The organism is Comamonas sp. F1-6 (assembly GCF_039581415.1).
GTDB lineage: Bacteria > Pseudomonadota > Gammaproteobacteria > Burkholderiales > Burkholderiaceae_C > Comamonas > Comamonas thiooxydans.
In genome coordinates this window covers 57,672-115,342 of sequence record NZ_JBCPWN010000004.1, presented here as the reverse complement: position 1 = coordinate 115,342, position 57,671 = coordinate 57,672, and the positions used below count along the sequence as shown (strand labels likewise).

Genomic DNA, 57,671 nt, shown 5'->3' with positions numbered 1-57,671 from the left:
GCATGTTCTCACCGTAGAACTGGTGATACATCTGGCCCACGGGGCTCTTGAGAAAGGCCACGCCACCCGAGTGACCGGGGCAGTGCCAGCTGTAGGAGCCGTCTTCGGCGTAGTCCAGCAGTGCCTTGAAGAACGGGGGCTGCACGCTCTCCAGATAGCTCTTGGCTTCGCGGATGATGTGCTTGGCCACGAACTCGGGCGTGTCCTCGAACATGTGAATGAAGCCATGCAGCTCACGCAGAATGTCGTTGGGCAGGTGACGGCTGGTCTTGGTCTCGCCGTAGATATAGATGGGCACTTCCTCATTCTTGCGGCGTACTTCACCGATGAAGTCGCGCAGGCTGTGAATGATGGGGTCCTTGTCGCCGCCGAGCTGGAATTCCTCGTCGTCGATCGACAAAATAAAGGCACTGGCCCGGCTTTGCTGCTGTGCGAACTGCGACAGATCGCCATAGCTGGTCACGCCCAGGACTTCAAAGCCCTCTTCTTCAATGGCTTGAGCCAGGGCGCGGATGCCCAGTCCCGAGGTGTTCTCGGAACGATAGTCCTCGTCGATGATGACGATGGGAAAGCGAAACTTCATGAACAGCCTCCGTACCAATCAGGCCTAAAAAACGAAACAGCCGCGAAGTGTAAGGAATATCCTTATTGCGGCTTTGAAACAGGCTGTTTTTAACCCAGAATGTGGTGCACTAAATACAGGCCTTAACAGGAGCTCAGGTATGGATCACTCCACCGCGTGGTGGTTGCTTGTCGGTTTGCTGGTCATTGCGGAGCTGTTGACCGGCACTTTCTATCTCCTCATGCTGGCTCTGGGTGCCATTGCCGGAGCGCTTTGCGCTCATTTCGGCCTGGGCACCAGCAGCCAGATCGTCGCTGCGGCCCTGCTGGGCTCCGGTGCCGTCCTCGTCTGCTATCTGCTGCGCAAGCGCAGCCCGCGCAGACAGCCCGCTTCCAGCAATCGCGATGTCAACCTGGATGTGGGCGAAACCGTGGTCATCGAACAGTGGAACACCGACGGCACGGCCCAGGTCCGCTATCGCGGCGCCACCTGGACCGTCATGGGGCGCCAGGGCGCGCTGCCCATCCCGGGCCCGCATCGCGTGGCCGAAGTCATTGGCAACCGCCTGCTGGTTGACAAGATCTGATCATCGACCGGCCCCGGCATGGTTATGCTGGACGCCGGAACGCTTCGCTCTCTTTCTTCACACCAACGCCCCACAAGGGCTGGAGACAATATGGATTACGCAGTCCCTCTCGCCATCGCCATCATTGCCGTCATCTTCATCGTCCGCTCGATCAAGGTGGTTCCCCAGCAGCATGCATGGGTCAAGGAGCGTCTGGGCAAATACGCAGGCACGCTCACACCCGGCCTGAACTTTCTGATCCCGTTCGTGGACCGCATCGCCTACAAGCACAGCCTCAAGGAAATTCCCCTGGACGTGCCCAGCCAGGTCTGCATCACGCGCGACAACACGCAGCTGACCGTGGACGGCATTCTCTACTTCCAGGTCACCGACCCCATGCGCGCCAGCTATGGCTCGTCCAACTACATCATGGCCGTGACCCAGCTCGCCCAGACCTCGCTGCGCAGCGTGATCGGCAAGCTGGAGCTGGACAAGACCTTTGAAGAGCGCGACATGATCAACGCCCAGGTCGTCAATGCCATCGACGAGGCCGCGCTGAACTGGGGCGTGAAGGTGCTGCGCTACGAAATCAAGGACCTGACACCGCCTGCTGAAATCCTGCGTGCCATGCAGGCCCAGATCACGGCAGAACGCGAAAAGCGCGCCCTGATCGCAGCTTCCGAAGGTCGACGCCAGGAACAGATCAACATTGCCACCGGCGAGCGCGAAGCTTTCATCGCCCGCTCCGAAGGCGAGAAGCAAGCCGCCATCAACAAGGCGCAAGGTGAAGCTGCCGCCATCACCACCGTGGCCGAAGCCACCGGACAGGCGCTGGAGCGCGTGGCCACGGCCATTCGCCAGCCCGGTGGCGAGCAGGCCGTTCAGCTCAAGGTGGCTGAGAGCGCCGTGGAGGCCTACAGCAAGGTGGCAGCGGACTCCAACACCACTCTGGTCATTCCTGCGAACATGACCGAGGTCTCCGGCCTGATTGCCTCTGCCATGAAGATGGTTCAGGTGGGCAAGAGCGCCTGAGCCTGCTTGCTTCAGGCTGCGTGCAGAAAAGAACTTTCTGCACTTTCATTTTGAGGTCGAAATTTCTGGTTAGAATAGCGGCTTCATCACACGGAGCGGTGGATGAGTGGTTTAAGTCGCACGCCTGGAAAGCGTGTGTGGGTTAATAGCCCACCGCGGGTTCGAATCCCGCCTGCTCCGCCAGATTTTAAAATCAAGTCGACCACACTTGGTTTTTTACTTCAGAAATGAAGTATTTTGGGATCGCTGTGGAGCGGTGGATGAGTGGTTTAAGTCGCACGCCTGGAAAGCGTGTGTGGGTTAATAGCCCACCGCGGGTTCGAATCCCGCCTGCTCCGCCAAATGACAAAAGGCCTTGAAGAAATTCAAGGCCTTTTTTCTTTGGTGCGCTTCGACCCTGGCAGGGATTTGAATGAACCTTTCAACGATAGCAGCGCTATGTTCATCCAACTCAGCCCCGGCGAATACCACGGGAACTAACAGCCCATGCGTACCAAGCAACTGCTTCAGTAGGCATCACACAAACAGCCGCAGCGCTCAAGCTGCCTGCTGGCAAGCCCAGCGCAGCAAGCACTGGCGCGCCGAATGGCAACGCCAACCCAAACGAAAAGCGATAGCTCCGCCCCCGCTTGTGCGCCTGGGCTCTCGAGCCTGTATTGCCCCCGGCTTTCAAGGGCTACCCAGCCCCCTTGGCATGGAGCTCAGAACTTGCCGCGCAGTGTCAGCATCACATTGCGCGGCTCGCCATAGTAGTTGGAGCCATAGGCCGCCCAGACACGCTGGTAATACACCTTGTCAAAGACATTGTTGACGGTCAGCGTTGCATCCAGATTCTTGTTGAAGCGATAGCCGATCTGCAGTGCAGCCGTAGTCACCGGACCCTGAGAGAACTTCACGTCACCATTGAGGCGGTACATCCGGCTGACGCTGCGCAGACCGCCACCCACACTGAAGCCTTCCAGAGGCCCCGAACCGAACTGGTAGCGTGTCCACAGGTTGAAGCTGTGGCGCGGAGCGATGAAGGTATAGAGCTGAGCCTTCTCGTCCGGTGTTCCTTCCAGCGTTTTGGTCTGTGTGTACGCGTATCCGACAGCGAGATTCCAGCCCGGAGCTATGCGACCGTTGATTTCCGCCTCCACCCCCTGGCTTCGCATCTTGCCAGCGGCAAGGGAAAACAGCGGATTGGCCGGATCGGTCATTGCACGATTGCTGTCCTCCATACGGAAAACAGCCGCACGGGCATTGAGCTGTTTGTTCAGCCATTCGCCCTTCAGGCCTGCCTCGTACTGCTGGCCCACGCGTGGGCGCAATGTCATGCCCTCAGCGTCGCTGGCGGTCTGCGGCGCGAAAATGCGGGTATAGCTGGCATAGGCGGACAACTGCTCGCTCAGATCGAACACGACTCCCGCATAGGGAGTGAACTTGCCGCTGATGCGCGTATCGGTTTCGGAGAACTGGTTGAAATAGGCATTGCGATTGACGGCATGGTTGTCCCACCAGGTCATGCGCCCTCCCATGCTGAGCAACACGCCGCTGGCCGGGCGCAGATTGATTCGTCCATAGAGCCCGTACTGCTCGGTTCGGTTGTCGTTGCCGTTGGAGAAGCTGTAATTCGCAGGCTTGGGAACGTTGTTGTCGGGATCGAAGATATTGATGGGAGCACCGTCTCCACCGCCGTATTTGAAGCTCTTGTGCACCTTGCGATAGTCCGCTCCCAGCGTCAGCTCATTATTGGATGAGCCCAGCGCGGCAAACGGCGTGGTGATGAAGCCGTCAAGGCCATGGGTCTTCCAGTGGCTGCGGTAAGCCCAGCTGATGAGGCAGCTGTCGCCGGTAGCAGGGTCGGCCGCGCAGTCCGACCAGCCGAACAGGCGAGAGGGTTCATCCTGCTCCCGGTAGGTCGCATTGAGCTTGATCTGCCCGCCATTGTCCAGGCGATTCTGAAATTCTGCGAAGTACTCGGTGTTGCGTTCGGTGATGTGATTCCAGATGGGATCCAGATAGCTGGAGCGCGGAATATCCAGCAGGCGGCCATCCGGATAGGCTGGCAGGCCGAAGGCTGGACGCCCCTTGTATTGCTGATGACTGGCTCCGGCGGTAAGCGTGCTTGACGGAGTGAGGTCGGCTTCCAGCACGCCATAGATCAGCGGCTTCCTTGAGTACACATGATCCACAAAAGAGCCCTGGTCCTGGTAGGCGGTGACAAGACGCCCGCGTATGCGTCCATCACTGCTCAGAGGCCCGCTCATGTCCGCCTCGGCGTAGTAGCGATTCCAGGAGCCGGCCGATAGTTGCGTGCTGAACTCCCGCTGTGCCTTGGGGCGCTTGCGCACAAGATTGATGGAGCCGCCAGGGTCGCCGGCCCCCTGGAACAGTCCAGCAGGGCCGCGCAGAACCTCAATACGGTCATACATGGCCATGCCGAATCCGCTGGAAAGATCATTGCCTGTGCTCGCAGGAGTGTTGACACCGTCGATCTGCACGGTATCTACCGCGTAGCCGCGCAGGTAGAAATTGCCATGATTGCCCCCCGTGCTGCCTGGCTCCACAGTGACGCCGGGTACTGTGCGCATGGCGTCATCGAGACTCTGGATATTCTGATCCTCGAGCATCTGGCGCGTCACCACCGACACCGACTGCGGAATTTCTCGCAAACTCTGTGCACTCTTGCCGATCGTGACGAGCTGTGCAGCATAGGAGCCCGTGCCTTCCGAGAAGGTCGATGCTTCGGCCGCAGCAGTCACCAGCACTTCCGCCAGACTGGGGGCTGCACCCGCCGCCACAGGGGCCTGAGTGCTTTTGCGCAGAATGAAAATACCGGGCTGGGTTTGCGCGACCTCAAGCCCGCTACCACGCAGCAGCTGCGCAAAGCCCTCAGCGACGGCAAATCTGCCATTCAAACCAGCCGTCTGGAGCTCCCCGGTCAGCGCAGGGTCCGCGGATAGCGTCACCCCCGATTCCCCCGCAAAGCGCGCCAGCGCCTGGCTCAATAGTCCCCTGGGGAGGCTGTACTCTCTCGCTTGCTGACTGCTGGCGGAGCCCTGACTCGACTGGGCTTGGACGCCGCCGGCACCTGCCACCCCGAGCAGCAGGATCAGCGCAGCTTGAACTGCGTTCTTTTTGAGGCCCAGGCTCCCGGCGGACACAAAGGAGGATGAAGGCACTGAAATTTGCCCGGGAATATGCTGCGCCAAGACCATGGAGTAACCCTTTTTGAAAATGCCGATAAATGTGTTGCCTTTCTTGTATGACCGGCGTCCTGGCAAAAAGGGGACATGGAAGGTGAAGAAATCGAGTGTTTCAGCGCGGCACGATAGTCACCCAGTAACGCGAGCGCTGCAAGATTCTGATGGGCAGGGAGGCAGCCAGCGCCGCCAGCGCCTGATCCGTATCGCGCAGTTGAAAGGCTCCGCTCACAGGCTGCGCAGCAACCGCCGGATCGCATCGCACGATGCCCGGGCGATAGCGCGAAAGCTCGGCAGCAAAAATCCCCAGCGGTGTCTTGTCCGCATAGAGCACCCCATGAGTCCAGCCATCGGAGGCCAGGCCGGCTGCTTCGGGTACGCCGACATTCCCCGCGCTCATCTGCGCCTGCTTACCCGCATCAATGCGCACGCTTGTGTCGTCGTTGACGGGACTCAACTCCACCGCTCCTTGTTGAACCGCAACGAGGCAGCTGTGTTCCGTTCGCGCAAAGGGCGGCGCGATGCGCACGGTAAAACGCGTCCCCAATGCCCGGATCGTTCCTTGCGCTGTCTGGACCAGAAAAGGCCGCAGCGCGGCATCGGCAGCAGTCTGCACCCAGATGGCGCCCGCGCGCAGGATCAGGCGACGCTCCGATGATGTGAACGCCATGTCGACGGCGCTCCCGGTATCCAGCTGGATTCTGCTGCCGTCGGCCAGCGTCGATTCACGGCTCTCGCCCGTGTCGGTACGCATGTCCGCCGACCATTCATGCCAGGGCGCAAGACGCCAGACCCCATAGCCGATCGGCCCCGCCACAATCGCTGTCGCCAGCAGCCGCGCGACGGCACGCCGCTGCGAGCGATTCGCCTCGCGCAGCGCTGCAGCGCTCAGGCCGCCCAGCGTATTGCCTGCATCGGCACTGTTGCCGGCCCGGGTTGCATTCAGTTTGCCAAGAACCAGTTCGGCGCGCTGCCAGGCCATTTCATGACTCGGATCCGAGTTGCGCCAGCGCATGAGTTCTGCATGCACTGTCTTGTCGCCAGTGTCGGCATGCAGCCGCACAAGCCACTGTGCAGCCTGCCGTGCTGCGCTCGGATCGATATCGAGAGCCGGAGGAGGTGCAATAACCATGACTCAAATCACCAGCAAAATGCACTGCTCGAATGCCTGGGCCATATAGCGCTTGACGGTGCGAGGGGCGACTCCCAGGCGCTCTGCCACCTGTGCATAGTTCAGACCATCGAGTTGGGATAGTAGAAACGCCTCGCGCACCTTGGGTGGCAAGCCGTTGAGCATGGCATCGACCTGATGCAATGACTCCAGCACCAGCAACTGCTGCTCGGGCGAAGGCGCCAGAGGCTCCGGCAGTTGGGCCATCGCGTCCAGCCATGCCTGCTCCAGCGACAGCCGCTGCACATGATTGATGAGCAGATTGCGCGCCACCGTGGTCAGATAGGCGCGCGGTTCGCGCAACACCAGCGCGCGCTGCTCCGCCTGGGCAGCCAGCACTCTCACAAAGGTATCTTGCGCAAGATCCGCGGCATGATCAGCTCCGCCGAGCTTGCGCCTCAGCCAGCCCAAAAGCCAGGGGTGATGCTCTCCATAAATCTTGGCCACGTCGGTCAAGGAGTGGAATGGGTATGACAAGATACGATAGGTTACTCATTTTTGATAATGAGAATTATTATCGATCGGAGTCAAAAATGAAATAGATGTGGTTTTTGGGGAATTGTGGCTCGGCCTGTGCTTCGCCTGCCGGCCATCCCCTCATCGCCAACAAATTCACCGGCACCCTGCAAACCGCACGGCTTTCGACGACCGGCTCGGTTCCTTGATTTCAGAGGCCAAGCAAGGCTCGGCCCATCTGTCCAATCTGGCTGAGTCTCATGAGCATTGGAGCGGCTTCATAGGCCACACCAACGCTCTTCTCATGCAGCGAACGGGTTAGGCGCACTCAACCCTGGGCGCCAGGACTGGCCTGCCAGCCGCCGCCCAAGGCCTTGAACAGCGTGGCCAGGGCCATCTGCCGCTGCGCGCTGACCTCGATCAGCGCCATCTGCTGCGCATAGTCCGTGCGCTGCGCATCCAGATAGCGCAGATGACTGTCCACGCCGGCGCGATAGCGCAGCTCGGCCAGCTTGAGCGTATTCGCGCTGGTCTGCACCAGGCGCTGGCGCGCAAGCTCCTCGCGCCTCAGCGTCTCCACGGAGGCCAGCGCATCACTGACTTCACGAAACGCCGTCTGAATGCTGCGCTCGTAGCTGGCTATCGCCATGTCCTTGCGCAGCTGCGCGATTTCCAGATTGGCGCGATTGCGGCCGCCATCAAAAATCGGCAGGCTCAGCTGCGGCATGAAGGACCAGGAGCGCTGACCGCCGGCAAACAAATCGCCAAGCTCTGCACTGGCCGAGCCATAGGAGCCCGTGAGCGAGATGCGCGGGAAAAACGCGGCCCGCGCCGCGCCAATGCTTGCATTGCGTGAGCGCAGCTGATATTCGGCGGCGCGGATATCGGGACGCAGCACCAGCAGATCTGAGGGCAGACCCGGGCCTATCTCCTGCACCATGGGAGCGGCGCTCAGATCCGCGGCCGGCTGGACCCTGCCATCACCCACCAGCCAGTCCAGAGCATTGCCGGCCTGGCGCAGCTCGCGCTCGAAGCGCTCGACTTCGGCGCGCGCCAGCTCGAGCTGTCCTTGCGCCTCCTGCTCGTCAAGGCGGCTTGCCGTGCCGGTCTTTCTGCGCTCGCTCATCAGCTGCGATTCCTTCTCGCGCGCCTGCAAGGTGCGCAGCGCCAGGGCCTGGCGCTGCCGCGCGCTGTCCTGCGCCAGCGAGGCCTGGATCACTTCGGCAACCAGACTGATCTGCACGCTGCGCGCGGCCTCTTCGGTGGCCAGGTATTCCATCAGCGCGGCCTCGGACAGCGAGCGCACACGGCCGAAGAGATCAAGCTCGAAAGCCATCAGCCCGGCGCCTGCCTGATAGTTGCTCTGCACCCTGGCCGCTCCCGTGCCGCTCAGGTCGGCAGGCAGGCGCTGGCGGTTGCCACTGGCCTGCGCCTCCACACCGGGCAGCTGGTCCGCACGCTGCACGCGATAGGCCGCGCGTGCGGTCTGAACATTGAGCAGTGTCTGACGCAGATCGCGGTTGTTGGCCAGCGCCGTTTCGATACGCGAGCGCAGGCGCTCATCGATCACGAAATCCTTCCAGCGCAAGCTCTGCATCGATGCAGCCGAGGCCGATGATGCCGCGCTCCAGCTGCCGGGAATGGGCGCAGCAGGCCTTTCATAGGTCGGTGCAAAAGAGCAGCCGGCAAGCATCGCGGCAATCAGCGTCAGCGCCGCGGTACGCATGGTGTTTCGCCCGTTCATGCGGGTTCTCCTTCGGAGTCTGTGTTTTTTTCCTCCGGCACTGCGGGGCGCTTGCGCCGCAGCGAGAGCACGAAGACAAAGAAGATGGGCACGAACAGCACGCCCAGCAAGGTGGCGCTGAGCATGCCGCCGATCACGCCGACACCGATGGCGGCCTGGCTGGAGGCACCCGCCCCGGTGGCCAGCGCCAGCGGCACCACCCCGAGGATGAAGGCCAGCGAAGTCATCACGATGGGGCGGAAGCGCAAACGGGCTGCCTGCAATGCCGCTTCCGCCAGCGAATGGCCGCGCTCGTGCAGGTCCTTGGCGAACTCCACGATCAGAATGGCGTTCTTGGCCGCCAGGCCGATGATGGTGATCAGGCCGACCTTGAAATACACGTCGTTGGAAAGACCCAGCGCCGAGGTGGCCAGCACCGAGCCCAGCGCGCCTATGGGCACGATCAGCATCACGGCTGCGGGAATGCTCCAGCTTTCGTACAGGGCCACGAGCAGCAGGAACACCACCACGATGGCCAGTGCGAACAGCTTGGGAGCCTGTGCGCCAGCGGCCTTTTCCTGATAGGACAGCGCCGTCCACTCGTAGCCTATGCCGCGCGGCATTTCGCCCAGGATGCGTTCGAGCTCGGCCATGGCCTCACCCGTGGTGTGGCCAGGCTTGGCATCGCCCGCGATACGGAAGGCCGGATAGCCGTTGTAGCGCGAGATCTGCACCGGCCCCTGCTCCCACTCCACGCTGGCAAACGAGGCCAGCGGCACCTGCTCGCCCTGGGCATTGGGCACATACAGCCGCAGCAGGGCCTCGGGCGTCATGCGCGCGGCCGTGTCGGCCTGCACCACCACGCGCTGCAGGCGCCCCGCATTCGGAAACTCGTTGATCACGGCCGAGCCATAGGCCGTGGACAGCACGGCGCTGATGCTCGCGAAGCTCACGCCCTGGGCCTGGGCCTTGCGTCGGTCTATGTCCAGGCGCAGCTGCGGCGCGTCTTCGAGGTTCTCCATCATTGCGTAGGCGATCACCGGCGAGGCATTGGCCTTCTTCAGCAGCTCGTCGCGCGCGGCGACCAGGGCCTCGCGACCCAGATTGGCGCGGTCCTGCAGACGCAGCGCAAAGCCGCCGGAATTGCCCAGGCCGTCGATGGGTGGCGGGTCCACCGCCATGGCCGCACCGTCGGACAGACTGCCGAAGCGCTGATTGAAGGCCTGGACCTCGTCCCACGACGCCTGGCCCTTGCCGCGCAAGGACCAGTCCTTGAGCGTGACGAAGGCCATGGCCGCGTTCTGCCCCATGCCTGAGAAGCTGTAGCCCATCAGGAACTCGGCCTGGGCCGTGGCGGGGCGGCTTTGCACATAGGCTTCCATGTCACGCACCACGGCCTCGGTACGTGCTTCGGTTGCACCAGGAGGCAGTTGCACGCTGACGATGTAGTAGCCCATGTCTTCATAAGGCACAAAGGACTCGGGCATGCGCGTATAGGCAAAGCCGAGCCCGCCCACGATGGCCGCATAGATCAGCATATAGCGGCCTGTGCGCCTGACCAGACGCTGGTTGAGCAGCGAAAAGCGCTCGGTCAGCTTGGCAAAGTGGCGGTTGAACCAGCCGAAGAGGCCTTTCTTCTCCTTATGGTGATCCTCGGCAACAGGCTTGAGCAGCGTGGCGCACAGCGCCGGCGTGAAAGTCAGCGCCAGCAGGCCCGAAAACAGGATGGAGACCGCCAGCGACAGCGAGAACTGACGGTAGATCACGCCCACCGATCCGCTCATGAAGGCCAGAGGCAGGAACACGGCCACCAGCACCAGCGTGATGCCGACGATGGCCCCCGAGACCTGCTGCATGGCGCGCGCGGTGGCGGCTAGCGGCGAGAGCCCCTCCTCGGCCATGAGGCGCTCCACGTTCTCCACCACCACGATGGCATCGTCGACCAGAATGCCGATGGCCAGCACCATGCCGAACATGGTCATCATATTGACCGAGAAGCCCAGCGCATACATCACGGCCAGGGTACCGGCCAGACACACCGGGACCACGATGGTGGGAATCAGCGTATAGCGCAGGTTCTGCAGAAACAACCACATCACCAGGAACACCAGCACCACGGCCTCGACCAGGGTCTGGATCACCTTGCCGATGGCGACTTCGACAAAGCGCGAGGTGTCGTAGGGCACTGCATACTGAATATCGTCGGGGAAGTTCTGCGACAGCTCGGCTAGCCTCGCCTTGACCGCCTTGGCGGTCTGCATAGCATTGGCACCAGGTGCCAGTTGCACGGCGGCCGCCACTCCTTTGTGGCCGTCCTCGCGCGAGGCAAAGCTGTAGTCGAGCTGGCCGACTTCGAGACGCGCCACATCGGCCAGGTGCACGGCCGAGCCATCGGCCCTGGCCTGCAGCACGATCTGGCCGAACTCCTCGGGCGAACTCAGCGTGCCCTTGACGGCAATCGTGGCGCTGAGCTCCTGCTCGGACGATCCGGGCTGGCTGCCGAAGCTGCCTGCCGGCACCTGGGCGTTCTGCGCGGCAATGGCAGCATTCACGTCCGCCACCGACAGGCCGTAACCCAGCAGCTTCTGCGGATCGACCCAGACCCGCATGGCGACATCGGCGCCGAAGTACTGCACCTTGCCCACCCCAGGCACGCGGCGGATCTCGTTATTGATGTTGCGCACCGCATAGTCGGAGAGGCGGACCTCGTTCTTGCCGCTGTCGTCACCCTTGTAGGTCAGCGAATAGATCATCAGGAAATTGGCGCTGGCCTGCTCGACCTGCAGACCCATCTGCATCACCGATGCGGGCAGTCTGGCCTCGGCCTTCTTGATGCGGTTCTGCACCTCGACCTGGGCCAGTGCGGGATCAGTGCCCGGCGCGAAGGTAGCCGTGATCTCGGCCAGGCCCGTGGCACCGCTGGACGAGTCGAAGTACAGCAGACCCTTGGTGCCGTTGAGCTCCTCCTCGATGACGCTGGTCACCGACTCCATCACCGTGGTGGCCGATGCCCCCGGATAGGTTGCAGAGATGGAGATCTGCGGCGGAGCCACGTTGGGAAACTGCGCCACGGGCAAAGCCGGGATCGCCAGCAGGCCGGCCAGCAGGATGAAGATCGCGACCACCCAGGCCAGCTTGGGGCGATCAATAAAAAACCGGGACATTGTCTATCCTTGAATAAGGCTTGTCTTCTTGGCATTCAGCGCTTGCAGGACCAGCGCATAGTGTTCATTTCTTTTCCGTGACTTCCGCATCTTTGACAGCGTCAGCGAGATTTGCAGCGGCAGCTCTGATCTGCACCTTGGTGCCGGGCACGGCTGCCGCAAGGCCTCCGACCAGCACTCGGGCGTTTTCCTTCAGGCCCTCGGTGATATGCCAGTCGGAGCCGTACATGGCACCGGTGCTCACCTTCTGGGATTGCACAATGTCGTTCTCGTCGAGCACCAGCACATGGGCCAGTCCGTCGGCGCCGCGCTGCACTGCGCGCTGAGGCACGAGAATGGCCGCAGGATCCTCGCCCAGGCCCATGGTCACGCGCACATACATGCCGGGCAGCAGCAAGCCATCCTTGTTGGGGAATTCACCGCGCAGTGCAAGCTGGCCGGTGCCGCGATCCACCGTCACATCCGAAAACAGCATGCGTCCCTGGCGCTTATCGTCCAGGCCGTCCGCCACCAGCGTCACGGGAGCACTCTTCTGCGACTGCTCTCCCTGTTGCTGTGAACGCAAGCGCGTGGCCAGCGCTGCGGTCTGGCGGAAATCGGCATAAATAGGGTCAAGCTGCTGTATCACTGCCATCGGTGTGGCCTCCCCCTGACCGACCAGAGCACCTTCCGTCACCAGCGCACGGCCGATGCGGCCCGCAATCGGGGCCCTCACCGTCGCATAGTCCAGGTTCAGGCGTGCCGCCTCTACTTCGGCCTGGGCCGATTGACGCGTGGCCAAGGCGCTGTGCAGCGCAGCCTTGGCGCTGTCGAAATCCTGGCGACTCACGGCTTCCTGTTCCACCAGCGGCTCGTAACGACGCACCACGGACTGAGCATCGGAGAGCGCGGCCTCGGCTCGCGCCAATTCGCCCCGGGCCCGCGACAGCGCCGCGCGCAGCGGTGCCGGGTCGATGTTGAACAGCACCTCTCCGGCCTTCACATCTGCACCCTCTTTGAAGTTGCGGCTCAGCACGATACCCGGCACCCGCGCACGCACCTCCGCCACACGTACGGGCTCGATGCGCCCGGGCAGCTCAGCGCTGAGGCTCAGCGCCCTGGGCTTGACGGTCACCACATCCACCAGCGGCAATTCCTGAGGCGGTCCGCCCGCTTCCGACTTGATGCAGCCGGCCAACATCATTGCGGCTGCCAATGCGGCCAGGGCCGACCAGGCACGCACATTCTGGCTTTTCTTCTTCATGGCTTTTGAGTCTTGTCAAATCTTGAAAGAAGCGCATGATGCATGAAAATATTTTTTGAATCAAATTTGATTCATTAAGACCTATATTGATTCATGGCATTTTGATACCAAGTAAAGTTGCTATCCCAAGCTTTTAGGCCCGCCGCTTGAATCAAAATAGGTTCATCCGTATCCGCCCCAACCGGAGCCACGAATGACGACCGCCCCCCACGACAACACAGCAATCCTCCCCCCACTGGCCCTGGCCCTGGTCAACCACCCGCGCGCCACGCTGCAAGAACTGGCCAAGGCCATAGGCATCAGCAAGGCCACCCTCTATCGCTTCTGCCCCACCCGCGATCTGCTGATCAAGCGACTGCTGGAACAAAGCCTGCGCACGCTGGACGATGCGCTGGACGAAGCCCGCATCGAGGAAGGCCCGGTGCTCGAGGCCCTCAAGCGCCTCAATGCCAAGCATCTTGAACATCGCGAATTCACGCTGTTCCTGACCTATTACTGGAACGAAGTCGAAAAACCCATGGAGGAAAATGCGATCTGGGAACCCAAGGTCGACGCTTTTTTCCTGCGCGGCCAACAGGAAGGCGTGTTCCGCATCGATTTCAGCGCCGCAACGCTGACCGAGCTGTGGCTGGGAACCGTGATCGCGCTCATCGACGGAGAGCGCCGCGGTCGCATCCCACGCGCCCCGCTGGCACAGCTTGCCGAGCAGGCGTTTTTGCAGGGAGTCATGCGCCAGGACGGAACGGCGACAGCCTGACAGAATCGACCCGGACTGTGGCCTTACCGGCAATGCCTGCCTCCAGCTGCACCATGGTCATGCCGTTCCCCTGCAACGCGATCTCGCGTGCCTTCACACTCGTTTTCACAACCAGAGAGTAGCCTTGTCATGATCAGTCACCTCGACCACCTGGTTCTCACCACGGCCAACGAAGCCCAATGCATACGCTTTTACACCGAAGTCCTCGGCATGCGGCTGGAATCCTTCATCGGCGGCACCCCGCCCGTGGAGCGCAAGGCCTTTGTGTTCGGCCGGCAGAAGATCAATCTGCATGTGAAAGGGCGCGAGTTCGAACCCAAGGCCCACACGCCTGTGCCCGGTGCCCTTGATCTGTGCTTTCTGGCCTCGGTGCCGCTGGACGAGGTCATTGCGCGTCTGCAGCAGTTGTCGGTTCCCATCGCCGAAGGCCCTGTGATGCGCACCGGTGCCACATCGAAAATCCGCTCCATCTATGTGCGTGACCCCGACCTGAACCTGATCGAGATCTCGGAGCCGGCCTAGCCGCCCTCGCGCTGGCAAGCCGGGGCCTCTGAAAACGGCCCCCGCTTGTCAGCTCAGAGTTGTGCCAAAGCCTTTTTTGCCGGTGCATGGCCTTGCTCTGCGGCGCGCTGCAACCACTCACGAGCCTGCTTGGCATTCTTCTTCACACCCAGACCGTCCCGGTACAAAGTTCCCAGCGCGTACTGGGCCGGGGCATCCTGCTGCTCGGCGGCAAGCCGATACCACTTGAGCGCCTGAGCCAGGCTCTTGCCCACACCCTCGCCGTTTTCGTACAAGGTGCCCAGGTTGTACTGGGCCTTGGCATAGCCTTGATTGGCTGCCATGGTGAACCACTTGGCGGCCTCCGTGTAGTTGGGTTGCGCAAAGCCCTTGCCCAGATATTGAAAGACACCGACGTTGTACTGGGCCAGAACATTGCCCTTGAGAGCCGAGTTCAGGTTCTCCATGTATTCCATGGACTGCGCAAACTCTGCGGACTTTGGCGACGAAGCGGAGAGCTGCTCCAGCCGCTGCGCCGCCGCTGCATGCTGGTACTTCAGCGCCTGGGTGTAATAGGCAATCGCTTCTTTTTCGTTGCGATACTCGCCCTCTCCCTGCTCGAACAGACGGCCCAGTTCATAGTAAGCCTCGCCCGAGCCGCGGATGGCAACAGCGTGCAGCAGCAGCACGGCCCGCTTGTAGTCGGGGGCCACACCCTGGCCTTCGAAGCAAATCTTTCCCAGCAGCAATTGGGCTTTCTGCACGCCTTTGTCTGCCAGCGGGGTCAGCCATTTCGCAGCTTCGGCACGATTCTTCTCCACGCCTTCGCCAAGGTAATACATCTCGGCCACGGTGAACTGCGCAAGCACATCGGCTTGCTGGGCCGCCTTCAGATACCAGCGAAACGAGGCCTGCAAATCCTGGGCAAGCAACTCGCCTTTGCGGTAGACAAAGCCCAGGCTATTTTGTGCCGTTGCAGAGCCCTGTTGCGCGGCGCGCTCCAGCCATGCGACACCTGTTGCGGCATCCTTCTCAACCGCTTCGCCTTTTAGATAAATAGTTCCCAGCAGGTTCTGCGCATCGAGATTTCCGGCGTTTGCAGCCTGATGAATGTGTGCCAGGCCTGCCTCAGGATCCTTTTTCACACCTTCGGCACCCAGCACATAGACCAGACCCAGCAGATACTGGGACGGCGCATGATTGTGCTCTGCGGCCAGCCGCAGCCAGCGCAAGGCATCGTCGGCATTCTTTTCCACGCCCTTGCCGTAAAGATAGGCTTTTCCCAACTCGTACTGTGCCGCGACATCTCCTGTCTTCGCGGCATTGACCATTTCGCTGGGCTGAGCCTGCGCACAACCCCAAACTGACAGCCAAGCCGACAGAACCAAAGCACCAGACCATCGCGCAAGCATTGCTTCCCCTGTTCACAGAAAAAAGGGGAGTATATAGAAGCAATACCTTGCCCATAAAGCGTTGGCAGCTATCAAAACCATACTGACCCGCCTCAACACGGAGACGGCTGCCAATGCAGCTCATGCTTGACTGCAGGCACTAGACCGCCAGGTGGCCCGCAAAATCTTTCCTGGTCCCCGGCTCGCTGCGGCTGCGGCTGGGGCTGGGGCTGAGCACCGGCAACGGCCAAGAGCCTCTTTGGCTCAGGCAGCCATGGGCGTACAAAGCTCCACCACGCAGCCGTCGGGGCAACGCAGATAAGACACCATCTGACCCCAGGGCTTGGCCGTCGGAGCGGCCATCTCGATGGCGCCGGCGCTCAGCGCGTTCCGATGGGCCTGCACGATCTCCTCCGTGACCAGCGCGATTTCAAATCCCAATGGCTTGGCAGAGCTGTGCGCTTCGACATGGCCTCCCGGAAAATTCAACGCGCCCAGTTCATGGGCGGCAAATGCCAGCGTGGTCTGCCCTGTCTCGAGCTCGCCGTAGGTTCCGGATTCATGCAGAAAACGCTGTTGTATGCCGAATGCCCGGCTAAAGAATTCCAGCGATGCCGAGACATCCGGGACGTAGATGATTGTGTAACCCAATTTCATGAAGGCATCCTCTCAAAACCCAACCGAATTTGAACGGTCGCATCTTTACCGCTCAAGACCATTGCCTGCATCATCCTACTCAGCAAAAACGGCAAAGGCCTTGAAACGCTTCAAGGCCTTCCGGGGAACGGTCAGATTCAAGCTCTCATCTATAGCCCCATGCCCAGAATCGAGTTATCGGCATGCAGCTCGCTACCGCTCATGACACTGGACTCGTCGCTGGCCAGGAACAGCACCAGCTGCGCGATGCGCTCGGGCATATAGGCGCGGCCGGCGCGGTTGAGTTTGGGGTCGTGCAAGACCATTTCCTTGCTCACGCCCTTTGGCAGCGAAGCCTGCATCATGGGCGTATAAATGCCATCGGGATGAATGGAGTTGACGCGAATCGCATAGCCTTGCTTGCGACAGTTCAGCGCAGCGGCGCGCGTCAGCGCGGACACTGCAGCCTTGCTGGCGCTGTAGCCGGCATATTGCTCCACGGGCAGCCAGCTGGATACCGAAGCCATATTGATGATGGAGCCACCGGCCTGCTTCATCGCCGCAATGCCCTGCTGGCAACCGATGAAGACCGACTCGGTGTTGATCTTGAGCAGGCGGCTGAAATCCTCCAGACGCCCTGTTTCCATATCACCAGACAGCAGGATGCCGGCATTGTTGACCAGTACATCGAGCCTGCCAAGACGTTGCTGCACCGCCGCCATCACAAGCGTCCAGTCCGTCTCGCTGCTCACGTCATGGCGAACAAACATGGAGCCTTCGCCCAATTCAGCCGCCAGTTGCTGCCCCGCCGTTTCATTGATATCGCTGAATGCGACCTTGGCGCCTTCACCAAGAAGCAGCTTCACCACCTCCAGACCCACACCGCTGGCACCACCAGTGACCAGCGCCACCTTGCCCTGCAAACGATTTGTCATCTACGTCTCCTCTTATTTTTCCAAGCCCTGAGCAGGGCATTGCTACTGCCACATAAAAAAGGAGGCGCAAGCGCCTCCTGACTTGAATGGCAAAAGCCCGCAGCCACACAAACTACGCCACAAGCTGTTTGCCGGATTCATTTTTAGTTGCCTGCGTTACGCGCTGCTTCGGGCGTAAACATGGCTGCAGTCATATTTCCCTTATTCAAGACGGGACCCTGGGGGCGCTCCTGGAACAGGTTGTAGGCCACATAGCCGCCAGAGTTCAGGTCGTGATAGAAGCTGGTGCCCGCATGCCAGATCCTTGCGTCGAAGGCGTAGTAATGATTGACCACCGCCTGCAGCCACAGCTGGCCGCGTGCATCGTAGTAATCGCTCATCAGTGCCTGCCCGGTATCTTCATCGAGGAACAGCACGCGCTTGCCGAACATGTGGCGGTAGCCATCCTTGAGCGAAGCCTCAAGCACCCAGACCCGGCGCAGCTCGTAGCGCATGTAGTCGGGGTTTTCATGACCAGGTTTGAGCAGATCGGCATACTTCACGTTGCTGCCGTGAATCTTGTAGGCATTGGCCGGCACATAGACTTCCTTCTTGCCCAGCGACTTCCAGTTGTAGCGCTCGGGCGAGCCGTTGAACAGGCGATCGGAGTCAATCGTCAGTTTGCCACCGGTGCCCGACAATGGCTGGTCAAAACCGTACTCGGGAATCTGGCGCACACGACGTGTGCCGGGGTCATAGCTCCAGCCCAGGCGCTTTTCCTTGCCAAACTCAACCGGCTCGGAAACCACGCTGACGCCGCCTTTCTCGCGTTCGGGCAACTTGACCGCATTCATGCCCTGGGACATGGGACTGCCCAGTGGCTGTCCTGCGTTGGCCGGGTCGTTGATCTGACTGAAAGCGCGATTGTCGGCACGACCCCAGACGATGCTGCCATCGGCCAACACATTGGCGTTGTCACGCAGCGTGTGTTCGGTGAAAGCACGCGAAGGCAGCAGATTGTTGAAGGCCAGCTCAAGGCCATTTCTGGGGAACGGGAAGGGCAGCGCCCCCTTGACCGCACCCGTTGTGCCCTGACCGTCTGCGTTCATCACGGCATCCTGGGCATTCTTTCTGGCCGCCGCGCAGACGGCATCCGAGAAGCGAAAGTCACGGTGGCCCTGATAGACCGGAATGCGATAGGTCTTGGGGTATTTGGCAAACATGGCCTTCTGCCCCTCGCTCAGGCGCTCGCCATACTGCGCCAGATTCTCAGCCGTGATGGTGAGCAACGGCTTTTCACCGGCATAGGGGTCCACCGGGTGCTGGCCAGCATGCGGGTTGTATTGAATGCCAGGCGGCGTACCCAGCCATTTGCCCGTGAACTCGGGTACACCACTGGCTGTACCCGCTTTTTCTCCTCCCGTGCAGGTCAACGACTTGCCCAGCCTGGCCAGCTCATCGGGCGTCGCCTTGGCCCAAGCCCCCCCCACAAACAATACACCTGCAGCCAAGACCGCCGGCAAACGGGGTCCCTCTCCTAACTTCATGCCTAGTCTCCTTGGATGCATCCGCCATGCATCTACCTGTCATTGAACTTCTCTTATCGTTCTTCTTCCTTGCCCACTCGCGATTCGGAAGCAACGAAATCATTGTTCGACCGGCGACAATCGCAAACATCGTCAATTAGGACTAGCGCAGGCAGACGCCAGCAACAGACACAAAAAAGCGGGCCATTGGCCCGCTCGGGAAAAGCAGTTTTCGTTCAGCGCTTGATGCCGAACACACCCAGCATCTGCTCCGTCTGCTTTTGCATCTGCTCCTGCATCTGCGTGAACATGTTCTGGGACTGCTCCATATAGCTGCCCATCAAACCCTGCATGGCTTGCGGCTGCATGCTCATGAACTGCTTCCAGGCCTCGGGGTTCATGCCCTGGGACTGGCCCGCAAGCTTGCTTTGGAAGTCCGTGAACATCTGCACGTTCTTTTCGATGTAGCTCCCCATGAAGCCCTGCATGGCATGACCGTAGAAGCGAATGATGTTGGCCAGCATTGCCTCGGAGAACATGGGAGCCCCGCCCGCTTCTTCTTCCAGAATGATCTGCAGCAGGATGGAACGCGTCAGGTCTTCATTGGTCTTGGCATCCCTGATGACCACCGGCTCGCTATCCATGACCAGTTGCTTGACCTCGGCCAGAGTGATGTATGAAGAGGTATTGGTGTCGTAGAGGCGGCGATTGGGATACTTCTTGATGATTCGCTGGCTCCCCACCTGGACATCACCCTCTTTGCCCTCTTTGCTTTCTTGCATCGCAAGTCCTTTATGTTCTGGGGGTCGGCCCCGTCGTCAATTGAGCTATTGCAGTGCAACAGATTTTAGGCAGTGCACAAGCCGCATCGGCAAGCAGTAACCCTGACAACCCTGCTTGTCCGTGTTGCAACAAAGTCGCACCACCGTCACAGCCAGCATCAGGTCTTTGCCATTTATTCACAAAAAACAGTTTGCCGTCTATCGAAATCAAGCTTGCAGAAGGTTTACAGTGCCTCTCGTTGTTTGACGAAAGGCTCAACGGATGATTACCACCAAAACACGCAATGCTGTTTGTCTGACCGCCCTGCTGGCTGCCGCCGGCTTCATGACTGCAGCACAGGCCCAGCCCGATGCTGCTGCGGCCGATGCCGCCAAGCCCGCTGCGCCGCAGGCAGCACCCGCAGCTCAGGCAGCCCCTGCCAATGTGGATGCCGCTGCCGCAGACGCCGCATTGCGCAAGCGCCTGCAGGCAGTTGTCGCAGCCATGGACGGCAAGTCCAAGCTGGCTGCCAACAATTTCAACGAGGAGTTCCTCAAGAACTCCCCCATCGACACCGTGCAGAAAGCCCTGGACTCCGTGCGCACCGGCGTCGGCAGCTGCCAGGCGGTTGGCCGCATGGAAAGCTCCACACCTCTGGCCACCAGCGTGCTGCTGAGCTGCACCAAGGGCTTTGTGCCCATGGAACTGGCGGTCGAGCCCAAGGCGCCTTACCGCATTTCCGGTATCTTGCTGCGCCCGGCCTTCTGGAAATAAGTGCTTTCACCACCAAAAATGGAGCCTCCTGGCTCCATTTTTTGTTGGTACCGACAAAGTCAGATCACCACCGGCTCGGGCTCCAGGCGAATGCCAAAACGTTCGTAGACACTGGTCTGAATTGCCCCTGCAAGCGTCATCACCTCGCCGCCGGTCACGCTGGCGTCGAGGCTGTGGCGATCTCCGCGATTGACCAGCACCAGCGCCTGCTTGTCGTAGACACCCGCGCGGCCCATGGTCTTGCCTTTCCAGCCGCAGGCATCGATCAGCCAGCCGGCCGCCAGCTTGATGGAGCCGTCATCCATGGGATAGTGAACAATCTTGGGCTCGCGCGCGATGATGTCCGCGCATTGCTCGGTCGTCACCGTGGGATTCTTGAAGAAGCTGCCCGCATTGCCGATGACTTCGGGGTCCGGCAGCTTGGCACGACGAATCTCGCAGACCCATTCAAAGATCTGCTGTGCAGTCGGCTGCTCTATGCCTTTTTCCGCCTGCTTGCGCTGCAGATCGAGATAGCCCAGATCCGGCTGCCAGCTCTTGGGCAGCGCCAGACGCACCCGGGTGATCACCGCCCGTCCTTTGAGACCCAGGCCGCGCGGGACAGCCGTCGAGCCCGTCACGGGCCAGTACTTGGGCTGAGCCGGTGCATGTTTGAACACCGAGTCACGGTAGCCGAAGGCACATTGCGCGGCATTGAGGCTGAACTGCTCGCCGGTGACCAGATCGATCGCGTCCAGGGAGTCGAAGCGATCCTGCAGCTCCATCCCGTAAGCGCCGATGTTCTGCACCGGGGCCGCGCCTACCGTGCCTGGAATCAGGGCCATGTTTTCAAGGCCTGTATAGCCCTGGGCCAGCGTCCATGCCACCATGTCATGCCAGCGCTCGCCTGCCCCGATCTCGACAATCCAGTGCCTGTCGGTTTCGCGCAGCAGCCGCATGCCCATGATTTCCATCTTGAGCACCACGGGGGCCACGTCGCCCGTCAGCACCACATTGCTGCCACCGCCAAGGACGAACACAGGCTGCCGCCCCCATAGCGGGTCGGCGAGAAACTGACGGATATCGTCCTGGCTACGAATGCGCACCAGCGTTTCGGCGCGCGCGGCAATGCCAAAGGTGTTGCAATGCTGCAGGGGAACATTTTTCTCGACTAACATCCATCCAATTGTCGCACTGCGCCTGCTCTGCTGCTGGCAAGCAGCACATCACGGCCCGGCGCACTGTGGCTGTTTACCGCTCTGATACTGATAGGAATTACACATGCCTTCTTTTGACACTGTTTGCGAAGCCGATTTCGTCGAAGTGAAGAACGCCGTTGACAACGCCACCAAGGAAATTGGCACCCGTTTCGACTTCAAGGGCACATCGGCCGCCGTCGAACTCAAGGACAAGGAAATCACCATTTACGGCGATGCCGAGTTCCAGCTGCAGCAAGTCGAGGACCTGCTGCGCAACAAGCTGACCAAGCGCAATGTTGACGTGCGCTTCCTGGACATCCAGAAGGCACAGAAGATTGGCGGCGACAAGGTCAAGCAGCTCATCAAGGTCAAGAACGGCATCGAGTCCGAGCTGGCCAAGAAGATCCAGAAGCTGATGAAGGAAAGCAAGCTCAAGGTGCAGGCTGCCATTCAGGAAGAGAAGGTCCGCATCACCGGAGCCAAGCGTGACGATCTGCAGGCGGCCATGGCATTGATCCGCAAGGATCTGGCCGACCACCCTCTGTCGTTCAACAACTTCCGCGATTGAATGAAGCCCCCCCTGCGCAGCTCCGCTGCTTCCCCTTCCCTCGCCTTGCGGGAGGGGGGCGAGGCCGTTGCCACAGGGCGATGCGGCCAGCTCAGCTCCTTGCCCCGCGCCTCTGGCCTGCGTCGCATGGGGCTCATGCTTTCAGTCGCTGTGGCCTCCAGCAGTGCCTTTGGACAGTCCGTAGCCTTGACCGGCGTGCTGGGCAGCAAGGCCTTGCTGGTCATTGATGGCAGTGCCCCCAAGGCGCTGGCCGTCAACGAAAGCCACAAGGAGGTGCGCCTGCTGCAGATCAGCGGCGACTCCGCCGTGGTGGATATCAAGGGCCAGCGCCAGACCGTGCATCTGGGAGCAGCTCCGGTCAGCGTGGGCAGCCGGGGCGGCATTGGCGGCGCCGCGCGCTCGGGCCGGCTGGTCCTGATCGCCGACTCGCGCGGCCATTTTGTGGATCGAGGCTATATCAACGGGAAAACCATGCAGTACATGGTGGACACCGGCGCCAGCACCATTGCCATAGGCCGTGCCGATGCCGATCGCATGGGACTGCCCTACGAGCAGGGTGCCCCCGTCCTGATGCGCACGGCCAACGGCACTGCCCAGGGCTGGCGCATCAAGCTCGACAGCGTCAGACTGGGCGAGATGGAGGTCTACGGGATAGAGGCCGTCGTTGCCCCCCAGTCCATGCCCTATGTGCTGCTGGGCAACAGTCTGCTGACCCGGTTTCAGATGACCCGCAAGGGCAATGAGATGGTTCTGGAAAAGAACTGAACCCGCCTCTCGCCCATGCACGCACGCTACGACGACCCCTATGAAGACCTGCTGGGCCTATGGTCGGATCTGGAGGCCGCACTCGCGGTTTTGCTGACCGAGCCGCTGCGCATCCCCGGCTTTGCCATCAAGCTGCACCAGCTTGATCTATGGCTGCAAGACCTCATCACGCAGGACAGTGATGCCGCGCTGTATCTGATGTTTCAACGTGCCAGCTCGACAACCGTGGGCTATAGCCCGTCTCACGCCGTGGTCTGCGCGGGCCTGTGCCATATCCTTGCCAAGGAGCTTGACCTGCCTCAATCCGAGCGCGACACGCTGATCCAGGCCGCTCTGACCATGAACATCGGCATGACCGTGCTGCAGAATCAGCTGGCCGAGCAACGTACACCGCTGAGCAGCCAGCAAGCCGAAGCCGTCAAGCAGCACCCCACAGAGGGCCGGCTGATGCTGGAGCGGCTCATGGTGCGTGACCGACTCTGGCTGGACACCGTGCAATACCACAATGTGGTGCTGCAGCCCGCGCCGCTGGCACAGTTGCAGCCGCTGGAGCGTCTGGTACGCATTCTGGGCACGGTAGACCGTTATGCGGCCCTGATCAGCCCACGCAAGACCCGTAGCGGCCGCTCGGCTACCGAGTCGCTGCAAGTGCTGCAGCAGGGCGGCCAATACGCCGATGAGGTCAAGCAGGCCTTGATCGATGTCGTGGGCCTGTACCCGCCCGGCACCTATGTGCAGCTGGACAATGGCGAAGTGGCCGTGGTGCTGCGCCGCGGAAAAAGTCTGGAAGAGCCCGAGATTGCCAGCGTGATCGACCGTGACGGCCACAGCATGTACCCGCCCATCTGGCATCTGGACGGGCGCAGGCCGGCCATCACCTCCGCGCTGGCGCGTTCCTCGCTGACGCTGGATCTGGACCTGCGCTCCATGGCACAGCTGGGCATTCACAGTGCACGCGGCAATGCGGAGCTGTACCGCATGGTGAAGCTGCCGGGCAGCAGACGCTGACCCTTTCTAGACGCCTTGTGCAGCGATCAGGCCGGCATGGTGGCCACGCGTGAACGCCTCTTCCAGTACCGAGTAGCCGGCCCAGTCCGAATGCGCAAAGCTCAGCCGCGCCGTCGCAGGCGTGGGCAGGCCTTGCACTCGCTCCCCATTCAATAGCAGATTGCGCTTGCTGGCACTGAACTTGACGGCTATTTCACTCAATATCCGCTGATCGCCAGGACGCGGAATCGCCATCGCATGGCCATAGCGGGTGATTTCCATGCGTGTGGCATGCCGCAGCAAGTCTGGGTGCGGCTCGCTCAGCGTGTTCACAATGCGCTCGCGCCAGAAGGCAAACGGCTGCTGCATCAATTGCCGGCGCCCATCGGCCCAGTCCCCCAGCGCCTGGTAGTAGCTCAGCACCGTGGGCTGGCTGCGGATGCGGTCCAGTCGCTGATTGCCCGCATCCACATAGCCCAGCCCGCCCGCATTGCCATCGCGGTACAGCACATTGTCCCAGGCGGGCTCGGCGCCAGGGTAGTCGGCCAACGGTCGGTCGATATGGATGTTCGCCACCAGCCAGGGGGCCCAGTCCAGGCGAGCCGCCACGGCACGCAGAAAATCGGGCGCATTGCGCAGCACTCTTGCAGCAACAAAGCTGGGCAGCGCCACCACGCAATGGCGCGCCAGCCAGCGCTCATGCTGCTGGCGGCCATGGTGATAAACCTCGATCTGCACGCCGCCCGCGTCCTCGGTGACGGCAAGCACGCTGCAATCGGTCTGCAGCTGCGTGGCTTTCAGTCCCGCCGCCAGTTGCTGCGACAGCCAGCCATTGCCCTGGGGCCAGGTCAGCACCTGCTCGCCATCCGCTTCGCTCTCGTGCTCGGACTGCGGACGCGGCGCGTGGAAACCATGGCGGCTGGCGAAATAGTGAATCCCCGCCCAGGCCGATACGCGGCTCAGACCGGCACCGAAATCATCCCGGCAGCTGTAGTCCAGATACCAGAGCAGACGCTCGTCATCGAGGCCCTGCGCCGCCAGCCATTGGTCGAAACGCTGTGCATCGAGCACGGCATGAGAGGCAGGCAGACCCGCTTCGCGCTGCCAGACACGGATGGACGGCATGGCAAAGGCCGCCGCCCGAGACGCTGCCTCGACCTGCTTTTCAAACAGCGCATATTGCTCCAGCGTGCGCTGGCTCACGCCCTGCACCGGCAACAGTCCTTCGTGCCAGCCGCCCTGCCAGTACAGACGCTCCTGCGGGCTATGGCAGAGATAGCGCTCGTCATAGCGCCAGCGGCCAGCGAAGCGCTGGCGCACGCCCAGCTCCTCGAGCCAGTCCTGCACCTCATGGGCATCGTCGCCGGGAACGGGCAGATAGTGGGCACCCAGGGGGCAGGCAATGCCCTTGACTTGCCCGGCCTGGCTGTTGCCTCCCATGGCGGCCTGGGTATCGAGCAAGGCTGCGCCCTGCACGCCAGCCAGTTCCAGCGCGCGTGCGGCCGCCAGCCCGGCCATGCCCCCGCCCGCAATCACGACCGGCGCTCGGTGCACCACCGCAGGTGCAGGCAGCTCCAGCCCCTGCGCCAGGCGCTGCCAGAAAGGGCGCAGGCCATGACCACGCTCCAGCGCCACGCCGCTGAAGCCGCCAGGCAAGTCCTCCAGTCTGGGCGCTGGCTGCTTGCAGCCGGCCAGGCCAGCTGCGCCCAAAGCGCTGGCAGCCGCCAGCCCGAGCCAGTCGCGCCGCTTCAGATCGGCCCGCATCAATGCTCCACCTTGCCCCACTCGCGCTCATAGGTGTTGACCAGCACCTGATTAGACAGGCGATTCACCTCGGTCGGCAGGCGCGCCATATCGAGAGGGAAGTCAAACATCAGGCGCAGCGTGGGCAGGGTCAGAAAACGCATGCCAGCGGGCAAAGCCTCGGGCTCGCGCCAGGGACGGTGGCTGGCCAGCACAAAACCCCATTCGCCAAAACTGGGCACATGCACGTGATAGGGCTTCGCCGTCAGACCCACGGACTCCACGGTCTGCACCACGGTCCAAAAGCTCTGGCGCGCAATCAGCGGCGAGGTGGTCTGAATCACGGCATAGCCGCTGGCCGCCAGACGCTTGTCCAGCAGCGAATAAAAACTATTGGTGAACAGCTTGCCTATGGCGAAATTCGTGGGATCGGGAAAGTCCACCACGATCACATCGAAGGTGTCTGCAGTCTCCTGCAACCAGTGAAAGGCGTCGGTGTTGACGATGCTCACGCGGGCATCGTTGAGTGCATTGCCATTGAGCGCCGTCATCATGGCATTGCTCTTGAACAGGCCGGTCATGGCCGGGTCCAGCTCCACCAGCACCACGGACTCCACGCCAGGGTACTTGAGCACCTCGCGCACGGCCATGCCGTCGCCGCCACCCAGCACCGCCACCTTCCTCGGTGCACCATGTGCGGCCATGGCGGGGTGGACCAGCGCTTCGTGATAGCGGTACTCGTCGCTCTGGGCAAACTGCAGATTGCCGTTCAGGTACAGCCGCGCGCCCTGGCGTCCCTGTGTCACCACGATGCGCTGGTAGGGCGAGCTGCTGCTCAGCACGATGCGGTCCTGGTAGAAATGGTCGTCGGCCAGCCGGGTCAGCTGATCCGCGCCCGCGATGCCGCCACCCAGGGCCAGCAGCACCAGCGCACAGGCCCAGGCATGGGCGCGCAGATTGCGCAGCTCATGCTTGAACAGCACCAGGGCCCACACGGCAATGGCCGCGTTCATGAAGCCGAACAGCAGACCTGTGCGCACCAGCCCCAGCTTGGGCACCAGCACGATGGGAAACGCCAGCGACACGGCCAAGGCTCCCAGATAGTCGAAGGTCAGCACCTTGGAGACCAGATCCTTAAGCGATGCATTGCGCTTGAGAATGCGCATGACAAGCGGAATCTCCAGCCCCACCAGGGTGCCCACCACCATCACCATGCCGTAGAGCAGAAAGCGGAACGCGCCCGGCGCATAGGCATTGGCCAGAAACAGCACGGCCGGCAAGGCACCGCCGACCAGCGCCACCATCAGCTCCACGCGCAGAAAATGCGCGGGCAGCTGATCTTCGAAATAGCGCGACAGCCACGAGCCTATGCCCATGGCAAACAGATAGGTGCCGATGATGGTGGAGAACTGCAGCACCGAATCACCGAGCAGATAGGATGCCAGCGCGCCTGCCGCCAGCTCATAGAGCAGACCGCAGGCCGCAATCACGAACACACTGGCCAGCAGCGCCACATCAATGGGCCTAGGCCCCAGGCCAGCGCTGTCCTGCTCGGCCACCATCGAAGTCATCAAAGGTACTTTCTATCTAGTTCAGCACACCATCGGCCTGCACTCCTCAGGAATCAGCACTTCCCATTGGACTCTGAAGCTCAGACCCGGCGCGCTGCAAACGAGGGACTGCCAGCAAGCGCCGCCGCGCAGCGATGCAGTCGTCCCCCTCCCGCGTAGCGAGAGAGGGGGAAGGCGCGGGCGCCTCAGGGGGTGTTTAGTGAATCGCCGCAGCGACGATGATGCTGATCCCCAGGCACATGGCCGCCACCACCATGGCCAGTGCCTTGTTGTGCTTCTCCACGATCTCGGCCCACATGTCCACGGGCGTGATCTTGTCGATGATGATGAAGCACAGCCAGAACACCACCACGCCCACCAGGGCGTAGATGATGGAGCCGAAGAAGTTCTGGGCGCTGAACCAGTCGAAATTCATGATGTCTCTCCTGTAATGAGATAGGGGGCCTGCCTGTAAGAGCAGCGACGCTTATTTATGGCTGCCACCAGAGGTGTAACCACCGTAGGAGCCGCTGCTGGAGCGGCTGTACGTGCAGTTGGGATCTGTGCGCGGGTCGCAGTTGGGACTGGACATGCAGGCACGCAGGAACGGCAGGATGAACAGCAGCAGGAACAACCAGAACAGAATCGTGCCCCAGCTGAAGCCGCTGCCCGACAGAGGACTGACCTGGGAGCGATCCTTGAGCTTGGCCGTGCCGAACGCCTTGGCCACCGTCTCAGCCGAAACGCGCTGGCCATGGGTCCAGGTCGTTTCCTGATTGGCAGTCTCCAGCGCCAGCGTGGACTGCTTGCCGCCATTGGCAAAGTCCACATTGCTGGACTTGGCGCCCTTGAAGACGGGCCAGTAGAACTCGCCCTCTGCATATTCCGTCTCCGCCAGGTAGGCGTAGTCGCGCTGGTATTTGCGCTGCAGATAGGTCGCAGTGGCGCCGTTCTTGCTGAGCTTGGGAGCACCCGTGATGACGCGGGCCGTGCTCCAGCCGTCTTCTGAATCGACGATGAACGAAAAGCCCGCCTTCTTGTTGTAGAGCAGGTACTCGTCCCAGGTGAAGCTGTCGTCCTCATCCTCGCCCAGACCACGCCCGCTGCGCCTTTGAAAACCCACGACCTGCCATTTCAGGCCATCCAGCGTGCCTTCGCTGCCCAGCGGGATCGGAGGCTTGACCTTTCTGCGCTGCTCGGCATAGCTCAGCTCCGCCCCCATGCCCTTGGACATGTCGATCAGGCTGCCACAGCTGGGGCAGCTCAGGGCCTTGGTGGTATCGAAGCGCACGGGCACCACGGCACCGCACTTGGGACAGTTGAAGTGGCGGCCCTGGGTTTTCTGCTGGGCGCTGCTGCGCAGGCCCTGCATCTGCAAAGCATCCAGCGCCACGGCTGCCCCCAGGCTGAAGGCCGGTGTCTTGTCGCTGAAGTCGATGGAGAGAATCTGGTTCTTGTCGCTGCGCAGCTCCACCAGCTTGAAGCTCTTGCCCAGCTGAGGCAGTTGGGGCAGCTCGCCCTGAGCCGCCATCAGTTGCGCATCCTGAATGCTGGTGACGGTGAAGGATTCGGTGCCTGCCTTGAGCTCGCGGCCCATTCGCCATTCACGCTGCTGGAACTCGGTCACGTTCCAGCCCGGCGGCTGCCAGCTCACGGCAAAGACAAAGCTGCCGTTGTCCTCGCTCAGCCAGGCCAGCTCGCCGTTGCTGAGCGCAGCCACCCATTCCGACCAGTTGCCAGCCGCGCTTTTGTACTGCGCGCGGCCCACGATGGTGAAGGGCTCGGGCTTGCCGTTGCGCTTGACCATGCCCGAGGCGCCCAGTTGCAGCGGGCTGTAGTCCTCGAACACCTCGGCCATGGAGCCAATGCGCTTGAGCGTCTCGCCATCGCGCAGCACGGTGCTGCGACAGAACTCGCAGACGGCAAAACTCGATTGCGCACTGGCGAAGTGGACCGGCGCGCCACAACCAGGACAGGGAGCGCTGTAGTCGCGCTGCGATGGGCTGGAAGCCATATCTTTTTGCTATTTAATCAGGAGCTTCTTGCGCTTGAATGGAAGAGGCCTGAAGGCGGCCTCGGCGAAATGTAGCAGCCGCGTCCTAGCGATGCTTGCTCTTGCCGTTCTTGCGGGCCGCGCCCTCTGCAGGCTTGGAGCCATCGGTCTTTTTCTGTCCCAGCCTGGATTCCTTGCCGGCGATCAGGCGCTGGATGTTTTCGCGATGACGCCAGACCAGCAGGATCGCCATCACGACAATCGCGGCAGTAATGGGCGTTTCCGCATCCCAGACGATGCCGCTGCACAGCACGTAATACACGGGCGCGAACACCGATGCCACCAGCGCGGCCAGGGAGGAATAACGGAAGAACACGGCCACTATGACCCAGGTCAGGGCCGTCGCAAGACCCAGCCAGCCGCTGATGCCCAGCAGCACGCCCAAGGCCGTGGCCACGCCCTTGCCACCCTTGAAGCCGAAGAACACCGGGTACAGATGGCCCAGGAAAGCCGCCAGGCCGACCAACGCGACCGTGCTGTCGCCCAGCCCGAACTGCGCGCCGAAGGCTTTGACCAGCACCACGGGCACCAGGCCCTTGAGCGCATCCAGCAACAGCGTGACAGCCGCAGCCGCCTTGCTGCCCGAGCGCAGCACATTGGTGGCACCGGGGTTGCCGCTGCCATAGGTGCGCGGATCGTTCAGGCCCATGACGCGGCTGACGATGACGGCGAAAGACAGCGAACCAATCAGATAGGCCGCGATGACGGCAATAACGGGATAGAGGGCGTTCAAAGGAATTCCTCGGCCAGAGACTGGCCCTTAGGCCCGCCAACCCAAGTCGACGGAGCCGATTGTTGTCACGACTTACGCAAGTTCGGACCGTGCATGCTTTCTTGTCGATAGCAATGCCGTTGTAGATCCTTGATTGCGTATGTTTTAGTTGTTTGCTTTTTTGCCAGCCGGCGTCTGCCCCGGCTGACCAGCCCCCTATTCTGCCAGCGCGCAGTGCACCGGCCGGGCATCGAGCAAACGGGTGCAGACCTCAGGGGCCAGTTGCACCAGATAGCCGCGCCGCCCGCCATTGATGGCGATGCGTGGCAGCGCGAGTATGGTTTCCTCGATATAGACCGGCATTTCGCGCCTGGTGCCGAAGGGCGAGGTGCCGCCCACCAGATAGCCGCTGTGGCGGTTGGCCACTTCGGGCTTGCAGGGCTCCACGCTCTTGGCCCCGATCTGGCGTGCCAGGTTCTTGGTCGATACCTTGCAATCGCCATGCATGAGCACGATCAGCGGCCTGGCATCCTGATCCTGCATCACCAGGGTCTTGACCACCGCATGCTCGTCCAGTCCCAGCTGACGCGCCGACTCCTCGGTACCGCCATGCTCCACATAGTCATAGGGGTGCTCGGTGAACTCCACCTTGTGGGCCCTGAGCATCTGCGTGGCCGGAGTCTCGCTCACATGGGGGTTTTTGTCTTTTTTTGCCATGATTCAATTTTGATAGCTAGTGGCGCATACCCGATATGGGCCACTAGCCATTTTCCCTCAATAAAGCGATCAGACAGCAGGATCGCGCATCTCCCAGCGGATGCGGTCGATTTCGGCCAGCAGCTCGGCAGACAGCTCGGTTCCCCAGGCATCGAGATCCTCGTCGAGCTGGGCCACCGAAGTCACACCGATGATGGTGCTGGCCACCTGCCACTTGGTGTAGCAAAAGGCCAATGCCAGCTGCGTGGGAGTGAGGCCGTGCTCGCGCGCCAGCGCGTTGTAGCGGCGCGCGGCGGCCAGCGCATCGGGGCGACCCCAGCGCTGTTTCTGCACGGATTCATACCTGGCAATGCGTGCCTGCTTGGGCGCACCGGCCTCGGTCGGCGCAAACTGATCGAACTTGCCCGTCAGCAGGCCGAAAGCCAGCGGCGAATAGGCCAGCAGCGACACCTCGAGACGGTGACAGGTTTCGTCCAGCCCGTTCTCATAGCTGCGGTTGATCAGGCAGTAAGGGTTCTGGATCGCGGCCACACGCGGCAGCCCATGCTGCTCGGCCAGTCGCACAAACTCGTGCACGCCATAAGGCGTCTCGTTGGACAGACCGATATGGCGAATCTTGCCCTGCCTGACCAGACCGGCCAGCGCCTGCAACTGCTCGTGAATGGGCGTGAGCGAGCTTTCCTTCTGCGGGTCGTAATACATAGTGCCGAAGGCCGGCACATGGCGCTCGGGCCAGTGAATCTGGTAGAGGTCGATCACCTCGGTCTGCAGGCGCTCAAGGCTGGCGTCGCAGGAACGAACAATGTCATCCGCCGACATGCCAGAGCCTTCGCGGATCCAGGGCATGCCGCGCGATGGACCGGCCACCTTGCTGGCCAGCGTGATCCGCTCGCGCATGCCGGGGCGAGCCTTGAGCCAGCGACCGATGATGGATTCCGTCGCGCCAAAGGTGGTCTCACGGGCGGGCACGGCATACATCTCGGCCGTGTCGAAGAACTCCACGCCGCGCTCCACAGCTCGGTCCATGATGCGCCAGGCTTCAGCCTCATCGACCTGCTCGCCGAATGTCATGGTGCCCAGACAGATGGGGCTGACGCGCAGATCGCTCTGCCCCAGAGCAACGGGATTCATGGAAAGACGGGAAGTGGATGCAGCAGAAGTCATGCTTCCAAGTTTAGAGCCTGACCGTACAAGATCGGGGCAGACTCCTTGTTTTTGCTGACACCGCTGTCCCGCGCACGACGGGCCATGCTGCAAGCGCAGCAATAATCAAAACAACGGAGACAATATGACAACGCACAACCCCGCGCAGACCGGCCAGCTCACCGATATCCCGCCCTATCAGCCGCGCCGCCAGTGGCGCTCGCAGATGCTGCCCGTGCGCAATATGCACTACCACCAGCGAAGCTGGGAGCCCGAGCCGGCTTCTGGAATCGATCCCGAGTTGCCCGTGCTGGTGCTGGCCCATGGCTGGATGGATGTGGCCGCCTCCTACCAGTTTGTAGTCGATGCCTTCAGCGACGCCTTTGTTCAGGGCCGCCGCATCCTTGCCCACGACTGGCGCGGCTTCGGCCTGAGCCGCTGCACCGAGCCCTGCGACAGCTACTACTTCACCGACTACCTGGCCGACCTGGACATGCTGCTGGAGCAGATTTCACCCGATCAGCCCATCGACCTGGTCGGCCACAGCATGGGCGGCAATATCTCCTGCATGTATGCCGGGGCGCGGCCCGAGCGCATACGCCGCTTTGTCAATCTCGAGGGCTTCGGCATGGCGCCCACAAGGCCCGACCAGGCCCCCGGGCGTCTGGCCCAATGGATGGATCAGCTGCGCGAGCAGCGGGCGGGCGGCATGGGTCTCGCCCCCTACGACAGCGTGGAGGCCGTGGCCAATCGCCTGCAGAAAACCAATCGCCGCCTGCCCCGCGACAAGGCGCTATGGCTGGCTCATCACTGGTCGGCCCCGGATGCCCAGGGCCGCTGGCATATTCTGGGCGACGCCGCACACAAGCTCTCCAACCCCTATCTCTACCGCGTGGACGAGGCCCTGGCCTGCCTGGCCGCCATCAGCGCGCCTACCCTGTCGGTTGAAGCATCGGACGACAGCCTTGGCCATTGGCACCAGGGCCGTTACACGCTGGAGCAGTACCACGAGCGCATTCGCCACATCCCGCAATGCGAGATCGCCCGCGTGCAAGACGCCGGCCATATGCTGCACCACGACCAGCCCGAGGCCGTGGCCAGGCTGATCGAGGATTTTCTGCGCTGACCGCTTGCTATCTAAAAAAGAGCTTTTGGCGCATGTTATCAAATGATTTCAGATCTATTTACCTCTTAAATCAATTGAATACATACGCTATCAGCTCATTTAACAATAGCAAACTCTGGATCACCGAGCCTGCAGCTCCAGCACATGGCGCCAGCGCCCGGGCTGCATCCGCAGCGGGCGATAGCGGCCGTCGGCCCATTCCGCACTCATGTCGGCATAGCGGCCCGACAGCGCCAGCCCGCTCTGCCCGGTCTGGTAGATGAACTGCGAGGACTCCGGATCGCTGAGGTCGTAGATGGCGCGCAACGAGGGCGCATGGCGGCTGACAAAGCGTCCTCCCAGCGGACCTTTGGCATCGGCGGGCGACGGGTTGGCGTTGTACTGCCCGACGTTGACGCTATAGGTGTCACCGCCCGAGGCCACACTGACATTGAACACGCCGGCCAGCGCCGCCACCGCGCCCAGCGGCTTGTGCGCGCTGAGCGCCGGATGCGCCGCGCCCCAGCGGCTTGTGCGCGCTGAGCGCCGGATGCGCCGCGCCCCAGCGCCATTGGCGCGGATCATTGCCATAGGCCGCCTGCAGCTTGTCCAGCGTTCGGGTCAGCGCCTGCCCTGACTGTTGCTCACAGCTCAGCGGCGCGCACCACCAAGCGTCATTGCGCGCCAGCATTCCCTCCAGCCCGGCGCGGAAGTCACGCTTGCCGTAGCTCATGGCAAAGCGCTGCTCGCCAATGCGCGGAATCACCAGGCCGCGCGTCAGCTCGTCGACCCATACCGAGAAGATCAGCGGCTCGGGCCTGTCCCGCTCCATCTGCCCCTCAAAGCCCGCCAGCAGTTGCTGCGCCTGCTCTGCCAAGGCGTGGCTCGATTGCGCCTTGCGCAGCACGGGCAGCAAGGCCTGGGTGGCCAGGGACTGCACATCGTTCTGAATCGCCGCCATGCTGGCCACGTCATGCTGGCTGCCTGCCGCCAGCAGTTGCTCTATGCGCTGGTGGCGGTAAGGCAGGCTCCAGTCCTGGGTCAGAAAATGCGCATAGCCGGCATCCGTCACGCGCTGGTTGGCCGTGGCCACAAAGCCGCGCGTGCCGCCATCGTCCTGCGGCGTCTGGTCGTATCCCAGCCAGCCCTGCCAGTCATACCGCGCATCCCAGCCGGGCGCCGGCGCCACGCCGCGCAAGTCATTGCCCGGCGCACGCACAGGCACCCTGCCCGCGGCCTTGAAGCCGATATGTCCTTGCACATCGGCCGCCACAATGCTTTGCATGGGCGAGTGGTAGATGGAAAATGCCTCGAACAATTCGGGCACGGTCTGCGCCCCGTTGGCTCTGAGGCCGGCCTCCACCGTGCGGTTGTCAGTGTCCAGCGCTGCCCAGCGCAGGGCCAGCGCATAGCGATCGGTGTTGATGACCTTGCCGTATTGCTGCTGCGCGTCGCTGATCACCGGGCCGTGGCGCGTGCTGCGCAGCGTCACCCTGACATCGCTCTGGCCCTTGACCTTGAAGACTTCCTCGCGCACGACAAACTTTTCCCAGCCCATGGGCGTGCGGTACTGGCTGGCATCGGTCGGGTTGATCTGTTCCAGATACAGATCCTGCACATCGGGGTTGGTGTTGGTAAAGCCCCAGGCCACCTGCGCCGTACGGCCCAGCACCACGAAGGGCATGCCGGGCAAGGTGGCACCCGTTACATCCAGCGCGCTCAGGACGCTGCCGTCGCCGGCCCGGCCCTCTGGCGACTGAAGGCGCGCGAAATACCAGATGGCTGGAGCGCTCAGCCCCAGATGCGGATCGTTGGCCAGCAAGGGCTTGCCGCTTCGGGTCTTGCTGCCGGCCACCACCCAGTTGTTGCTGCCCAGTCCGTCGTTGCTGCCCATGTCCCTCGCCATGGAGGCCGCCCATTGCTGTAGGGCAGATTCAATCTGCTGCACCGGGACAGAGAGCTTCTGCGACGCATCGGCCTCGCGGTACACGCCCAACTGGCGGTAAAGCTGGGCTAGATCAACGGCCGTCGCGGGCTGCTCGCCCGGATAGGCAGGCATCAGCTGCCACAGCTGCTCGGTGCTCAGGACCTGCAGCAGATTCAGCCGTGCGAACTCGTTGCCCCAGTTGCCACCCAGATCCAGCGCCATCATCAACGCCCAGCCCACGGTGTCTTCAGGCTCCCAGGTCGATGGCCCTCCTGCTCCGGCCCTGGTGCCCAGCAGCAGGAACTCCGGCGCTGCAGCCTGCGAAGGCCTGGCATAAAAGGCGGCGATACCCTGACTGTAGGCCTGCAAGGCCTCCTGCACCGAGGGCGGCAGCGCCGCGTACTGGCGACGCGCCGCGCCATGAATATCGAGAGCACGCATCAGCTTGTCCAGCTCCAGCGTGGCCGGCCCCAGAATCTCCGACAGCTGCCCCTGCATGAGACGGCGGTTGAACTCCAGCTGCCAGCCGCGCTCCTGCGCATGGACAAAGCCCAGGGCCCGCCAGACATCCTGCGGCGACCGGGCGCTGATATGCGTGATATCGGACTCGTCGCGCCTGACCCACACGCTGCGCTCAAGCCCGGCGAGGACCAGCTTGCCATCCATGCGCGGCTGGGCCCGCATGCCATAGACCGCCAACGCGGCCCCTGCCAGCAAAACCAGCCCGGTGGCCGCAGCCGCCAGATTCAGTGTGCGCCTGAGCCAGGGACGTGCAGAGGGTTCTGCCGCCGAAGTGATGTCTCCCATATCGCCTCTTGTCATGCGTCCGGTGCGCAACATCCACATGCTGATCGCGTCCAGCCATGGGCGACAATACCTGTTTGGGCCACGGCCCGTAGAACGTGTTTACGATCTCCTCGCGCCGCGACAGTGGCTTTGCGGGATGGAATGCGAGGCGCGATACCGCAGCAATAGCTCTGCTATTGCGAGGATTCGCAACGCCGCAGACCCCCCCTGACCGGGCGTCCGCAAAGACACTGTCCCGAAGGGTTGGAGCGAAATCGGGCGATTTACTGCGCGCTGTCTCTTGCTTGCACCACGGTGCAAGCGGCGAGCCATCGCTTCGAACTCATCCCGATTGCGCTCCAACGCGGCTGCGTAGAGATCGTAAACGCGTTCTTAGTAAAACGACTTACGCAGATTCGGATCAGGCATGGCGCTCCATGCCTGTCGTGCTTCCCTGTTCGCGTCAGTCCCAAGGAATTCAACGCATGTGGCCCTTCAGTCTGCTCAAGAAACTCAGCCAGGACCCCGCCGTGGGTCAGACCCGGGGCGACTATATCGGCTGCTATCTGCTGGGCACGCATACCAGCGGGCGCGACGATGACATCAGCTATATCTCGCTGGCCACCACGCGCGAGCAGCTGGAGCAGGATGCGCGCCAGTATCTGCAGAATTTCCTGGAGCAGCATCCGCAGTTGACCGAAACAGAGCGCCTTGCCCTGCAGGATCTGCTGGAGCACTGGAATGCGCGCGCCGATGCCCATCTGGCCAAAGCAGCCGGCAAGCCCAGCCAGCCCCTGGCCGTGCAGGGCGGCAGCGAGCTGTTCCTGCGCACCGGCATGCGAGCACGCAAAAAGGAAAAAGGCGTCTATCTGGAATAGACGCCGGGGCGGCGGCTGCTGCCCGGCGGCTGCCGCTACTGCGTGAAATTCATGTCAAAGCCGGCTTCGGTCAAGCGCACCTCGCCGCCTGCTTTTTGCAGCCAGCCCCTGGTGACGGCCCAGTCCAGCGCGGACTGACGCTCGCCGTCGAAGATGCCATGCTTTTGCAGGTCGGCAGCAAGCGCTTTCTCGCTCATTCCTTCGCCGGCACGCAGGCTTTGCTCCACCACCAGGATGTAGACCATTTTGTGGGCTGCGATCTGAATGCTCTGCTCTGTCATGTTCACAAGTCCTTGTTCTTGAATGAAGGGAAAGCCGGGTGCCCGCCAGGCTCCAGGCCTTGCGCCCTGGCCTGCTGCTTGTGTTTTATGCCGCGAGCCATACCCACTCTGGCAGTGAGTTTGTAGCCATCTCTCTAGTATTTCCGATGCGTTTCCTCTGCTTGCCGGCTCCGCAACATGGTGCCGGCGCTTCAGTTTCAGAACTGTGTTTCAGGGAGGTCATCATGGCTCGCCACACGCCCATAGAACGCTATCGCAATATCGGCATCTCCGCGCATATCGATGCCGGCAAGACCACCACCACCGAGCGCATACTGTTCTATACCGGGGTCAACCACAAGCTGGGCGAAGTCCATGACGGCGCTGCCACCATGGACTGGATGGAGCAGGAGCAGGAACGCGGCATCACCATCACCTCGGCGGCCACCACGGCCTTCTGGTCGGGCATGGAGCACAACTTCCCGGCCCATCGCATCAACATCATCGACACACCCGGCCACGTGGACTTCACCATCGAGGTCGAGCGTTCCATGCGCGTTCTCGACGGCGCGGTCATGGTCTACGACTCCGTGGGCGGCGTGCAACCACAGTCGGAGACCGTCTGGCGCCAGGCCAACAAGTACAAGGTGCCGCGCCTGGCCTTCGTCAACAAGATGGACCGCGTGGGCGCCGATTTCTTTCGTGTGCGCCAGATGATGGTGGACCGCCTCAAGGCCCACCCGGTTCCCATCGTCATCCCCATCGGAGCTGAAGCCGATTTTCATGGTCTGGTCGACCTCATCAAGATGAAAGCCATCTTCTGGGACGACGAGTCGCAGGGGGTGAAGTTCGAGTACCAGGAGATCCCCGCTGCACTTCTGGCCAGCGCACAGGAATGGCGCCAGAAGATGGTGGAAGCCGCTGCCGAGGCCAATGAAGCCCTGACCGAGAAATACCTGGACAGCGGCGACCTCGGTGCCGAGGACATCATCACCGGCCTGCGCCTGCGCACCATCGCCACCGAAATTCAGCCCATGCTCTGCGGCTCGGCCTTCAAGAACCGGGGCGTGCAGCGTCTGCTCGATGCGATTGTCGAGCTCATGCCTTCGCCGCTCGATGTTCCTGCCATCGAGGGTCATAGCGAGGACGACAGCGCCAGCACCACGCTGATACGCCATGCCAGCGATGACGAAAGATTCGCCGCCCTTGCCTTCAAGCTCATGACCGACCCCTTCGTGGGCCAGTTGACCTTTGTACGCGTTTACTCGGGCGTATTGGCCAAGGGCGATCTGGTCTACAACCCGACCCGCGGTAAAAAGGAGCGCATAGGCCGCATCGTGCAGATGCATGCCAACGCACGCCAGGAGATCGACGAAATCCGCGCCGGCGACATTGCGGCCTGCGTGGGCCTCAAGGACGTGAGCACGGGCGAGACGCTGTGCGATCCGCAAGCGCCCATCGTGCTCGAAAAAATCTCCTTCCCCGAACCCGTGATCGCCCAGGCGGTTGAGCCCAGGAGCAAGGCCGACCAGGAAAAAATGGGCCTGGCACTGGCGCGCCTCGCGGCCGAAGACCCGTCCTTCAGAGTCAGCACCGACGAGGAATCGGGCCAGACCATCATTGCCGGCATGGGCGAGTTGCACCTGGAAATCATCGTCGACCGCATGAAACGTGAATTCAATGTGGCCGCCAATGTGGGCAAGCCCCAGGTGGCCTACCGCGAAACCATTCGCAAAACAGTCAGCGATGTGGACGGCAAGTTCGTTCGCCAGTCCGGTGGCAAGGGCCAGTACGGCCATGTGGTGCTGAGCGTGGAGCCGCTGGAATCGGGCAAGGGCTTTGAATTTGTCGATGAAATCAAGGGTGGCGTGATTCCGCGCGAGTTCATCCCCGCCGTGGAAAAAGGCCTGCGCGAAGCCATGAACTCGGGCGTTCTGGCCGGCTACCCGGTGGTCGATGTGCGGGTGCGGCTGACCTTCGGCTCCTACCACGAGGTGGACTCCTCGGAGCAGGCCTTCCGCATGGCCGCCATCCTGGGCTTCAAGGAAGCCTGCAAGAAAGCCGACCCGGTGATCCTGGAGCCCATCATGGCCGTCGAGGTGGAGACGCCCGAGGAATACGCAGGCGCCGTGATGGGCAATCTGTCCTCGCGCCGCGGCGCCGTGCAGGGCATGGACGATATCGCAGGCGACGGCAAGACCATCAGGGCCGAGGTGCCGCTATCGGAAATGTTCGGCTATGCCACGCATCTGCGCTCCATGACTCAGGGCCGCGCCACCTACACCATGGAGTTCAAGCGCTACGCGCAGGCCCCGCAGCAGGCGGCGGCCGCAGCGAACGCGACGACCGGTCACCGAAAACAGGGCTAGGCGGATCCAGGCAACTCTGTCGCGGCTCGGCGGCAGAGTTGCCGGGCGGGTTCAGACAGACGACTCAGGACGCATGCAGCCACTGCATGGCCATGGCATCTTCGGTAAAGGGGAAATGCCTGACCTCGGCATGCGTGATATGTCTGCCGACGAACTCGGCCATGCCCGCCAGATGACTGTCGGTCACCAGAGCGATCTGCTCCACCTGATGGCGATGGTCTCTGACAAAGCCCATATGGGCGCTGAAGCCGGCCCAGTTTTCCCAGCCTGGAAAGTCCTTGGACTGAATCATCACCCCATGCAGTTTGGGATGCTCGGCCAGGAATTCGTCCACATCCTGGCTGACGCCGTCAAAATCCTGCTCGGTCAGGGGCCCATGGGGCTCCAGCAGCAAGATGCCTTCGGGTTTCATGAGGGAGTAATTGAGCATATGCAACTCCTGCAGCGAAACTTCACTGTACGCCTGCGCTCACTGGAATGCAGCCCTAGACAGCACCCGCAGCACAGGTTTTCTCTGCCCTTGCCGCCGCTCTGTACGGACTTGCTGAAACGCGACTGATTCGCTTACTGGCAGCCCATGGCCCGGCTCAGGCTCTGCATCTGCTCGCCCAGCGCGGCACGCAGATCGGCGCGCATGGCATCGCGTGTCAGCAGTTCTTCGGCATAAAGTGCCGCCCAGTCAATCCCCACGCCCAGCACCACACCGGCGACCGCTCCCGCCACCGCCCCCACTGCCGTGCCGACACCGGGAACGACAGAGCCCACAGCCGCACCGGCTACCGCTGCCCCGGCCTTGCCCAGACCCTGCTTGGCAGCCGCCTTGGCCAGCACCTTGCTGGCGGCCTTCATCGAGGCCTTGGCCATGGCTTTGCCTGCGACGGCCGCGGCAAAAGCACCGCCCCCCGTGCCCACCAGGGCACTGGCCGTCAGACGCTGGCGTGCATCGCCCAGCAGCTCCAGCGCAGGCAGGCTGGCAACCTCGGCACGCACCAGACATTGCTCGGGACTCAGGGCCAGATGATGACGCGCCAGGGTTTGCTCGATGCGCTGCTGGCCCTCGGCCAGAGCGGCACCGCTGGTCAGCGCCTGCTTTTGCAGGGTCTGCACCCAGCCCTCCAGCCCTGGCGTGGCTCCCAGGGTTTCGCTGAGCTTGTTCTGCAGAAACTGACTCACATCGCCCGTGAGCAGACTGAGGATGCGGCCCCACTCCGCCCCCAGACTGAAATACCAGTCCAGATAGCGCTCGACGGCGGCATCCAGTTGCTGGTTCATCTCCGGGATGCTCTGGCACAGGGCCTGTCCGGCCTGGGCCCGGCCCAGCAGCTGCAGAACCTGCTGACGTGTGGCGTCCAGCGTGCCGAGGCGATAGAGCTGCTGCCCGATGCGCTCGCACTCGGGCAGGCGCTTGAGCGCCAGCGGGCTCTCCTGCGCACGCGCCAGGCCGTCAAGGGCTGCCGTGGTCTGCACCAGAATGCCCAGCACCAGCACGGCAACCAGGGCCAGCAAAGGCGCGGCCGGCAAAGGTGCGGCCGGCGAAGGCACGTCATTGCGCACTGGCCCCGAAGGCCTGGCCTGCAGCAGCAGGGCCGAGGAAGCCGATGCCCCCTGTATGGCGCGCCCCAGGCACAGCAGCACGCCTACCGGGCCGAACAGCGCCAGCAGCAACAGGCGCAGCACGGGCAACTGGGGCAGGTCGGCCATGGCGCCACTCGCCAGCTGCACGGCAAGCAGGGCATCCAGCCCCCAGCGCACCAGCCCCGAGGGCGCAGCATGAATCTGGGCCAGAGCAAGATTCAGCGCTTCAGGCTTCATACCGGCCGCCAGCGCCCGTCCCATATCCTGCTGACTGACCATGCCATAGAGCCAGCCACCGCCCAGAAACACCAGCAGCAGCCAGGTGGCAGCGCGCTGGGTGAAGGCCCAGGCAAAGGCTGGCGATGAAAACTCTCGCTTCAGGCCCGCCTGCATGCCACAGGCCAGCAAGACATGAAGCAAGGGGGCCAGCGCCAGCAGCGCCCATTCCCAGGGCGCCAGAAACCAGGCCTGCCAGAGTGAGCTGGTGCACAACAGCAAGGCCAGTGCCAATGCCTTGCAGGCCGGCCACCAACCGCCGCCGAGCCAGCGGCCGATATGCCCCTGCGGCGCGAACTGCAAACGCAGCAGCTTTTTGCGCAGCATCAGGAGCAGCCAATGCCCCCAGGCTGGCAACAGCACCAGCAGCAGGACTGCGAGCAGCCAGCCCCAGGGCGGCAAGCGCGTCAGCAGATGGGAAAAGCCGGCCAGGGCCGCCAGCCACAGCCAGCCCAGCAGTACCGCGCGCAGCAGAGTCCACGGCCGGGTCGGCCCAAGCTCGGTCGCTGGCGCGCCAGCACGGTTCATGGTTCGCGGCTCTTGCCCGCTGCCCCCCGGCCTGCAGCAGCAATCCCCCTGGCGATGCGAGCGTTGTAGACCGTGAGGCGGCTCATGCCCAGTTGCTCGGCAATCTTGGCGTCGGCTGCCGTACCCAGCAAGGCCACGGCCTCGTCGCTCCAGTCGAAAGCGCTGCTGGCAGCAGCTCCTGTCACCGAGTCAATACCGAGCTCGGTGCGCTTGGCCACCACGCTGGCCTTGCTGATGCCCAGCTGCTTCGCCACCTCGGCATCGGCCTCCCGGCCCAGCAGAGCCAGCGCTGGCTGCGTCCACCGGAAATGCCCGAAGGCGGGAATGCCCAGCGCATTGCGCTTGAGGTTGACCGTCTTGGCCGATGTGCCCCAGCGCTCGGCCAGCACGGCGTCTTTTTCCTGGCCCAGCAGGGCCAGCATTTCCTCGGTCCACGGCAGTGCAGCCTTGCCCATGCGTGCGTCCTTCCCGATCTCAAAAATACAAGCCAGATTGGCATTCAGCCTATATGCAATCTACGTTAACAGCTATTAAAACTGAATCATCTTAGGCACAGACACGAGGCGCAGGCCATGCTGGCGGCTCAACCTCAGCGGCAGTCTGCCGTCAGACATGTCCCCAGTAGATCAGCGCATCCCGGCCTTCCACAGACAGCGATACCTGCGCGCCCACGGGCAGCAGCACCTTGGTGGGCACATGGCCGAAGGGCAGGCCTTGCAGCACGGGGCGCTTGAGCTGCATGCGCAGCCAGTCGACAACGGTCTGCAGCTTGAAGCCCTTGTCGTGGGTGGTGAGCTTGAAGTCGGTGAACTGGCCAAAAATGATGGCTTTTTGCTTTTGCAGCACGCCCGCCAGCAGCAGCTGGGTCAGCATGCGCTCGATCTTGTAGGGGTGCTCTCCCACGTCTTCGATGAACAGAATGCCGCCGTCGACCTGCGGGAAGTAAGGAGTGCCCAGCAAGGACACCAGCACCGCCAGGTTGCCGCCCCACAAGGTGGCCCCGCCGGGGACATAGAAGTCCTTGAGCTGCGGCTTGCCATTGGGCAGCTCGCCAATCCTGGGCATCTGCCAGCCCGCGCCCTCGCCCTGGCCGCTGAGCAGGTCCTCGAAGCAGTCCAGCATGATGTCGTCCACGGGCACGCCGGTCTTTTTGCTGTCCACACCGAAGTCGGCGTTGAGCGCGGGACCCGCCCAAGTGACCGAACCGGTCTGTGCCAGCATGGCCAGCTGAAAAGCCGTGAAGTCGCTGAGGCCGACAAACTTGGTGCCGCCCGCAATCGCCTTGGCCACGGTCTTGTACTTGATGCCCGGCAGAATGCGCGTGAGACCGTAGCCGCCGCGCGAAATCAGCGCCACATCGGCTCCGCTGGCCGCTGCACGGTGGATAGCAGCCAGACGGGTGGCGTCGTCACCCGCAAAGCGCTGGCTGCTGGCCAGCGCATCGGCATCGACCTCCACCTCGTGGCCCAGGGCCTCCAGCTGCTTGATGCCACGTTTGAAGGCTGCCTTGTCGCGCACCGCCCCCGAGGGCGAATAGATATAGACATGCTTGCCGCCATGGCTGTGATCATGGCCGCAGCAGCTGCCATCGGCGCTGTGCACATGGTCGTGATGATCGTGATGACCGTGCTCATGGCTGCAGTGCTCGTCATGCACATGAGCCTGGTGGACCGGCTCCTGCCCGTGCGAGTGGGCGTGGTGGGGATCTTGCTGCTGGGGCGCTGTAGTGGATCCAGGGGATTTGCGCGAGGTTGCCAAAGCCTTTTCATGCGGCCATCGGCCGCATGCTCCGTGAAAAGTGGGTGAATCCGCAGATTCAGAAGTTCATACGACTTCCGCAAAACAGGTTCAGGCCGGGCGACTGCCTCGGAAGGCAAGCCCTTGTTGCATTCTTGTTTGCGTAAGTCCTGGTTCAGATTCTTGCTCCGCCGGTCTGACCGATCGGGCTACGGCGCAAAGTATTCCACAGCCGCTGCACCACCGCCCTGCTGTGCTGCAGGAACCGGAGCGCCAGGCCGGGTTTGCCGCCAGACCCTGGCCTGTGCCGCCAACTGCGGCACGGCCTGCAGCCAGGCTGCCTGCCATTGCGCAGCAGACACGGGCTGCTGCGTGGCTGCGCGCTGCAGCCACAGCCTGCCGGCCTGCGCCCATTGCTGCAGCAGATCGGCGGGCGGCGCAGCCAGCTCGGTCTGCAGACGCGGCCAGGCCTTGAGCACGGCCCGATGGCCGGGCTGCGCAAACGGTGCATTCCAGGCGCGGTCCTCTTCGGCATTGCTGCGCCCTTCCAATTCGGCCATGGCCCTGGCCACATCCCAGCCGGGCTTGCGCGCTGCCTGCTCAAACCATTGCCGACGCGGCTCTGGCTGCGCATTCAGCGGCCAGGTATCGATCAGCCACGCGCCCTCAAAGCGCTCTGACAGGGCTTGCGCTGCAGCCAGACCCAGGCGGCCGCCATCGCCCTGCCCGACCAGGACCAACCGCCGCAGGTTGAGCGCTTCGATCAGCTCGGCGATGACCTGCAAATGCCACTGCGCGCTGTGTCGTTTGTCTTTCTTGGGCTGGTCGCTGCGCCCGAACCCTGGCAGATCGGGCACCACCACACGATGACCGGCGGCCAGCAAATCGGGCAGCAGATGCCGAAAGCCATAGCCCCAGCCCGGGCTGCCATGCAGGCACAGCCAGGTCAGTGCTGCATCCTCAGGCCCTTCATCGACCACCGCCAGACGCAGGCCCTGCAGCGCCGGCAGGTCGCTTCGCCACTGCGGCCGCCAGGGCCAGGCGGGAAGGTCGGCAAACGCCTCATCGGCATTGCGCAGCGCCCAGTCCCTGAGCGGATGCGGCTGCTGCGCCTTTTTTTCCTGGCGTCGCTGCTGGAAGAACTCGGCCATCAGCGCCGAGCATTGCGCGGCCAGCACGCCGCGCAGCACCCGCGTCTGGTGATTGATGGCGGGGTAGCCGAAGACATCGAGCACCGAACCGGCCGCACCGGTCCTGGGTTCGGCCGCGCCATAGACCACGGCATCCACACGCGCATGCAGCATGGCACCGCTGCACATGGTGCAGGGCTCCAGCGTCACATACAGCGTGCAGCCCTCAAGCCGGTAATTGCCCAGAGTCCGAGCTGCTTCGCGCAGGGCCAGCACCTCGGCATGGGCCGTGGGGTCCTGGGCAGAGAGCGGACTGTTATGACCGCGGCCTATGACCTGCCCGTCCTTGACGACCACAGCCCCCACCGGCACCTCGCCACAGCCAGCGGCGCGGCGCGCCTGCTCCAGCGCCTGGCGCATGAAGTGTTCGTGCACGGAAGCATCAAGATCCATAGCTATATGCACCTGACAGACAAAGGCTTGACGGATATTCCTTCAAGAAACACCGATACCGCTCAATGACCGCTGATCACCAGTTCCTTGCGCTCGCCGGAGTCATAGCCGTAGAGCGTGACCCGCGGGCTTTGCAACTCGCCCTGCGAATCAAAGGCAATCGTGCCCGTCACCCCTTCGTAGCGCGTCTGGCGCAAGCGGGGCAAATAGGCCTCGGCCTGGGCTGAATCGGCACTCAGCATGGCCTTGGCCAGCACCATGGTCGCGTCATAAGCGTAAGGGCTGTAAACCTGATACTGGCCGGGAAAATGCTGGTCGTATTTCTGCTTCCAGAGCAGACCGCCTGGCATATTGCCCAGGGAGCTGCCGCTCATCACGCAAACCACGTTTTTGAGCGCTGGCACCTTGTCGGCCATGGCAGGCAGGCGCTCCGAACATTGCGCATCACCGCCCAGGAATTTCACCTGATTCATGGCCAGCTGCGACATCTGACGCAGCATGAGACCGGCCTGCGCGTCGAGCCCGCCGAAGAAGATCGCATCGGGCTTGCGGCCTTTGATGGCCGTGAGAATGGACGAAAACTGCGTGGCCTTGTCGCTGGTGTACTGCTTGTCGACAATCTGCACATCGCGCTCGGCCGCAGCGGCTTCAAACAGCTTGACGATGCCCTGTCCATAGGCCGTGCGATCGTCCACGATCGCGATGCGTTTGACGCCCTGGTGCTTGACGGCATAGTCCAGCAGGGCATTGACCATGGCCCGGTCATTGGCGATGACGCGGAAGGTGTCGTCATAGCCTGCCTCGGTAATCGCGGGGTTGGTGGCTGCGGGGGTGATATTGGGAATGCCACAGTCGTTGTAGATCTTGGCAGCCGGCAAGGTCGTGCCCGACTGAAGATGCCCCACCACGGCCGCCACCTTCCTGTCGCAGAAGCGGCGTGCCAGCGCCGTGGCCTGGCCGGGGTCGCCCACATCGTCACCGGCCTCCAGCTTCCAGTGCACGGGACGGCCGCCCAGTTGCAGCTTGCGGGCGTTGAGCTCGTCAATCGCCATGCGCACGCCGTTCTCCTCATCCTTGCCCAGGGCTGCGATAGGACCGGAGACCGGTCCGCCATGGGCAATGCGCACCACCAGAGGCTTTTCCGCATCCGCCGCGTAAGCGGACGACAGGGATGCGGCGACCAGGGCCAGGCTCAGGGCAGACGAGGTGCGAACACAGCGGCTCTGGGCCGAGCGATCAGTCATGGACATGCTTTCTCCTTGATGAAGCGGAAGGCTGTGGCACGCAAGCCTACGCCAGGCCAAAGCCTCAAGCGTAGCGGCAAAGCCTGCGATACCAGCTCGATGTGCAAGCGAAGGGGCAAACCCTGGAGTCTAGGGACCAGAACTCCATTGGAGCAATTGCTAGCAAGCCCGAGCAGGCCCGACTCTTCCTGCGTTGAGCACAGACTCCGGCTGCTGGGGATATTTCGGATTTCGGCTGAAGCTGCCGACCATGCTCTTGCACCATCGCCGACTCAGCGCCTTGATTGTGCCGCGTTGACAGGGATGGTGCACGCTGCGCCGGACTTTCCTGGCTGCAGGGAAAGCCTTTTTTTGAAGGCCGGCAAGTTCACCACGGCCACAGGCACCCGCAGACCGTGCAGGCCCGGTACGGCTTTCGCGACCTCCGCGGTAACAATCAAGGATCTGTGACCTGCCTGCACGGTGTGAGCAGATCCCGCGATGGGGAGCATGGCCACGCGCAATCTATCGGGCCAGCACCTGATTCAGCGCATAAATCGATTGCGCCAGCGCGCGAATATCAGCCTGCTGATGCAGTCTTTCCAGCCAGTGCGCAGGAATGCCGCTGCGCCCCCAGAACGCCCCCGCGATCTGGCCGGCAATGGCCGCTGTGGTGTCGGCATCGTCACCCAGATTGGCCGCCTCCAGAACGACGGCTTCAAAGCTCTCAAGCCTGTCAAAACACCACAAAGCTGCTTCCAGACTGTGCACCACATAGCCCGAACTCTGGATCTGCTCGCGGCTTTTGCCGCGCCAGCTGCCTTGTGCAATCTCGGCAATGCGTGGGCTGCCAAACGGCAGCGCGGCAAGATCCAGCACCTGCGCCTTGTTGGCGCCCAGCAGGGCGCGGCTCAATGTCACGGCAAACAGACGGCAGGCATCCAGGCACTCCGCAGCGGCATGTGTGGTGCGGGAGCTCAGTGCCGCCATCTCCTGCACCTCTTGCTCGTCATGGGCATACGCCATGGCCACCGGAGCCAGCCGCATCAGCGAGCCATTGCCAGCGCTGCGCGCATCTTCACTTCCCGCCAGCGCATTGCCGGTGCGCAGGTATTGCTGTATCGCCTCGCGCGTTGCCATGCCGATATCAAAGCAGTGACCGGTGGAGCTCCAGTAACCCCACTGATACCAGTTGGCGTAGCGCGTCATCTGGTCCCCAGGGTCGCAACCTCCTTTAACGACCAGGCTCTCGGCCAGGCACAAAGCCATGGACGTGTCATCCGTCCATTGTCCGGCCCTCAGTGAAAACGGCCCGCCCCCCACCATATCGGTCAGCGGCGCAAAGCTGCCGCGCGCCCGGAACTCCAGCGTCGTGCCCACGGCATCGCCGCAGGCCAGGCCCAGCAGAGCTCCTTCAAAACGGTCCAGCGTGTTCATTGTCCGGCCCTCAGCTGCGCACGCGCGGCCATCAGCGCAAAACCCAGCAGGTTCTGTCCGCGCCATTTGCGCGGCTGCTCGGCGTCGGGATTGGCCGCGCCCATGCCGATGCCCCAGATGCGGTCGCGCGGACTGGCCTCGACCAGTACACGCTCACCAGTTCTCAGCAGAAACTCCCTCATGGCCGGGTTCTGCGAGAACTTGGCCACACTGGCGCGCACCACGATATCGAAGCACTCCGCCTTCCAGCGTGCCTCGTCAAAATTGCGCACGCTGCGCCCTATCTGCTTGGCACTGGCCGGAGACGGCGCAGCCAGCACCTGCGCGCGCGCCTCTTCATCCCCGAACAGCCGCGCCTTGGCTGCCATCATGAAATGCTCTGCCGTGGCAAAGCGGTCTCCTTCGACGGTAAATGGAGCAGAAAACCACTGGCTCAGGCAGCCTTTGCCCACCGAGCCATTCTTTTCGGGCTGATGGCCCCAGAAGCAAAGGAATTTGGGGCGGTAGCCTTGATCGAGCTGGACCACCAGATCGGGTACGGATCGAATTTCGTAATCTCGGTTCATGTCTGTTCTTCTTGATAATGGTTCAGCCACCAACGGGAAAAGCCCGCCAGCGTGGCGTGAGTGGAGTCAATGGCCTGCAGACCCGGCCCGGTATTGGGCGACCCGCCTTGCTCGCGCAGCACCAGTGCCTTGTGAATCCGCTCGCCCACGCCTTCGAAATACGGCAGAAAGTCATCGACAAATGCCAAGGGCTGCAACTGCGCCAGGGCTTGAGCCTTGGGGCTGAGGCCCGGATCAGTACGGCTGCTGGTGGCGATCACACGCGATATGGGAAAGCCCAGCTTGCGCAGATTGGTCTGCCGAGCCTCGGCGAACTGCGGCTTGATCGCCGACACACAGACCAGCTCGTAACCGGCGGCGCACAGCTGCTCGCAAGCCTGTAGCGCACCTGCAATCGCTGGAATGCCGGACCAGAACTGCGCATCAAAGCTGGCGCGGAAACGATTGAGAGCCTCGCCCTGCAAGTTGGCGACACCCCATCGCTCCATGGCCCAGTAGGCGTCAGGCTGCTTCAACACCGGACGCTCGCCAAATACCCGCTCCCAGGCTGAGGCATAGGCGAGGTTGTAGTCCAGCAGCACGCCATCGGCGTCGATAGCTATGATTTTTGAAACTTTCATGACGGCAGCTTCAGCAGATACCGGGCCGGGACGACATCGGTCAGCCACACGCCGTTGTCGGAGCGATAGAACACATGGCCCTCGCCCTGCATACGCGCGGCGTCCACCTGCAGCAAGGCCAGCTTGCCGTGACGACTGCCGACCTGAGCAGCCACTGCCTGGCTTTCGGACAAGTGGACATGATGGCGTGACTGCCGGTTCAGGCCCTCATGAAAGATCGCATCCAGAAAACGCGTGGCCGTGCCGTGGTAGAGCACTGCCGGAGGGCGCCTTGCCTCAAGACCCAGTTCGACCTTGATGGAATGGCCCTGATTGGCGCGTATGCGCTTGCCATCTGCGCTGAAGGAATAGCGCTGCTTGTTGTTGTCAGCCACCATGGTCTGCAAATCCTCCAGACTGGTGGGTCGGCCGGAGCGCGCCAGACAGGCCAGCAGTTCATCGGTCTGAGCCCAACCCGCATCGTCGAGCTTGAGGCCTATGGTCTCGGGACTGTGTCTCAGCACCAGACTGAGGAATTTGCTGCGTGCGGTGGTGTTTTGATTTTTCATTTTCTTGTTCTCTTTGTTTGAAGATGTCGACCTGGCTCATGACAGGCTCTAGCGCTGCCCAGCGCCCGACCTTGGCGTACTTTCCACGGTGCCACAGCCTGGTCGCAAACCCAGGCCCGGCTTTGTCGGCATGCGTCTGCATGCTTGGAGCGGGCTCCAGCTACAGGATATAAGTTGCATTGAACAACTTAAGCAAGTTGTACAATACAACCCATCATTCATCCCGTCAAGCCTGATTTATGAGCGTTACACAGCGTCACTCCAAGCCAGCGCCGGACTTTCCTCGCCCCTACACCACGGTGGATGTGGTGATCTTCACGATTGCGCAAGGCCGCTTGAATGTATTGCTGGTGCAACGCCCAGGTCACGACGATGATCCATTTCCCGGCCTCTGGGCCTTGCCCGGGGGGTTTGTGAATGTGGATCTCGATGCCGATCTGCAGGCCTGCGCCGCGCGCAAGCTCAAGGAGAAGACGGGTGTGGACAGCCCTTATCTGGAACAGCTTGGCAGCTGGGGCGGCGCGGCACGTGATCCGCGTGGCTGGTCGGCCACCCATGTGTACTTTGCGCTGATTCCCGCCCATGAGCTGCAACTGACCAAAGGCGCCAATGCAGCCGATGTGGCCTGGTTCGAAGTGGATGAATTGCTGCGCCGGCCTGCACTGGCGTTTGACCATGGCAGCATCTTGCAGACGGCGGTGGAGAGACTGCGAAGCAAGGTCGAATACACCTCGCTGCCCGCTTTTTTGCTGAGCGAGCCCTTCACCCTGCCCCAGTTGCAGCAAGTCTATGAAACCGTGCTGGGTCGCAGCGTGGACAAAAGCGGCTTTCGCACCCGCATGCTGGCAGCGAACTTTCTGGTCGAAGCCGGCCATGTGGAAGGCGTGTCGAACCGCCCCGCCATGGGCTACCGGCTGGCGGACCGCAGCGGGCCCGTGGTATTTCCGCGCACATTCAGCCCACGCGGCCATTGATACAGGCGATTACCCGCCGCTGTGCCGAAACCGGGGCTTGCTGAGATAATCCTGCCCCTATGTCTCTCCTGCCCCACCAGCTCGAACTCCTGTCCCCGGCGCGCGACGCCGATATCGGCATCGAAGCCGTCAATCACGGCGCGGACGCCGTCTATATCGGCGGACCGGCCTTTGGCGCGCGAGCGACTGCAGGCAATGACATCCGCGATCTGGAGCGGCTCATCAAGCACGCCCACCGCTTTGGCAGCCGCATCTTCATCACGCTCAACACCATCTTGCGCGACGATGAGCTGCAGGGCGCACGCGATATGGCCTGGCAGATCTACAACGCCGGCGCCGATGCGCTGATCATCCAGGACATGGGTCTGCTGGAACTCGATCTGCCCCCCATCCAGCTGCACGCCTCCACCCAGACCGATATCCGCACGCCCGAGAAGGGCCGCTTTCTGCAGGACGCCGGCCTGTCGCAGATCGTGCTGGCGCGCGAGCTGGATCTGAAACAGATTGCCGCCGTGCGCGCCGCGACAGACCCGAGCCGCACCACCATCGAATACTTTGTGCATGGCGCGCTGTGCGTGGCCTACTCGGGCCAGTGCTTCATCAGCCATGCCCATACCGGACGCAGCGCCAACCGTGGCGACTGCAACCAGGCCTGCCGCCTGCCTTATGAAGTAACGGACGCCAGCGGCCGCATCATCGCGCATGAAAAGCACGTGCTGTCCATGAAGGACAACAACCAGAGCGATAACCTGCGCGCCCTGATCGACGCCGGCGTGCGCAGCTTCAAGATCGAGGGCCGCTACAAGGACATGGGCTATGTGAAGAACATCACGGCCCATTACCGCAAGCTGCTCGACGAAATCATCGAGGAGCGCGAGTTCTCCGATCAGCCGCTGGCGCGCTCGTCGTCAGGCCGCACCACTTTCTCGTTCGAACCCGATCCGGACCAGAATTTCAACCGCGAGTTCACAGACTACTTCGTCAATGGCCGCAAGGATGACATCGGCGCCTTCGACACGCCCAAGACACCGGGTCGTGCCATCGGCTGGGTGACACAGGTCGGCGACAAATGGTTCGAGATCGAAACCAGCGACAAGACCGCCGAGCTGCACAACGGCGACGGTCTGTGCTACTACGATCTGCAAAAGGAACTGGTGGGCGTGCACATCAACCGTGCTGAATGCGTGAGTGCCAAAAAAGGCATCTGGCGCGTCTTCCCCAAAAACGAGATCGCCGAATTCAAGGATCTGCGCAAGGGCCTGGAAATCAACCGCAACCGCGATATGGACTGGGTACGCACGCTGGAGAAGAAGTCCAGCGAGCGCCGTATCGGTCTATGGGCCGAGTTCAAGGAAGCTGCTGCCGGCTTTGCGCTGACGCTGACCGACGAGGACGGGTTTGTCGGGGCTGCCGCCATCGCGCATGAGCACCAGAGCGCCACCGACCCAGCCAAGGCAGAAGCCACGCTGCGCGAGCAACTGGGACGCTTTGGCGCGACGGTTTTCGAGGTGAACGATATTTCACTGAGCCTGAGTCAGCCCTGGTTTGTACCCGCCTCCGTGCTCAACCAGCTGCGTCGCGATGCCGTTGCCGCATTGGAACAGGCCCGCGCCGACGGCTTTGTGCGTCTGCCCCGCGCCAAGCCCGTGGAGCCGCCCGTGCCTTTTCCTGAAGACACGCTGACCTATCTGGCCAATGTCTACAACCAGAAGGCCCATGACTTCTATGTGAAGCATGGTGTGAAGATCATCGACGCCGCCTACGAGAGCAAGGAAGAGGAAGGCGAAGTCTCGCTGATGATCACCAAGCACTGCGTGCGCTTCTCGATGAGCCTGTGTCCCAAACAGGCCAAGGGCGTGATCGGCGTCAAGGGCACCATCAAGGCAGAGCCGCTGCAGCTGATCAACGGCAAGGAAAAGCTCACGCTGCGCTTTGACTGCAAGCCCTGCGAGATGCATGTGGTTGGCAAGATGAAGAAGTCGGTGCTCAACCAGCATGCCAAGGAAATGAAAGAGTCTCCCATGCAGTTCTACCGTACACGCCCCACGCCTCAGCAACTTTCCTGAGCACGTTTGAGCCCACAAAAAAGCCCGCTACCGGCAACGGTTGGCGGGCTTTTTTACAGCCTCAGAACCACTGGTAAAAACCCTCGGTTCAATCCCTTTGCTCAAATCGTCTATTTTTTAGGCAATCCGTGCAAATCACCATCTGGCGCGGGTTTCAAGGCTTGAAAGCATAGTTTTCCACAAGAGCGTCCACATGATGCGGGGATAAAACTGAGGCATCCACCACACATAACTGTATACATGAACAGTTGCATGTATCAGGCTTGTCCAACAGCCGATATCTTGCCAAAAGACAGCTTTGTACAAGCCTCTTGCAGCAACTTTGCCACTGCCGGCACCAGGGTGCTGAAGTTGGCAAACCCATGCAACATGCCTTTCGCACGAAGGCTGGAAACGGGTACGCCAGCCTGCTGCAGGCGCAGGCCAAAGGCCTCTCCTTCGTCGCGCAATATGTCCAGCTCCGCCGTCACCAGCACCGCTGCCGGCAAACCAACGAGATCGGGGTACTGCATGATGGAGGCCAGTGGATGTGCAGGCCTGGCAGGGTGATAGTGATGCCACATCGCGGCCATGGCTTCGGTGGTGAGAAACGGCATCTGCCCATAAAGCGCATGCGATGGCGCATCCATATGCGCATCGCAGACCGGATAGAACAGCAGTTGCTGGGATATGCCTCTCCAGCCGTCTTCTTTTGCGCGCAGGCAGGTGGCGACGGCCAGATTGCCCCCCGCGCTGTCGCCCGCCACCATCAGCCGCCGCGCATCGCACTGCAGCTCGGCCGCATGCAGTGCCACCCAGCGCGTGGCGGCATAGGCGTCGTCCAGCGCGGCAGGAAAGACATGCTCGGGAGCCAGCCGGTAATCGACCGACACAATATTCATGCCGGTTATACGCGCCAGGTGGCGGCACAGATTGTCATGCGTTTCCAGCGTGCCTATGCACCAGCCACCGCCGTGAAAATAGACCATGACCGGCGCTGCCTGCGCGGTGCCGGGACGGTACAGGCGCAGCTTGAGCGGCTGGCCATCGCCACCGGGAATGTCGATCTCGCGCACCTCATGCATGGGCAGGTCGGCAGGCGGAAAGGCCATGTGGTCCATGAGCTTGCGGATTTCGGGCACCGGAGTGGCCACAAAATCCATGGGCGGAGCATCCTTGAACTGCTCCAGCACAGCAGCCATTTCTGGGTGTATCTGCATTGGGACTCCTTGAAGTTGATGGAGCGCGCCCGACCAGGACAGGCCAGGACGGGCGCAAGACGGCACTCAGGCCACAAGCTCTTCGGTCTGGTGGTGGATATAGTCCTGCCATACCGGCGCACTCATCTCCTGCCGGAAGCGCGACTGCGACCAGGGCCATGTATTGGGCACACCGTTTCTGTCCAGGTACCAGCTGTTGCAGCCCGAGCCGAAGACCGAGCCCTTGGCGGCCTGCAAGCGCTCCTGGTCGTACTGAGCCAGGGCTTCGGGCCTGGCCGAAAGCCCTGCCACACCGGCTTGCTGACAACGCTCTATCAGCTGCGAGATATAGCCCCACTGCATTTCCGAGGTATCGATCAGCGAGAAGTTGCCCACGGGAGAGGTCGGCCCGTTCATGAAGTAAAAGTTGGGAAAGCCCGGCACCGAGATGGACTTGTATGCCGTGGGCACATCGCTCCAGGCCTGCTCCAGCGTGGCTCCGTTCAGGCCCGTCACATTCATGGGGCGCACATAGCGGTCGGCCTTGAATCCCGTGGCCAGGACGATGATGTCCACCTCATGCAGCACGCCGTCGCTGGTACGCACTCCCTTTTTCTCGACCTTGGCAATAGCTTCGGTGATCAACTCGGAATCGGGGTGCTGGATCGCCTTGTAATAGTCGGGCGAATAAATCAGGCGCTTGCAACCAGCCCGGTAATGAGGCTGCAGTTTTTCACGCAAGGTTGCGTCTGCAACAGAGCCATCCAGGTTGTCCTGGCAGATTTTCTGAATTTCCTGAATCTGCTCCGAATTCGGATCCAGCACACCCTCGGTAAAGCGCTCCACGTTGGCTACATAAGTGGGTTCGCGCTGCAGATAAACCAGCAGATCGCGGTTGCTGCGGAATTCGGCACGCTGCTCTTCGCTGAAAGCTGGATTCTCGACCGGAAAAATCCATTGGGCCGTGCGCTGAAAATGTCGCACCCTGGCACGCGACGCCAGTGCCGAGACAATTTGCACGCCCGTTGATCCCGTGCCGATGACGGCGATCCTCTTGCCGTCCAGCGGTACAGAATGATCCCAGCGCGCACTGTGAATCGTGTCCCCCTCGAACTCCTCCAGGCCCTTGATCTGCGGATAGTTGGGGTGGTGCAGCACACCTGTGGCGGCAACCACCACCTTGCCCTGGTATTGCTTGCCATGCTGATCCTGCAGCGTCCATGCATCGCACGTCCATTCGGCACGCGTGATTTCGGTGCCGAACTGCGAAAAATCGGCAATACCGTGCTTCTGGAACACGCCTTCGAAATACTGCTGAATCTCGGCTCCGGGCGGAAGTACCCGAGACCATTCGGGGTTGGGCTCGAAAGAATAGGTATAGGCGTGCGATGGCACATCGCAAGTCAGGCCTGGATAAGTATTATCCCGCCAGGTCCCCCCCAATGTCCCGGCCTTTTCCAGAATAATGAATTTCTTCCCGCTATTCTTCAGATGAATACCAGCCAAAATTCCGGACATTCCGCAACCAATCACTATGACGTCATATTTCATTGGAATTCCTTAAATATTAATTACTTTTGCTGCAGAGAATCCACCATCCACCGGAAGATTGACCCCGGTAATAAATGAAGAAATATCGGAAAGCAAAAATGCCACGGCATTACCTACCTCTTGCGGCCTGCCCGCACGCTTGAGCAAATGCATGGCCTCGAAAGCCTGGCCTACAGGCAGTTCATCAAGCATGGTGGTCATGGGTGTATGGATATAGCCGGGGCTGATGCTGTTGACCCGCACGCCGTAAGGACCGAGATCCGATGCCAGACTGCGCACCATCTGGATCACAGCTCCCTTGGAGGTGCAATAGGCCAGATTGGTCGGGTTGCCCAGCATGCCGTTGATGCTGGCGATGGTGACGATGGAGCCCTGACCCCGCCGTTTCATGTGGCTGGCCACGGCACGAGCACTGAGCATGGTCCCCGTCAAATTGACCTGCAGTACCTGCTCCCACTCATGCAAGGGCATGCTCTCCAGATCACCCACGCGGGAAATGCCAGCCGAAGTCACCAGCCCATCAATCTGCCCATAGCGGTCCAGCATGTAAGCAGCCAACTCATTGGTCAGCTTCTCGCTGCTCACGTCGAGCTTGCGAAATTCGCAGCCCTGCGGCAAATCCTGGCTTTGCTGAAGATCGGCACACACCACCTTGGCTCCGCTGGCTGCCAGGGCCTGGGCGCTGGCCAGGCCTATGCCCGAGGCACCACCTGTAACCAGAACCACTTTCCCTTCCAAACCACTGATGAATGGATTCATTTTCAAACCTCAATACTGGCTGACCGCCACCAATTGGCGATGAGGATTGAGATTCTTTGTTCTTTTCAAATTCAAATCACTCTGATTTTTCCTCTTTACAAAATAAGTTTGTGTTTACAGTCCCTAGTGGAAACCATTAATTCATTTGGACGTACTGTGCCCGGATTTTTTATATGTCAAGCAGGTCTTTCCATTTAATAAATCAATAAAGACTGTAAACACCTTCAATAACTGTCAAGCGGGAATTCGTGAGAAATATAGATAAGCCGTAAATGCTTTAATTCATTCGTATTTAGCCAATGAGGAAATCATGAAAGTTGCAGTCATCACCGGTGCAGCCAGCGGAATTGGTGCAGGCCTTGCCAAAAAGGCAGTCACTCTTGGAATGAAGGTCGTGGTTGCAGACCGCGACCAGGCGGGTCTTGAGAAAGTCGCGCTGGAACTGGGAGATCAGGCATTGGCCGTGGCCACCGATGTCACCAGCCAGGCGTCGCTGGATACACTGGCCGACAAGGCCTATGCAGCTTTCGGTCAGGTCGATCTGCTGTTCAACAACGCAGGCGTTCTCAGCACCGGCAATAGCTGGGAGATCAGCGATGCCAAGTGGCAGCAGTCCTGGCAAGTCAACGTCAACGGCATTGTCAATGGCCTGCGCGCTTTTGTGCCGCGTCTGCTCAAGGCCAACCGGCCTGCCCGCATCATCAACACAGCATCGGTAGGCGGCTTTCTGCCCAGCGCCATGATGGCCCCCTACTCCGCCACCAAGTTCGCAGTGGTCGCGCTGACCGAAGGTCTGGCTGGCGAACTCGCGGCCATTGATCCGCAAATCAAGGTCTCGCTGCTGGCACCAGGCCCCGTCAGGACAGCCATCTTCCGAGAAGCACCTGACGCGGCGTCGGCAAAATTTCACGGCATGATGACCCATTTGCTCGACGAAAACGGCATGGACACCGAGGAGTTCGCCAACCGCGTCTTTGCAGCCATTGACCGTGGTGAATACTGGATCGTGCCTCAGCCGGAAATGCTGGACCCGCTGCTCAAGGCCCGCAACAAGCTCATCGAGACGCGCACCGACCCGGTGCTGTCCTGGACGCAGGAGATCGCAGAGTGAAACCAGGGCCTGCTTTTGCAGGCCCTGGCAGCATTTGCGGACACGCCCGGATATCAGGTGCCCCAAAGCTCTCTGGCCACCTGCTCGAACTGGCGTCGCATCACGTTTTTCTGCACCTTGCCCGTCGCCGTGGACGGGAAGGCCTCCACAAAATGGACCAGTTTTGGCACTTCAAAGCCGCTGAGATGATTGCGACAATGGGCCAGTATCGACTCCGAATCCACTTGAGCCCCCGGCTTGCGCATGACAAAGGCACAGACCGCCTCGCTCCAGTGAGGATGCGGCAGACCGAACACGGCGGCGGCAGCCACTTCCGGATGCGCCAGCACCACGGCTTCAACCTTCACACTGGCCACGTTCTCGCCGCCGGTCTTGATCATGTCCTTCTTGCGATCTATGAACTCCATGCGCCCCTGCGCGTCCCACATGCCCAGGTCGCCGGTATGGTGCCAGCCAAACTTCTGTGCCTCTGCCGTCGCCTTTGGGTCCTTGAAATAACCCAGCATGACATTGGGGCCGCGATGCACGATCTCGCCGACCTGGCCCGCTCCCAGCAGATTGCCATCGTCGTCCATAACGGCGGTCTCACACGTGCTCAGAGAGCGCCCCCAGAAATTGGCATCGCATTCGGCATTGAGCAAGGGGTAGAAAGTCATGGTGGCCGGATATATCTCGGTCTGCCCCGTGGCTAGAGAGATATTGCGGCACATGCGCTGCGCAATCTGGGCGATCAAGGGTTTGGGAATGGGTGCCATGGCATAGATGCACTGCCGGATGGTAGTGGGCGCAAAACCCGGATCGGCCAGCACCGCTGCATACATCAGGGGCAGCCCGAC

Annotated in this window: 49 protein-coding genes, 2 tRNA genes and 1 pseudogene (2 of these 52 cut by a window edge); 16 read left to right on the top strand and 36 right to left on the bottom strand. The window is 61.9% G+C overall.

What is annotated here, in order from left to right; all coding sequences use genetic code 11:
- Positions 1–583, bottom strand: partial view of an arginine/lysine/ornithine decarboxylase gene (locus AAIL66_RS05840; RefSeq protein ID WP_343496227.1) — the beginning only. 1,940 nt of this gene lie to the left of the window's left edge; only the first 583 of its 2,523 coding nucleotides appear in the window; it begins with the start codon at positions 581–583; its stop codon lies off the left edge, out of view.
- A 139-nt stretch (positions 584–722) separates the two neighbouring features.
- Here AAIL66_RS05840 and AAIL66_RS05835 point away from each other — a divergent pair, with 139 nt between their 5' ends.
- The 4 genes from AAIL66_RS05835 (at position 723) to AAIL66_RS05820 (ending at position 2,500) form a co-directional block, all read left to right on the top strand.
- Positions 723–1,148 carry an NfeD family protein gene (locus AAIL66_RS05835; RefSeq protein WP_003063189.1) on the top strand — a complete coding sequence of 142 codons (426 nt, stop codon included), beginning with the start codon at positions 723–725 and terminating at the stop codon, positions 1,146–1,148.
- Positions 1,149–1,238: 90 nt separating this feature from the next.
- Positions 1,239–2,159 carry a stomatin-like protein gene (locus tag AAIL66_RS05830; RefSeq protein WP_003063190.1) on the top strand — a complete coding sequence of 307 codons (921 nt, stop codon included), beginning with the start codon at positions 1,239–1,241 and terminating at the stop codon, positions 2,157–2,159.
- 92 nt (positions 2,160–2,251) lie between these two features.
- Positions 2,252–2,342, top strand: a tRNA-Ser gene (locus tag AAIL66_RS05825).
- A 67-nt stretch (positions 2,343–2,409) separates the two neighbouring features.
- Positions 2,410–2,500, top strand: a tRNA-Ser gene (locus tag AAIL66_RS05820).
- Positions 2,501–2,860: 360 nt separating this feature from the next.
- On the opposite strand, the gene AAIL66_RS05815 is transcribed toward AAIL66_RS05820, so the two are convergent.
- From AAIL66_RS05815 to AAIL66_RS05790, 6 genes are all read right to left on the bottom strand, one after another.
- Positions 2,861–5,323 (bottom strand): TonB-dependent siderophore receptor, encoded by a 2,463-nt coding sequence (locus tag AAIL66_RS05815; RefSeq protein WP_343496226.1) that lies wholly within the window; start codon positions 5,321–5,323, stop codon positions 2,861–2,863.
- Positions 5,324–5,459: 136 nt separating this feature from the next.
- Positions 5,460–6,476, bottom strand: coding sequence for a FecR domain-containing protein (locus AAIL66_RS05810; RefSeq protein ID WP_343496225.1), 1,017 nt, complete (start codon positions 6,474–6,476; stop codon positions 5,460–5,462).
- 3 nt (positions 6,477–6,479) lie between these two features.
- Positions 6,480–6,971 (bottom strand): sigma-70 family RNA polymerase sigma factor, encoded by a 492-nt coding sequence (locus tag AAIL66_RS05805; protein WP_343496292.1) that lies wholly within the window; start codon positions 6,969–6,971, stop codon positions 6,480–6,482.
- A 328-nt stretch (positions 6,972–7,299) separates the two neighbouring features.
- Positions 7,300–8,715, bottom strand: a complete 1,416-nt coding sequence (locus tag AAIL66_RS05800; RefSeq protein ID WP_343496224.1) for an efflux transporter outer membrane subunit — start codon at positions 8,713–8,715, stop codon at positions 7,300–7,302.
- Positions 8,712–11,858, bottom strand: a complete 3,147-nt coding sequence (locus tag AAIL66_RS05795) for an efflux RND transporter permease subunit (protein ID WP_343496223.1) — start codon at positions 11,856–11,858, stop codon at positions 8,712–8,714. Before AAIL66_RS05795 ends, AAIL66_RS05800 begins: the two co-directional genes overlap by 4 nt.
- Positions 11,859–11,922: 64 nt before the next feature.
- Complete coding sequence (locus AAIL66_RS05790) at positions 11,923–13,101, bottom strand: efflux RND transporter periplasmic adaptor subunit (protein WP_034393084.1); 1,179 nt, start codon at positions 13,099–13,101, stop codon at positions 11,923–11,925.
- A gap of 193 nt (positions 13,102–13,294) precedes the next feature.
- Between AAIL66_RS05790 and AAIL66_RS05785 the strand changes: the two genes are divergently transcribed.
- Complete coding sequence (locus AAIL66_RS05785; RefSeq protein ID WP_003063204.1) at positions 13,295–13,858, top strand: TetR/AcrR family transcriptional regulator; 564 nt, start codon at positions 13,295–13,297, stop codon at positions 13,856–13,858.
- A gap of 129 nt (positions 13,859–13,987) precedes the next feature.
- Positions 13,988–14,380: a VOC family protein gene (locus AAIL66_RS05780; protein ID WP_012837892.1), complete on the top strand. Its 393-nt coding sequence runs from the start codon at positions 13,988–13,990 to the stop codon at positions 14,378–14,380.
- Between the two features lie 53 nt (positions 14,381–14,433).
- Here the strand turns inward: AAIL66_RS05780 and AAIL66_RS05775 are convergent, their stop codons facing one another.
- From AAIL66_RS05775 to phaR, 5 genes are all read right to left on the bottom strand, one after another.
- Entirely contained in the window at positions 14,434–15,690 is a 1,257-nt protein-coding gene (locus tag AAIL66_RS05775) for an SEL1-like repeat protein (protein WP_238585682.1), read from the bottom strand.
- Between the two features lie 324 nt (positions 15,691–16,014).
- A complete protein-coding gene (locus tag AAIL66_RS05770) occupies positions 16,015–16,407 on the bottom strand; it encodes a VOC family protein (RefSeq protein ID WP_034351770.1) in 393 nt (130 codons plus the stop codon).
- 149 nt (positions 16,408–16,556) lie between these two features.
- A complete protein-coding gene (locus tag AAIL66_RS05765; RefSeq protein WP_034351769.1) occupies positions 16,557–17,321 on the bottom strand; it encodes an SDR family oxidoreductase in 765 nt (254 codons plus the stop codon).
- 143 nt (positions 17,322–17,464) lie between these two features.
- Positions 17,465–18,847: a DUF1329 domain-containing protein gene (locus AAIL66_RS05760; protein ID WP_343496222.1), complete on the bottom strand. Its 1,383-nt coding sequence runs from the start codon at positions 18,845–18,847 to the stop codon at positions 17,465–17,467.
- 215 nt (positions 18,848–19,062) lie between these two features.
- A complete protein-coding gene (gene phaR, locus AAIL66_RS05755) occupies positions 19,063–19,608 on the bottom strand; it encodes a polyhydroxyalkanoate synthesis repressor PhaR (RefSeq protein WP_012837888.1) in 546 nt (181 codons plus the stop codon).
- Between the two features lie 262 nt (positions 19,609–19,870).
- Between phaR and AAIL66_RS05750 the strand changes: the two genes are divergently transcribed.
- The gene (locus tag AAIL66_RS05750) at positions 19,871–20,362 is read left to right on the top strand and encodes a hypothetical protein (protein ID WP_034351767.1); all 492 of its coding nucleotides are present in this window, start codon (positions 19,871–19,873) and stop codon (positions 20,360–20,362) included.
- Positions 20,363–20,421: 59 nt separating this feature from the next.
- Here AAIL66_RS05750 and murB read toward each other — a convergent pair whose 3' ends face one another.
- Complete coding sequence (murB, locus tag AAIL66_RS05745) at positions 20,422–21,519, bottom strand: UDP-N-acetylmuramate dehydrogenase (protein ID WP_034393080.1); 1,098 nt, start codon at positions 21,517–21,519, stop codon at positions 20,422–20,424.
- Between the two features lie 103 nt (positions 21,520–21,622).
- Here murB and AAIL66_RS05740 point away from each other — a divergent pair, with 103 nt between their 5' ends.
- The 3 genes from AAIL66_RS05740 to AAIL66_RS05730 all read left to right on the top strand — a co-directional run bounded on the left by AAIL66_RS05740 (position 21,623) and on the right by AAIL66_RS05730 (position 23,881).
- A complete protein-coding gene (locus tag AAIL66_RS05740) occupies positions 21,623–22,108 on the top strand; it encodes a YajQ family cyclic di-GMP-binding protein (RefSeq protein WP_003063225.1) in 486 nt (161 codons plus the stop codon).
- Positions 22,109–22,243: 135 nt separating this feature from the next.
- Complete coding sequence (locus AAIL66_RS05735; RefSeq protein ID WP_237704415.1) at positions 22,244–22,873, top strand: TIGR02281 family clan AA aspartic protease; 630 nt, start codon at positions 22,244–22,246, stop codon at positions 22,871–22,873.
- 15 nt (positions 22,874–22,888) lie between these two features.
- Complete coding sequence (locus AAIL66_RS05730; RefSeq protein WP_343496221.1) at positions 22,889–23,881, top strand: phosphodiesterase; 993 nt, start codon at positions 22,889–22,891, stop codon at positions 23,879–23,881.
- A gap of 6 nt (positions 23,882–23,887) precedes the next feature.
- Here the strand turns inward: AAIL66_RS05730 and AAIL66_RS05725 are convergent, their stop codons facing one another.
- From AAIL66_RS05725 to AAIL66_RS05695, 7 genes are all read right to left on the bottom strand, one after another.
- Positions 23,888–25,624 (bottom strand): FAD-dependent oxidoreductase, encoded by a 1,737-nt coding sequence (locus tag AAIL66_RS05725; RefSeq protein WP_343496220.1) that lies wholly within the window; start codon positions 25,622–25,624, stop codon positions 23,888–23,890.
- Positions 25,624–27,174, bottom strand: coding sequence for a polyamine aminopropyltransferase (locus AAIL66_RS05720; RefSeq protein ID WP_034383795.1), 1,551 nt, complete (start codon positions 27,172–27,174; stop codon positions 25,624–25,626). The genes AAIL66_RS05725 and AAIL66_RS05720 overlap by 1 nt, the downstream gene beginning before the upstream one ends.
- Positions 27,175–27,370: 196 nt before the next feature.
- On the bottom strand, positions 27,371–27,589 hold the full coding sequence (locus AAIL66_RS05715) for a DUF350 domain-containing protein (RefSeq protein ID WP_003063240.1): 219 nt from the start codon (positions 27,587–27,589) through the stop codon (positions 27,371–27,373).
- A 51-nt stretch (positions 27,590–27,640) separates the two neighbouring features.
- A complete protein-coding gene (locus AAIL66_RS05710; RefSeq protein WP_343496219.1) occupies positions 27,641–29,167 on the bottom strand; it encodes a DUF4178 domain-containing protein in 1,527 nt (508 codons plus the stop codon).
- Between the two features lie 85 nt (positions 29,168–29,252).
- Positions 29,253–29,939, bottom strand: a complete 687-nt coding sequence (gene plsY / locus AAIL66_RS05705) for a glycerol-3-phosphate 1-O-acyltransferase PlsY (RefSeq protein WP_034351753.1) — start codon at positions 29,937–29,939, stop codon at positions 29,253–29,255.
- Between the two features lie 195 nt (positions 29,940–30,134).
- Entirely contained in the window at positions 30,135–30,635 is a 501-nt protein-coding gene (gene ybaK / locus AAIL66_RS05700) for a Cys-tRNA(Pro) deacylase (RefSeq protein WP_343496218.1), read from the bottom strand.
- Positions 30,636–30,704: 69 nt separating this feature from the next.
- Positions 30,705–31,766, bottom strand: a complete 1,062-nt coding sequence (locus tag AAIL66_RS05695) for an aldo/keto reductase (RefSeq protein ID WP_343496291.1) — start codon at positions 31,764–31,766, stop codon at positions 30,705–30,707.
- Positions 31,767–31,923: 157 nt separating this feature from the next.
- Here AAIL66_RS05695 and AAIL66_RS05690 point away from each other — a divergent pair, with 157 nt between their 5' ends.
- Complete coding sequence (locus AAIL66_RS05690; protein ID WP_343496217.1) at positions 31,924–32,904, top strand: alpha/beta hydrolase; 981 nt, start codon at positions 31,924–31,926, stop codon at positions 32,902–32,904.
- Positions 32,905–33,024: 120 nt separating this feature from the next.
- On the opposite strand, the pseudogene AAIL66_RS05685 reads toward AAIL66_RS05690, so the two are convergent.
- Positions 33,025–35,656: pseudogene (locus tag AAIL66_RS05685) on the bottom strand (penicillin acylase family protein).
- A 425-nt stretch (positions 35,657–36,081) separates the two neighbouring features.
- Here AAIL66_RS05685 and AAIL66_RS05680 point away from each other — a divergent pair.
- Positions 36,082–36,474, top strand: a complete 393-nt coding sequence (locus tag AAIL66_RS05680; RefSeq protein ID WP_343496216.1) for a hypothetical protein — start codon at positions 36,082–36,084, stop codon at positions 36,472–36,474.
- A gap of 35 nt (positions 36,475–36,509) precedes the next feature.
- Here AAIL66_RS05680 and AAIL66_RS05675 read toward each other — a convergent pair whose 3' ends face one another.
- Complete coding sequence (locus AAIL66_RS05675; protein ID WP_034407752.1) at positions 36,510–36,755, bottom strand: hypothetical protein; 246 nt, start codon at positions 36,753–36,755, stop codon at positions 36,510–36,512.
- 224 nt (positions 36,756–36,979) lie between these two features.
- On the opposite strand from AAIL66_RS05675, the gene fusA reads away from it, so the two are divergent.
- The gene (gene fusA / locus AAIL66_RS05670) at positions 36,980–39,103 is read left to right on the top strand and encodes an elongation factor G (protein ID WP_034351739.1); all 2,124 of its coding nucleotides are present in this window, start codon (positions 36,980–36,982) and stop codon (positions 39,101–39,103) included.
- A 64-nt stretch (positions 39,104–39,167) separates the two neighbouring features.
- On the opposite strand, the gene AAIL66_RS05665 is transcribed toward fusA, so the two are convergent.
- The 10 genes from AAIL66_RS05665 to AAIL66_RS05620 all read right to left on the bottom strand — a co-directional run bounded on the left by AAIL66_RS05665 (position 39,168) and on the right by AAIL66_RS05620 (position 49,196).
- Positions 39,168–39,533: an STAS/SEC14 domain-containing protein gene (locus AAIL66_RS05665; protein WP_034351737.1), complete on the bottom strand. Its 366-nt coding sequence runs from the start codon at positions 39,531–39,533 to the stop codon at positions 39,168–39,170.
- Between the two features lie 134 nt (positions 39,534–39,667).
- Positions 39,668–41,482: a hypothetical protein gene (locus AAIL66_RS05660; protein ID WP_343496215.1), complete on the bottom strand. Its 1,815-nt coding sequence runs from the start codon at positions 41,480–41,482 to the stop codon at positions 39,668–39,670.
- On the bottom strand, positions 41,479–41,937 hold the full coding sequence (locus AAIL66_RS05655; protein WP_343496214.1) for a hypothetical protein: 459 nt from the start codon (positions 41,935–41,937) through the stop codon (positions 41,479–41,481). The genes AAIL66_RS05660 and AAIL66_RS05655 overlap by 4 nt, the downstream gene beginning before the upstream one ends.
- 151 nt (positions 41,938–42,088) lie before the next feature.
- Positions 42,089–43,138 (bottom strand): LD-carboxypeptidase, encoded by a 1,050-nt coding sequence (locus AAIL66_RS05650; protein WP_343496290.1) that lies wholly within the window; start codon positions 43,136–43,138, stop codon positions 42,089–42,091.
- 290 nt (positions 43,139–43,428) lie between these two features.
- Complete coding sequence (gene tadA / locus AAIL66_RS05645) at positions 43,429–44,802, bottom strand: tRNA adenosine(34) deaminase TadA (protein WP_343496213.1); 1,374 nt, start codon at positions 44,800–44,802, stop codon at positions 43,429–43,431.
- A gap of 62 nt (positions 44,803–44,864) precedes the next feature.
- On the bottom strand, positions 44,865–46,052 hold the full coding sequence (locus AAIL66_RS05640; RefSeq protein ID WP_034351726.1) for a branched-chain amino acid ABC transporter substrate-binding protein: 1,188 nt from the start codon (positions 46,050–46,052) through the stop codon (positions 44,865–44,867).
- 498 nt (positions 46,053–46,550) lie between these two features.
- Positions 46,551–47,462: an ADP-ribosylglycohydrolase family protein gene (locus tag AAIL66_RS05635; protein ID WP_034351724.1), complete on the bottom strand. Its 912-nt coding sequence runs from the start codon at positions 47,460–47,462 to the stop codon at positions 46,551–46,553.
- Complete coding sequence (locus tag AAIL66_RS05630; protein WP_343496212.1) at positions 47,459–48,028, bottom strand: NADAR family protein; 570 nt, start codon at positions 48,026–48,028, stop codon at positions 47,459–47,461. Before AAIL66_RS05630 ends, AAIL66_RS05635 begins: the two co-directional genes overlap by 4 nt.
- Entirely contained in the window at positions 48,025–48,648 is a 624-nt protein-coding gene (locus AAIL66_RS05625) for a phosphate acetyltransferase (protein ID WP_034393041.1), read from the bottom strand. The genes AAIL66_RS05630 and AAIL66_RS05625 overlap by 4 nt, the downstream gene beginning before the upstream one ends.
- Positions 48,645–49,196: an RNA 2'-phosphotransferase gene (locus tag AAIL66_RS05620; RefSeq protein ID WP_034383754.1), complete on the bottom strand. Its 552-nt coding sequence runs from the start codon at positions 49,194–49,196 to the stop codon at positions 48,645–48,647. Before AAIL66_RS05620 ends, AAIL66_RS05625 begins: the two co-directional genes overlap by 4 nt.
- Before the next feature lie 239 nt (positions 49,197–49,435).
- Between AAIL66_RS05620 and AAIL66_RS05615 the strand changes: the two genes are divergently transcribed.
- Positions 49,436–50,170: an NUDIX domain-containing protein gene (locus AAIL66_RS05615; protein ID WP_034351716.1), complete on the top strand. Its 735-nt coding sequence runs from the start codon at positions 49,436–49,438 to the stop codon at positions 50,168–50,170.
- A gap of 59 nt (positions 50,171–50,229) precedes the next feature.
- Positions 50,230–52,236, top strand: coding sequence for a U32 family peptidase (locus AAIL66_RS05610; RefSeq protein ID WP_063660828.1), 2,007 nt, complete (start codon positions 50,230–50,232; stop codon positions 52,234–52,236).
- Between the two features lie 257 nt (positions 52,237–52,493).
- Here the strand turns inward: AAIL66_RS05610 and AAIL66_RS05605 are convergent, their stop codons facing one another.
- From AAIL66_RS05605 to AAIL66_RS05595, 3 genes are all read right to left on the bottom strand, one after another.
- Positions 52,494–53,435 carry an alpha/beta hydrolase gene (locus AAIL66_RS05605; protein WP_343496211.1) on the bottom strand — a complete coding sequence of 314 codons (942 nt, stop codon included), beginning with the start codon at positions 53,433–53,435 and terminating at the stop codon, positions 52,494–52,496.
- Between the two features lie 66 nt (positions 53,436–53,501).
- Positions 53,502–54,965, bottom strand: coding sequence for an NAD(P)/FAD-dependent oxidoreductase (locus tag AAIL66_RS05600; protein ID WP_343496210.1), 1,464 nt, complete (start codon positions 54,963–54,965; stop codon positions 53,502–53,504).
- Between the two features lie 9 nt (positions 54,966–54,974).
- Entirely contained in the window at positions 54,975–55,691 is a 717-nt protein-coding gene (locus AAIL66_RS05595) for an SDR family oxidoreductase (RefSeq protein ID WP_343496209.1), read from the bottom strand.
- 343 nt (positions 55,692–56,034) lie between these two features.
- Between AAIL66_RS05595 and AAIL66_RS05590 the strand changes: the two genes are divergently transcribed.
- Positions 56,035–56,835, top strand: coding sequence for an SDR family NAD(P)-dependent oxidoreductase (locus tag AAIL66_RS05590; protein WP_343496208.1), 801 nt, complete (start codon positions 56,035–56,037; stop codon positions 56,833–56,835).
- A gap of 53 nt (positions 56,836–56,888) precedes the next feature.
- On the opposite strand, the gene AAIL66_RS05585 is transcribed toward AAIL66_RS05590, so the two are convergent.
- Positions 56,889–57,671, bottom strand: partial view of an AMP-binding protein gene (locus tag AAIL66_RS05585; protein WP_343496207.1) — the 3' end only. It continues 807 nt past the right edge of the window; 783 of the gene's 1,590 nt are visible here — the last part of the coding sequence; the start codon falls outside the window, past its right edge; it ends in the stop codon at positions 56,889–56,891.

Bases quoted from the DNA above. Each gene is read 5' to 3' on its own strand.
- AAIL66_RS05785 (WP_003063204.1), top strand. From the start codon at position 13,295: ATGACGACCGCCCCCCACGACAACACAGCAATCCTCCCCCCACTGGCC.
- AAIL66_RS05775 (WP_238585682.1), bottom strand. From the start codon at position 15,690: ATGGTCAATGCCGCGAAGACAGGAGATGTCGCGGCACAGTACGAGTTG.
- AAIL66_RS05635 (WP_034351724.1), bottom strand. From the start codon at position 47,462: ATGAACACGCTGGACCGTTTTGAAGGAGCTCTGCTGGGCCTGGCCTGC.
- AAIL66_RS05620 (WP_034383754.1), bottom strand. From the start codon at position 49,196: ATGAAAAATCAAAACACCACCGCACGCAGCAAATTCCTCAGTCTGGTG.
- AAIL66_RS05615 (WP_034351716.1), top strand. From the start codon at position 49,436: ATGAGCGTTACACAGCGTCACTCCAAGCCAGCGCCGGACTTTCCTCGC.
- AAIL66_RS05605 (WP_343496211.1), bottom strand. From the start codon at position 53,435: ATGCAGATACACCCAGAAATGGCTGCTGTGCTGGAGCAGTTCAAGGAT.
- AAIL66_RS05720 (WP_034383795.1), bottom strand. From the start codon at position 27,174: ATGACTTCGATGGTGGCCGAGCAGGACAGCGCTGGCCTGGGGCCTAGG.
- AAIL66_RS05750 (WP_034351767.1), top strand. From the start codon at position 19,871: ATGATTACCACCAAAACACGCAATGCTGTTTGTCTGACCGCCCTGCTG.
- AAIL66_RS05680 (WP_343496216.1), top strand. From the start codon at position 36,082: ATGTGGCCCTTCAGTCTGCTCAAGAAACTCAGCCAGGACCCCGCCGTG.
- AAIL66_RS05640 (WP_034351726.1), bottom strand. From the start codon at position 46,052: ATGTCCATGACTGATCGCTCGGCCCAGAGCCGCTGTGTTCGCACCTCG.
- AAIL66_RS05835 (WP_003063189.1), top strand. From the start codon at position 723: ATGGATCACTCCACCGCGTGGTGGTTGCTTGTCGGTTTGCTGGTCATT.
- AAIL66_RS05765 (WP_034351769.1), bottom strand. From the start codon at position 17,321: ATGACAAATCGTTTGCAGGGCAAGGTGGCGCTGGTCACTGGTGGTGCC.
- AAIL66_RS05655 (WP_343496214.1), bottom strand. From the start codon at position 41,937: ATGGGCAAGGCTGCACTGCCGTGGACCGAGGAAATGCTGGCCCTGCTG.
- AAIL66_RS05800 (WP_343496224.1), bottom strand. From the start codon at position 8,715: ATGAACGGGCGAAACACCATGCGTACCGCGGCGCTGACGCTGATTGCC.
- AAIL66_RS05770 (WP_034351770.1), bottom strand. From the start codon at position 16,407: ATGAAATTGGGTTACACAATCATCTACGTCCCGGATGTCTCGGCATCG.
- phaR (WP_012837888.1), bottom strand. From the start codon at position 19,608: ATGCAAGAAAGCAAAGAGGGCAAAGAGGGTGATGTCCAGGTGGGGAGC.
- AAIL66_RS05740 (WP_003063225.1), top strand. From the start codon at position 21,623: ATGCCTTCTTTTGACACTGTTTGCGAAGCCGATTTCGTCGAAGTGAAG.
- AAIL66_RS05600 (WP_343496210.1), bottom strand. From the start codon at position 54,965: ATGAAATATGACGTCATAGTGATTGGTTGCGGAATGTCCGGAATTTTG.
- tadA (WP_343496213.1), bottom strand. From the start codon at position 44,802: ATGGATCTTGATGCTTCCGTGCACGAACACTTCATGCGCCAGGCGCTG.
- AAIL66_RS05795 (WP_343496223.1), bottom strand. From the start codon at position 11,858: ATGTCCCGGTTTTTTATTGATCGCCCCAAGCTGGCCTGGGTGGTCGCG.
- AAIL66_RS05735 (WP_237704415.1), top strand. From the start codon at position 22,244: ATGCTTTCAGTCGCTGTGGCCTCCAGCAGTGCCTTTGGACAGTCCGTA.
- AAIL66_RS05730 (WP_343496221.1), top strand. From the start codon at position 22,889: ATGCACGCACGCTACGACGACCCCTATGAAGACCTGCTGGGCCTATGG.
- AAIL66_RS05665 (WP_034351737.1), bottom strand. From the start codon at position 39,533: ATGCTCAATTACTCCCTCATGAAACCCGAAGGCATCTTGCTGCTGGAG.
- AAIL66_RS05790 (WP_034393084.1), bottom strand. From the start codon at position 13,101: ATGAAGAAGAAAAGCCAGAATGTGCGTGCCTGGTCGGCCCTGGCCGCA.
- AAIL66_RS05710 (WP_343496219.1), bottom strand. From the start codon at position 29,167: ATGGCTTCCAGCCCATCGCAGCGCGACTACAGCGCTCCCTGTCCTGGT.
- AAIL66_RS05810 (WP_343496225.1), bottom strand. From the start codon at position 6,476: ATGGTTATTGCACCTCCTCCGGCTCTCGATATCGATCCGAGCGCAGCA.
- AAIL66_RS05610 (WP_063660828.1), top strand. From the start codon at position 50,230: ATGTCTCTCCTGCCCCACCAGCTCGAACTCCTGTCCCCGGCGCGCGAC.
- AAIL66_RS05630 (WP_343496212.1), bottom strand. From the start codon at position 48,028: ATGAACCGAGATTACGAAATTCGATCCGTACCCGATCTGGTGGTCCAG.
- AAIL66_RS05690 (WP_343496217.1), top strand. From the start codon at position 31,924: ATGACAACGCACAACCCCGCGCAGACCGGCCAGCTCACCGATATCCCG.
- AAIL66_RS05625 (WP_034393041.1), bottom strand. From the start codon at position 48,648: ATGAAAGTTTCAAAAATCATAGCTATCGACGCCGATGGCGTGCTGCTG.
- AAIL66_RS05715 (WP_003063240.1), bottom strand. From the start codon at position 27,589: ATGAATTTCGACTGGTTCAGCGCCCAGAACTTCTTCGGCTCCATCATC.
- AAIL66_RS05830 (WP_003063190.1), top strand. From the start codon at position 1,239: ATGGATTACGCAGTCCCTCTCGCCATCGCCATCATTGCCGTCATCTTC.
- AAIL66_RS05725 (WP_343496220.1), bottom strand. From the start codon at position 25,624: ATGCGGGCCGATCTGAAGCGGCGCGACTGGCTCGGGCTGGCGGCTGCC.
- ybaK (WP_343496218.1), bottom strand. From the start codon at position 30,635: ATGGCAAAAAAAGACAAAAACCCCCATGTGAGCGAGACTCCGGCCACG.
- AAIL66_RS05780 (WP_012837892.1), top strand. From the start codon at position 13,988: ATGATCAGTCACCTCGACCACCTGGTTCTCACCACGGCCAACGAAGCC.
- murB (WP_034393080.1), bottom strand. From the start codon at position 21,519: ATGTTAGTCGAGAAAAATGTTCCCCTGCAGCATTGCAACACCTTTGGC.
- AAIL66_RS05660 (WP_343496215.1), bottom strand. From the start codon at position 41,482: ATGAACCGTGCTGGCGCGCCAGCGACCGAGCTTGGGCCGACCCGGCCG.
- AAIL66_RS05590 (WP_343496208.1), top strand. From the start codon at position 56,035: ATGAAAGTTGCAGTCATCACCGGTGCAGCCAGCGGAATTGGTGCAGGC.
- AAIL66_RS05675 (WP_034407752.1), bottom strand. From the start codon at position 36,755: ATGACAGAGCAGAGCATTCAGATCGCAGCCCACAAAATGGTCTACATC.
- AAIL66_RS05695 (WP_343496291.1), bottom strand. From the start codon at position 31,766: ATGAATCCCGTTGCTCTGGGGCAGAGCGATCTGCGCGTCAGCCCCATC.
- AAIL66_RS05760 (WP_343496222.1), bottom strand. From the start codon at position 18,847: ATGAAGTTAGGAGAGGGACCCCGTTTGCCGGCGGTCTTGGCTGCAGGT.
- fusA (WP_034351739.1), top strand. From the start codon at position 36,980: ATGGCTCGCCACACGCCCATAGAACGCTATCGCAATATCGGCATCTCC.